Consider the following 57,226-nt stretch of genomic DNA (forward strand, 5'->3'; position numbering starts at 1 on the left):
AAACAGGCCCAGCGCGCCCATGAATGCGCCCCCCAGAACAACAAAGATCAGTGCAATCAACGGGTGCTGGGGCGCGATGGACAGCAGGACCAGCAACGCAACCGAAATCACCAGCGCGATCATCAGGCCACGGGCGATGCCACCGGCAAGATACCCCAGCAGGATCTCGAGCGGGGACAGCGGCGGCATCAGCGTGTCGACGATATTGCCCTGCACCTTGGCAATCACCATCGAAGAGGAGGTATTGGCAAAGGCGTTCTGGATCACAGTCATCATCAGGATTCCCGGTGCCAGAAAGACCACAAACGGCACGCCCATGACGTCAGGGCGGCTGGGCCCAATGGCGATGGTGAAGATCAGCAGGAACAGGCCAGCCGTGACCAGAGGCGCCAGAACGGTCTGGGTCCAGACCGAAAGAAAGCGCCGGATTTCGCGCTGCGCCAGCGTGTAAAGCCCCATCCAGTTGACCGCCCCAAAGCTGCGTTCGGTCTGTTCTGCGGGATTCTGCATGCTTTGCCCTCAACCTGATTCGAAGACAGCTTGTAACTCGGGCTGCAGTGTTTAGAATAGGGGGCTGAGACGAATTCCCAAGGCGGCCCGAATCCGGGGCCGCTTTCCGCTTTTGAAAGGCTGACGATGTCCTGGACAGACGAGCGCGTAGAACTGCTGAAGAAGATGTGGGGCGAAGGCCAGTCGGCCAGCCAGATCGCCAAGGAACTGGGCGGCGTGACCCGCAATGCGGTGATTGGCAAGGTCCACCGCCTGGGCCTGTCCAACCGGACAGCAGGCGCAGCACCGGCCAAGTCCGAACCGAAAGAGAAACCGGCACCCGCGCCCAAGGCCGAAGCCAAACCCAGACCCACACCAAAGACAGAACCGGCGCGCCCGGCTGCTGCTGCCGAGGCGAAACCCGCCGTTCCGGCGCGCCGCCAGATCATCCCGGCCGGCCAGCCGCTGCCACCACAGCCCTCGGCCAACGAGATCAGCCCCGAGGCGCTGGCCAAGGTCAACGAGATCGAGAAGAAAGCCAAAAAGCTGACGCTGATGGAACTGACCGAGAAAACCTGCAAGTGGCCCGTGGGCGACCCCGCGACCGAGGATTTCTGGTTCTGCGGCCTGCCGGTTGAGGCAGGCAAACCCTATTGCGAGGCGCATGTGGGCGTGGCCTTCCAACCCATGAGCTCGCGCCGGGATCGTCGGCGGTAATTGCGAACACCAGAACCTAAGTTATTACTATAGAACGTGAAAAGGGCGCAGGCGTTTCGCCACGCCTCTTACCGGAAGCGTTGGATAGTCAAGAACGACGCAAGACGTAACGAGCTCTTACAAAGAAAACACCCTCGCTGAATGCTGCGAGGGCGTTTTAGTTCGGAGCGTCAACTTTGCGGACGAACCCGACATTACATTCTTTCATCCACATTTTTTGCGGAAGCGGATAAACAGACCTTGGTTCGATTTGGGGAGTACTCTGCATGCGCTACTTTATTGCCGCCGCTGTTCTGTCGTTGTCGGTCGGTCTGGCCCATGCGCAAACTTACGACCTTGTCATCGAAGGCGCGCGCGTTGTCGATCCCGAGACCGCACTTGATCAGGTCAGAAATATTGGCATCACCGGCGATGAAATCGCGATTGTGACACCAGAGCCGATTACCGGCGCTTCGGTGATCGATGCGACGGGCCTCATCGCAGCGCCGGGCTTCATCGACCTGCATGCGCATGGGCAAGACCGGTATAGCGAGAAAGTCTCGATTTTCGATGGCCGCACCACACAAATGGACCTCGAAGCGGGGGCGTTGCCGGTGTCTGACTACTTCGCCGCCAAGGCAGGCGTGTCCCTGTCCAACTACGGTGTTTCGGTGTCTCATGCCGCGGCACGCCTGATGGTGATGGACGGTATCAATGCGCAAGGCAGCCCGATGATGACCCACGCCCTTCAGAAAGCAGGCGCTACGGGGAACTTGTGGGCTGTCCAACGGGCCACCGACGCGCAACTGGACCAGATTGACGATCTGGTGAGACAGGGCGTGGAAGAAGGGGGGATCGGCATCGGAGTGATGGTGGGGTACTACCCGAATGCGCAAAGCGAGGGTGTCACGCGTATGGCGCAACTTGCCGCTGCGGAGGGCAGCTTCCTCACGACGCATCCCAGATATCTGAGCATCATCTCGCCCAGTGGCGTGCTTGGTCAGGAAGAGTTTGTGGCGCTCGGCATGGCCTATGACGTGCCGATTTTGCTGCACCATGTGCCCACGAACGCCTTGTCCGCGACGGAGCAGGCGCTGGATATCATCGAAGCGGCCAACCGCAACGGCGGCAATATTCTCGGAGAGGCGTTTCCTTACGTCAGAGGATCAAGTTTCATCGCAGCGGAAATTCTCGCCGAAGGCTGGCAGGAGCGCACAGGCATGGATTACGACGATCTGATCTGGGTCGAGACCGGCGAAACGTTGACGCAAGAGACCTTTGAAAAGTATCGCAGCGAACGGCCCGATGGGTTCTTTCTGATGGAGCACATCATGCGAAAGGACATGCTAGCTGCAGTTCTTCACCCCGACATCATCATTGCAAGCGACGGCATGCCACTGGTTGATGACGCAGGTGCCTCGCTGCCTTTTGCAACCCCTTTCGGCGTCGGTAACGGCCATCCGCGCAGTGCTGGGACTTTTGGTGCCTATTTGCGGATAGCAATTGACGACGGCAGTCTGACAATGCCGCAAATCATCGCCAAGACCGGTTTCATACAAGCGAAGTTTCTGGAGCCATTTGCTCCGGAGATGCACAAACGCGGACGACTGCAAGCCGGTGCATTTGCCGATATCACGATCTTCGACCCGGACACTGTAAAGGGAGTTGCAGGATACACGCCCGGAACCAACAGCCTGCCATCGGAAGGCTTTGTGCATGTTATCGTCAACGGGCAACCTGTCGTGACCGGAGGACAACTTGTCGAGGATATCTTTCCGGGCGTAGCCATCAGAGCGAGCCGATAGCAGTCCGCCGGACCCGAGAATGCGGATCAATTATTTCTGGGCAAGAAACTTCCGGAACGAACTTCCGCCTTGGGCTCGAACCTGACATTGAAGTGCCGGTGATCTTGGTGTCAGTGGCACATGGTAGCCTTTCACTGCGCGGGATGTGTCGGCAGGTTCGGCATCGCCACCCAGCCCGGCAATTCATCCGGTGCGACCGAGACATGCAGGCGTTCCGACTGGTCCCGCCCGACCTTGCGGTGTTTGCGCAGCAAAAAGATCTTGCCCCAGCCGCGCCAGGTTCCAACCGATTGCGCATGGGCATCCGTCGGGAAACGGGTGCGCCAGCCTTCGGGCATCGGCAGCCCGTGCATCTCGGCCTTGTCCAGCATCCAGATCAACGAGATATTGCTGAGCGGTCGGGCCTCTTCATACCCGTTCAACTGGCCGCCGATATCGCCGTGGGTGCCACGGAACCAGACCTGTTCCACATGGCCATTGAACTCGGGCTTGCATCGCCACAGAACCGGCTCGAACACCTCGCGCGTTTCGTCGAGGGCCAGCGCGTGATAGCCATGCAGAGTGGCGGGGCCCAGTTGGTGGTTGTGAAAGGCATGGCGATCCTCGGCCCAGCGCCACAGAAGCGGCAGGCGCAGGCCCAGCGCCTTGACCGTGTCCCAGACACCGACCATCTCGATCTTGACGTTGTCATGGCAGAACTTGCGGCGGAAATCGCGGGCGGCGGTGCCGCTGACATTGCATTCATAGTGGCGGTAGGCTTGCAGGATGTTCCGCTCGGTCGCGTGTTCGGCCTTGAGCAGGCCGATCATGTCGATCACCCCGGCCAGACTGCGCACGCCGTAGGCTCCACGGGAATAGCCGATGAAATAAATCCGGTCACCGGGCTTGTAGCGCGACGCCAGATAGCCATAGGCGCGGCGAATCTGGCGGTTGATGCCCCGGCCCATCATCACGTCCATGGTGGATTTCCAGCTTTCCCACTGCACGCCTGCCTCGTAGAACACCGACACCTTGCTGCCCATTTCGCAGCACAGGCGATAGGTCTGTCCGGCATGGGTTTCGAACCCCGGTTCGAGGGTGGACATGGTGCCATCTAGAATAATGACGTGGCTGATCGGCTCACGGTGCCGCGTTTCGGCGGAGTGCTCGGACCGTAAGGGCCGCCCGAGCCATCCCAGAACCTTCCTACTTAGCCGCGACAGATTCATGCGTCAGCAATTCCCAAACCTTGTGAGGTGTGAAAGGCATATCCGCCTGCCGCACCCCGTGATCCCAGAGCGCGTCCTGAACCGCGTTTGCCACAGCGGCCAGAGCGCCCACCGTGCCGGCCTCGCCGCATCCTTTCATCCCCATCGGGTTGGAAGTTGACGGCACCGGCGCCGAGGTAAACTTTATCATGGGTACGTCCACCGCGCGGGGCAAGGCGTAATCCATAAACGATGCCGTGAGCAGTTGTCCGTGATCATCATGCACCACATGTTCCGACAGCGCCTGCCCGATGCCCTGAACCACCCCGCCATGCACCTGCCCTTCGGCCAGCATCGGGTTGATAAGATTTCCGAAATCATCAACCACGGTGTAGCGGTCCACACGGGTTTCGCCGGTGACGGAATCGATCACGACCTCGGCAACATGCGCGCCGTTGGGATAGCTGCGGGCATCCAGTTGCGCGCGGGACTCATGCGTCAGCAAGTCCAAACGCCCGTCGGCGCGCGCCATGGCCGCGGCTTCGGTCAGGGTTGGCGTCAGGTTCGAGCCCGGCGCGCGGAATGTTTCATGGTCAAATCGCACATCACTGTCCTCGACCCCCATCTTATCGGCCAGATAAGGCGTGAATGCGGCGATCATCTTGTCAATGGTGGCGAGGGTCGCGGTACTTTGCACCGTCACCGAGCGCGAGCCACCGGTTCCGCCGCCATGGCCAAGCCGGTCGGTATCACCCTGAATGACGGTGATCCTGTCCATCGGGACGCCGGTCTGATCGGACAGGAACTGGGCATAAACCGTCTCGTGCCCCTGCCCGTTCGATTGTGTGCCGACATAAAGGTTCACCGTGCCATCCTCGCAAAACTCGACCTTCGAGTTCTCGGAAGGGTCCCCCAAAATACTTTCGATATAGTAACAAAGACCCTGCCCCCGGATCAGACCGCGTTCGGCATCGGCGGCCTTGCGGGCTTCGAACCCGCTGGTCTGGCTGGCCGCGCGGCGCAGGACCATGTCGAAATCGCCGACGTCATAGGTTTCACCCGTGGCAGAGGTGTAGGGGAAATCGCCGGGTCTGATGAAGTTTCTGCGACGCAACTCCCACGGGTCAAGGCCCAGTTCGCGTGCGGCGCGGTCCATCACGCGTTCCAGCACATAGATCGCCTCGGGGCGTCCGGCGCCGCGATAGGCGTCGACCTGTGTTGTCGTGGTATAGAACCCCTCGACCCGGAGATAGGTGGTCTGAACGTCATAGACCCCCATCAGCACCTTGCTGAACAGGCTTGTCTGGATCGCCTGCGCGAAATGGCTGTTATAGGCACCAAGGTTGACTTTGCTGTGGACGCGGTAGGCGGTGATCCGGTGGTCGGCATCAAAGGCCAGCTCGGCCAGAGAGGTCAGGTCGCGGCCGTGGTGATCGGACAGCATTGCCTCGGACCGGTCGGACATCCAGTGCACGGGTTGACCCAGTTTCATCGCGGCCACGGCCACGCAGAAATATTCGGGATATGGCATCACCTTCATGCCGAACCCGCCCCCCACATCCGGGGTGGTGACACGGATCGCATCCGCATCGAGTTTCAGCTTTTGCGCCAGCTGTGCCTTCATCGCCCAGACACCCTGCCCGCCATAGGAAAAGTGCAGACGCCCGCCAGACCAATCGGCCTGACAGCCCCGCGGCTCGAGCGAGCTGATGATGACGCGGTTGTCGTGCACGTTCAGCGACACGGTATGGGCGGCGGCCTGAAAGGCGGCCTTGGTCGCGGCCTCATCACCCAGACCCCAGTCAAACGCGCGATTGTCGGGCGCTTGCGGGTGCAGGGCCTCACCCCCCGCTTTCACGTCCAGCTTGGCGGGGCGTTCCCGGATATCCATCCAGATCAGCTCGACCGCGTCCTGCGCCTGTACCAGCGTATCCGCGATGACAACGGCCACGGGTTCGCCCACAAAGCGCACACGGTCCTTGGCCAGCATATGCCGATCCGGCGCGGCAGAGCCGGTCCCGTCGCGGTTGGTCAAGGTTGCTGCATTCATCACCGTGTCGATGCCCGAGGCGGCAAGATCGTCCAATGTTATGACCAGCCGCACCCCGTCGGCGCTCCGCGCGGATTCAAGATCCAGCGCAGTGATATCGCCATGGGCCACTGGGCTGCGGAAGAAAGCGGCAAACAGCGCATTGCCGGGCACGGCATCGTCCATATAGCGCCCCTGCCCGGTCAGGAACCGCTGATCTTCGGTCCGTTTGACGGGCTGGCTTTTGCCGAATTTTTCCATGGGATGCTCCTGTCGCTGCCTTGATGGCGACACTAGCCCTGTGCTTGCTTATGTCCAGCGCCTTGCATGAAAGCGTGTGGCGACACCGATGTCGTAAACAGGATTGCGGGAGCCGCAGAGGGATTCGTAGGCTGTTTTAAGATACAGCCTGCCGGAGGTCCCCCATGCCCGAACCCATTTCCCTGTCACAGGGCCGTCTGGACGCCCCATCGGTCGACGCGTATTGGCAAGACGGGTTTGCCTTTCCCATCACTGTCTTCTCGCCGGATGAGACCGCACAGTTCCGGGCCGAGCTGGAGCAGATCGAGGAGACCTGGCGCGTGGCTGACCTTCCGCTGCCGCTGAACATGTACAAGCGCCTGAACGCCCATGTGGTGATGCCGCTGGTCGCCCGTATCGCATTGGATCCAAGGGTTCTGGACGTCGTCGAAGGAATACTGGGACCGGATTTGCTGCTGTGGTCTGCGGAACTGTTCATCAAAGAGCCACGCACGACGCAGGTTGTTGGAATGCATCAGGACCTGACCTATTGGGGGATGGGCGAAACACCGGATCAGATGACCGCGTGGATCGCATTGTCGCCTGCCACGGTAGCAAGCGGCTGCATGGACTTTGTCAGAGGCAGCCACAAAAACCCGATCCTGCCCCATAACGATACGTTTTCAGACAACAACCTGCTGTCGCGCGGGCAGGAGGTGGCTGTCGATGTGGCAGACGAGGACAAAACGCATATCGAATTGCAGCCGGGTCAGATGTCGCTGCACCATGGCCTCACGATCCATGGCTCGGGGCCGAATATGTCGGACGATCGGCGGATCGGGCTGGCAATCCGGTATCTGAACCCGAACGCACAGCAAAAAGTGGCGGACCGCGATTACGCGGTCTTGGCGCGGGGTGAAGACCGTATGGGCAACTTCATCCTCATCGAACCGCCAACCGAGTTGTTCTCGCCGCCAGCCTTGGCGCTTCATGCCCGCATCCGGGAGGATCAGGCCAAGGCGATGACACAAGGCGCGGCGCAAAGCACGCACCTTTACGGAAACGAGGCGACCGGCACGGGGTGACTTCGGCAATCGTCGCCGCACAGGGCCTTCCCCTTCCTGTCTCCATTCGCTATTGCAGGCGCTGACCCGAATTTGTTGACGCAGGACGCATCCCATGGCGATGGAAAAGACATTCAACGCGGCCGAGGCCGAGGCCCGTATCTATGAGGCCTGGGAACAGGCCGGAGCCTTCAAGGCAGGCGCGAACCGTTCGCGCGAGGAAAGCTTTACCATCATGATCCCGCCGCCCAACGTGACGGGCGCGCTGCATGTGGGTCATGCGTTCAACAACACGTTGCAGGATATCCTGATCCGCTGGCACCGGATGCGGGGCTTTGACACGCTGTGGCAGCCCGGTCAGGACCACGCGGGCATCGCCACGCAGATGCAGGTGGAAAAGATGCTGGCGGCGCAGGGTAACGAAGGTCGGCGCGAGTTGGGACGCGAGAAATTCCTTGCGAAAGTCTGGGAGTGGAAGGGCGAATACGGCGGCACGATCATTGAACAACTCAAGCGTCTGGGCGCCAGCTGCGACTGGTCGCGCAATGCCTTTACCATGGCGGGCGCACCAGGTGACCCACGCACCGGGCACGAAAACTCACCCAACTTCCATGATGCCGTTATCAAGGTCTTTGTCGACATGTACGAAAAGGGCCTGATCTATCGCGGTAAGCGACTGGTCAACTGGGACCCGCATTTCGAAACGGCGATTTCGGACCTTGAGGTCGAGAATATTGAAACACCGGGCCACATGTGGCACTTCAAGTACCCCTTGGCGGGCGGCGAGACATATGAGTATTTGGAAAAAGATGAAGATGGGAATGTGATCTTCCGCGAAGAGCGGGATTATATTTCCATTGCAACCACGCGGCCCGAAACCATGCTGGGCGACGGTGCTGTGGCCGTGCATCCGTCGGATGAGCGCTACGCGCCGATCGTCGGCAAACTGTGCGAAATCCCGGTTGGACCGAAAGAGCATCGCCGCCAGATCCCGATCATCACCGATGAGTATCCCGATCCCGATTTCGGCTCGGGTGCGGTGAAGATCACCGGCGCGCATGACTTCAACGACAATATGGTCGCCAGGCGCGGCGGTATTCCCATGTACCGCCTGATGGACACCAAGGGCGCGATGCGGGCTGATGGCGCGCCTTACGCCGAAGAGGCGGGCAAGGCGCAGGAATATGCGCGCGGCAAAGCGTTCACCGAGAATGAGATCGACGCGATCAACCTGATCCCGGATCACCTGCGCGGACTGGACCGGTTCGAGGCGCGCGCCAAGGTGGTTGAAGAGATCACCAGCGAAGGTCTGGCTGTCATGTGTCCAGCGGACGATCCGCGTCTGGGATCAAGCCGGGCTGAAGCCCGGCCTACAGAGGACGATGACGGTGGGCAGGACTTCAGCCCGGCACTTGTCCCACTGGTCGAGAGCAAGCCGATCATGCAGCCCTTTGGCGACCGCTCGAAAGTCGTCATAGAGCCGATGTTCACCGACCAGTGGTTCGTGGACGCCGAAAAGGTCGTCGGCCCCGCACTGGATGCGGTCAGGGACGGCACGGTCAAGATCATCCCCGAGTCGGGCGAGAAGACCTATTACCACTGGCTGGAAAACATCGAGCCCTGGTGCATCTCGCGCCAGCTGTGGTGGGGGCACCAGATTCCGGTTTGGTATGGTCTCGACCTGTCAGCGGAAGACTTCATTGACGACGAGAATGATGGCGACCTTGATCTGGTTGAATTGGGCCGGCTGCTGAACGAAGGCGGCATGCTGCACCGTGGCAATGTCATGGAATGTGCCGCGAGCTTTGAGGCCGTTACCGAAAAGTTCCTGGACGACAATGCGGACACTCCCAGCCCTCTGAGCCACGCGACCGTGATCGAAGTCGCCGACAAGCAGGAGGCGATCCATCGGTTCGCCGAAAGCCTGGCGCAGTACGCCGTTGAACAAGATCCGACCAAGCTGGTTTACCCGGTGTGGCGCGACCCTGACGTGCTGGACACGTGGTTCTCCTCCGGCCTGTGGCCCATCGGCACGCTGGGCTGGCCCGAACAGACCGAAGAGTTGCAGCGCTACTTCCCCACGGACGTTCTGATCACCGGCTTCGACATCCTGTTCTTCTGGGTCGCCCGGATGATGATGATGCAACTGGCCGTGGTCGATCAGATCCCGTTCCACACCGTCTACCTGCACCAGCTCGTCCGCGACGAGAAGGGCAAGAAGATGTCCAAGACTACCGGCAACGTCATCGACCCGCTTGAAATCGTGGACGAATTCGGCGCCGACGCGCTGCGGTTCACCAACGCCTCGATGGCGGCGATTGGCGGCGTGCTGAAACTGTCGCGTGAACGCATCACCGGCTATCGCAACTTTGGTACCAAGCTTTGGAATGCCGTCCGCTTTGCCGAGATGAATGAGGTCTTTACCGACGCTGTGCCGCAGCTGGATGTGGCCGACCTGAAACCTAAGGCCGCCGTCAACCGCTGGATCATCGGCGAAACCGCCCGCGTGCGGGAAGAGGTCGACGCGGCGCTGGAAAGCTATCGCTTCAACGATGCCGCCAACGGGCTTTATGCCTTTGTCTGGGGCAAGGTCTGCGACTGGTACGTGGAACTGTCCAAACCGCTGCTGCAAGGCGACGACGCCGCGGCGCAGACCGAGACCCGCGCCACCATGCGCTGGGTTCTGGATCAGTGCATGGTCCTTCTGCACCCGATCATGCCCTTCATCACCGAAGAGCTGTGGGGCCTGACCGGCAACCGCGCGAAAATGGTCGTCCACGCCGACTGGCCGACCTACGGCACCGAACTGGTCGACGCCGACGCGGATCGTGAAATGAACTGGGTGATCTCGGTGATCGAGAACACCCGCTCGGCCCGTGCCCAGATGCGGGTTCCTGCTGGCCTCTACGTACCGATGCTGGTGACCGAGATCGACGCCAACGGCCAAGCCGCGTGGGACCGCAACGAGGCGCTGATCAAACGTCTGGCCCGCATCGACAGCCTGACCAGAGCAGACACGCTGCCCAAGGGCACCATCTCGATTGCCGCCCCCGGAGCCTCCTTCGGCCTGCCGCTGGCGGATATCATCGACATCGGCGCGGAAAAGGAGCGGCTGGAGAAAGCCAAGGGCAAGCTGGCCAAGGAACTGGGTGGCTTGCGCGGGCGTCTGAACAACCCCAAATTCGTGGCCTCGGCCCCGGAAGAGGTGGTCGAGGAAGCCAAAGCCAACCTCGCCGCCCGCGAGGAAGAAGAAGCCAAGCTGAACGAGGCGCTGGCCCGTCTGGCCGAGATCGCCTGATCTTCATCTTTTCAAAAATACTCATACCCCGAACCCCGCCGCTGATCCGGCGGGGTTTTCTTTTGCGCGTTCAGACCTTGCCCGCCCCTGCCGCCGCTTGTTAGCAATCACCAACCCCAACCGCCCGAGGCTGTCATGACCCAGTTTGCCCCACCGCTCCAGACAGTCTCGACCGGGCTGGTTGTCGCCATTGTCGGGTTCTTCAGTTCCTTTCCGATCGTGTTGCAGGGGCTGGCCGCGATGGGGGCGTCTCCGGCGCAGGCGGCCTCGGGTCTGATGATGGCGGCCATCGCAATGGGACTGACCGCCATTGTGCTGAGCCTGTGGTACCGGCAACCGATCAGCGTCGCCTGGTCGACGCCGGGGGCGGCGCTGCTGGTGGTGTCCGCGACACCGGCGCTGGGGTTTGCCGAGGCAACGGGCGCCTTCCTGTGTGCAGGGGCGCTGACGGTGCTGGCCGGGCTCTGGCGGCCACTGGGGCGGCTGGCGGCCGCCATTCCGACGACACTGGCGCAGGCCATGCTGGGCGGCGTTCTGCTGCCGCTTTGCATTCTGCCCTTTCAGGCCGCAGCCGAATTGCCCGCGCAAGCCCTGCCGGTGATCCTGACATGGTTCATCGCGGGCTGGATCAACCGGCTGTTCGCCGTTCCGGCGGCCGTTGTCTCCGCCGCGCTGGTTGTGGTGCTGAACGCAGGCGACGCATCGGTGACCCCCGCGCGATGGCTGGCGGCACCGGTCTGGACCACGCCCAGTTTCTCGCTGGCCTCGACCATCGGGATCGCCATCCCGCTGTTCATTGTCACGATGGCGACCCAGAACATCCCCGGCATCGCGGTGATGCGCAGCTTTGGCTATACCCCGGCTCCGGGCAGGCTGTTTTCATCCGTGGGTGGGGCGAGCCTGTTATCGGCACCATTTGGTGCACCTGCAACCTGCCTTGCGGCGATCACGGCTGCGATGTGTTCCAACGAAGACAGCCACCCCGATCCCGCGCAACGGTACTGGTCGGCCATCATGAGTGGTGTGTTCTATGGTGTATTCGGTATCTTTGCCGTGGCGATTACCGGCTTTGCATCCCATGCCGATCCGCTGTTGATGGGGACACTGACCGGTGTCGCCCTGATCGGCGTGCTAGCCAATTCGATTTTCGCCGCACTTGAGGTTCCGGCCGAGCGTGAGGCCGCGATGCTGACCTTTGCGATCACCGCATCGGGTATCTCGGTCTTTGGGCTGGGCGCGGCGGTCTGGGGCCTGCTGGTCGGCGGGCTGGCCTATCTGGTGAGCACCAGAATACGGTAACCGCTTTCGCATCCCGCCCTTACCGGGACTAATCGCCCCTTGGTTGGCTCGGTAGAACGCAAAGCCGATATGACGGAAAACGACTATTTTTCAATGCGTTACAACATGGCCCGCGATGCGCGGCGGGCTTTCATGCGGTGATCACTTGAACTCGGGCTTGCGGCCCTGCATCTGCGCCATCACGACCTCCATCTGATGAGGTTTGCCGATCAGCTCTACCTGCTCGGCGGATTCCGCCTTGAGAACATCCGCGCGGGGCTGGGTTTCGGCCACTTCGATCAGCCGCTTGGCGGCACGGATGGCCGAGGGGCTTTGACCGGCGATATTCTCGGCAATGGCCAGAGCTTCGGTCAGCGGATCATCTGAAAGCTGCGTGACCAGCCCCCAATCCATCGCCTGCTGCGCGCCGATGGGCCGGGCCGTGTACGTCAGCAGACGCAGAACGTCCGAACGCACAAGCCGGGGCAACAGAACCATGCCGCCCATATCGGGGATGATACCCCATTTCATCTCCATCACCGCCAGTTTCGCCTCGGGGTGCGCGATACGGATATCCGCGCCCAGCGCGATTTGCAGGCCACCGCCATAGGCGACGCCCTGAATGGCGCAGATCACCGGCACCGGTACGCGACGCCATATCAGCGCCAGCTCCTGCATTTCGTTGGCATCTTCGTGGCTGCGGGTCATCAGCCATTCGGTGGGGTCCATATGGGCCATCTTGGCAAAGCTTGCCATGTCGAGCCCGGCGCAGAAGCTTTTCCCCTCGCCCGACAAAACCACGGCGCGGGCGTCCGAGGCGGCGACCTCTTGCCCGGCTGAGAGCAATGCCTTGACCATCGCGTCATCCAGCGCGTTCATCTTGTCACCTCGGGTCAGGGTGACATGGGCAACATGGTCTTGATAGGTGACGGATACGCGTGACATGGGGGACCTCCCGAAATTCAGTTGCGGCGACCATGCCCGGACGGGACGCCGATTTCCACTGCGACGTCAGGGCATATCGCTGACAGGCATCCGCCCGAACCAGGGGGAATCAAGCGTCATGACATAAAACTGATCGCCCATGATCCGGCCCCCTGTCGTGATACCAATACGGCCCTGCGGATCCTGTAGCGTGCGCAGGATCGTGCCTTCACCATCGAACTGCACCAGCATACCCCGGTGGATCGGCGCGGGGCGCACGGTGGGACCCAGCCGCCAGATCACCTTGCGCAGGAAGGGGTACGGCATCAGCACCTCGGACGGAACGCGCGGGCTGGCAAAGGCCATCCAGTAGGTGCCATCGCCCTGTGCTTCGAGATTGTCGGGATAGCCGGGCAGGTTGTCCAGCAAGACCTCTTGCTGACCGGCTTTCGGCCCGCTGAGCCACAGCTTGTGCACCCGTGCGCGGCCGGTTTCGGCGATCAACAGGAAATCTGCGTCAGGTGAGAGCGCAATGCCATTGGTATAGACGAACCCAGTGGCAATCTTTTCGGTGCGGCCATCGGGGTTGTGACGCGCGACATAGCCTGTATCGGACTGTTCCCAGATGGTCAGGACCGAGGTCGGCTTGGTCCCGCCCATGGTTTCGGGATCGAACCGGTCAGAGGAGTTCGAAAAATAGATCGTGCCGTCCTGTGCCACGTCCAGTTGGTTTGCATAGACCACGGGCGCACCGTCGATATCGGCCACCACGGATTCAAGCGTGCCCGGCCCGGTCCAGCGCATCACCCCGCGAAAGCTGTCGGCTATATAGAGTGCTCCATCCGGCCCGGCCCTGAGGCCCAGAGGACGCCCGCCAAGCTGGTCGACCACAACAGGGTCAGCCCCGTCTATGCGATAGAGCGTGCCAGACCGGCTGGTCGTATAGACCGCGCCGCCGGGCAGGATGGCGATGTCTTCGGGGCCGGTTTCCCCATCCGGCAGGTGGATCAGCTGCGCGGCATCCAGCGCTGTGTTCTCGGCGAAATCTCCTGTGAAACCTGCATCTTCCGGCATCTCAACGGCGACGGGGATAACGGGAACGGGCCAGAACAGAAGATAGGCAAGGCCCAGAAGAACAATGGCAGACAGTATGCGCATCTGCGCTCCTTACTTATGTTTCAATACGCTCTGACGCGCGGAATGAGGTGCGCGCTTGCCCGAAGCCCGGGCTTGGGGTTATCTGCAGGCATGACAGGACCTCGATACACCCCGCTTGCCCAATCCCTGCCCGCCACCGTGCCCTTTGTGGGCCCCGAAACGCAAGAGCGTCAGCGCGGCGCGGCGTTCATTGCCCGTCTTGGGGCCAATGAGAGCGTGTTTGGCCCCTCGCCCCGCGCGATCCGGGCTATGGAGCAGGCCGCGTCTGATATCTGGATGTATGCCGATCCCGAGAACCACGATCTGCGCCATGCTTTGGCCGAGTATCATGGGGTAACGCCCGAAAATATCGTCGTAGGCGAAGGGATTGACGGGCTTCTGGGTTATCTTGTGCGTCTGATTGTAGGGCCCGGGGATTCGGTTGTGACCTCGGACGGGGCTTATCCGACGTTCAATTATCATGTGGCCGGGTTCGGTGGCGTTCTGCACAAGGTCCCTTATGCCGGGGATCACGAAGACCCGGCAGCCCTGTTTGCGAAGGCGGCCGAGGTGGGTGCAAAACTGGTCTATCTGGCCAATCCGGACAATCCGATAGGCAGCTGGCATTCTGGCGCGGATATCGTGGCGGCAATGGACGCCCTGCCCGACGGTTGCCTGCTGATTCTGGACGAGGCTTATGTGGAATGCGCGCCAGAAGGGACTGCGGCACCTGTCAGCGCAGACGACCCCCGCGTGATCCGGATGCGGACATTTTCCAAGGTCTATGGCATGGCGGGCGCACGGGTTGGCTATGCCATGGGAGCGCCCGACCTGATTGCAGCCTTCAACAAGGTGCGCAACCATTTCGGCATGAACCGCGCGGCGCAGGCCGGGGCGCTGGCCGCGTTGCAGGATGGCGCCTGGCTGGAGCACATTCAGACACAGATCGCAGAGGCGCGTGAGCGGATAGGAACGATTGCCCGCGAGAACGGGTTGGAGCCCCTGCCCTCGGCCACCAATTTCGTGGCGATTGATTGCGGGCGGGATGGCGATTTCGCCAAAGCGGTACTGGAGGCTTTGGTTGCGCGGGGCCTGTTTGTCCGGATGCCGTTTGCAGCGCCCCAGAACAGGTGCATCCGGGTAAGCTGTGGTGACACAGCAGATCTGGATGCTTTTGCGGTCGCCTTGCCCAAGGCGCTAGCAGAGGTGCGGTCAAATACTGCCTAGCGCTGGTCTGTCTTGCCATCGGGTCAAAGGGGGGCTGTCTGCCCCCCATCGCGCAAAGCGCGATCCCCCCGAGGATATTTTTAGCCAGATGAAGGGGTGGATCGGTGCTGTTCGTCTGAGGCGTGTCAGGCGGCCAGAACGGCGGCGGCGGCCTCGAGCGCGCCTTTGCCACGGGGGATATCAAGCGCGGTCATGGCCGTTTCCATACCGCCCAGCATCGCCATCACCATCTGCCCGTTGACATGACCCATATGCCCGAGGCGGAAACAGCTGTCGTAGTCCTCCATCCCAAGACCAATGCCCAGTGTCAGACCCAGCTGATGTTCGGTGAACGCGCGCAGGGCCGTGCCGCGGCCTCCGGTCAGGCGCAGGGCAGTGACGGCGTGACTGCGGCGGGCGCGGTCGGCAACGTTCAGATGCAGCGCGCCGCCTTCGGCCCATGTTTCGCAGGCCGCCCAGATGGCGGTGGCCAGACGTTCATGGCGGGCCCAGACCTGTTCGATCCCTTCCGCATGGATCAGGTCGAGCGCAGCACGCAGACCATAGAGGTGATGTGTCGGCGCGGTACCGTCGAAATACTGGTAGAACAGGTCAGGGTTAGCGCGCGGCTGCCAGTCCCAATATCGTGACACACGCGGCATGGCGGCCCGCTTGGCCTGTGCTTTGTCGTTGAAAAAGACAAAGCCTGTGCCTGCGGGGGTCATCAGGCCTTTCTGGCAGGCGGTGACCGTGACATCGACGCCCCATTCATCCATCTCGAACCGGTCGCATCCCAGCGAGGCGATGCAATCGGCCATCAACAGTGCCGGGTGATCCAGATCGTTGAGCAGTTTGCGCAGCGCCGGGATATCGTTGCGGATCGAGCTTGATGTGTCCACATGAACCGCGAGAACAGCCTTGATCTGCTGGCCTTTATCCGCGCGCAAAGCGTCGGCAATCCGGTCGAGATCCCAGGCGGATGAGGTGCCGAAATCGATCAGTTGCACCTTTGCCCCGATGCCTTCGGCCATCTCGGCCCAGCCATGGGTGAACCGGCCCGAGGCAGGAGCCAGAACGGTTTCGCCGGGGGCGATCACGTTGGACAGAGCGGCCTCCCACGTGCCGTGACCGTTGGCAATGTAGATGGCAACGTCATGGCCTGTGCGAGCAACCCGGCGCAGATCGCGGGTCAGGTCGGGCATCATATCGATGAGCGCGCCATCGTAGATATTGGGCGACGGGCGATGCATCGCCTGCAGGACCGCGTCCGGCATCACCGACGGGCCCGGAATTGCCAAATAAGTTCGCCCCTGGGAGAGGGCAGGTGTCTGTGTCATGGGGTCAGCCTGTCTGAGGTGACGCCCACATTACCGAGGGGCTTCGCGGCGTCAATCCGCCAGCTTTGATGCCTCGCGCGCAAGTGTTTCGATCCCGGCCCAGTCACCGCTTTCGACCATCTGCTTGGGCGCGACCCAACTGCCACCGGCGCAGACCACGTTGGACAGGGACAGATAGTCACGGGCGTTGGACGGCGACACCCCGCCTGTCGGGCAAAAACTGATCTGCGGCAGGGGTGCGCCGATGGCTTTGAGCGCGGGCGCGCCGCCCGAGGCCTCGGCCGGGAAGAATTTCAGCATGTCATAGCCTTTTTCCAGCAAAGCCATCGCTTCGCTGGCCGTGGCCGCACCGGGCAGCAGGGGCAGGCCCTCGGCCTCGCACGCCGCAATAAGCGCGTCGGTCGCGCCCGGAGAGACGCCGAACTGCGCGCCAGCCTCCTTGGCGGCGCGGACGTCTTCGGGCGTGACCAGCGTACCTGCACCGACCACGCCGCCCGGCACCTTGGCCATCGCGCGGATCGCGTCGAGCGCGGCGGGCGTGCGCAAGGTGACCTCAAGCGCTGGCAGACCGCCGGCGACCAATGCCTCGGCCAGCGGGCGGGCCTGCGCAACGTCATCGACGACCAGAACCGGAACGATCGGCGCCAGTGCGCAGATTTCACGGGTGCGTTGGGATTTGGACATAAGGTTAAACTCCGAAAATGCTGGCACCGGTGTCGGCCGAGCCGACATTCTGGCGGAACGCGCCAAAAAGATCGCGCCCTGCGCCGTGTTGATTGGCGGATAGATCGGTGGTGACGGGCGCGCGGTCCAGAACGCCTGCGGTGAGGATTTCCAGATCACCCCTGACCGCGTCAACGCGCAGGATGTCACCGTCCTGAAGGTATGCAATGGGGCCGCGGTCGAGCGCCTCGGGGACAACATGGATGGCGGCGGGCACTTTACCGGAAGCGCCAGACATGCGGCCATCGGTGACCAGCGCCACTTTCTGGCCCCGGCCCTGGAGGATCGACAGCATGGGCGTCAGCGAGTGCAGTTCCGGCATCCCGTTGGCCTTGGGGCCTTGAAACCGGACCACGACGATGACGTCACCGGTGAATTCTCCGGCTTTGAACGCGGCTTTCACCTCATCCTGATCGTGGAACACCCGCACGGGCGCTTCGACGACCTGATGTTCTGGCGCGACGGCTGATACTTTCATGACCCCGGTGCCCAGATTTCCGGTCAGGCGCGACAGGCCGCCGGTGGGCTGGAACGGGTCGCGGGCGGGGCGGACAATCTTGTCATTCAGGCTGTGGCCCGCGCCGTCTTGCCAGGTCAACTCACCATCGATCAGCTTGGGCTCGCGCGTGTAATTGTGCAGGCCCTGCCCGGCGACGGTCAGCGTATCGGGGTGCAGCAAACCTTCTTCGAGCAACGTGCCAATGGTGAACCCAAGTCCGCCTGCGGCGTGGAAGTGATTCACGTCGGCCAGACCGTTGGGATAGACCCGCGCGACCAGCGGGACCACGGCGGAGATATCGGAAAAATCCTGCCAGTCCAAAACGATACCACCAGCGCGCGCCATGGCAATCAGGTGGATCAGCAGATTGGTCGAACCTCCGGTCGCCATAAGGCCGACGATGCCGTTCACAAAGGCCCGTTCGTCGAGCACCTGATAAACAGGGGTATAGCTGTTTCCCAGCGCACTGAGCGACAGGGCGCGGCGCGCGCCCTCTTGTGTCAGCGCGTCGCGCAAGGGCGTGTTGGGATTGACGAAGCTGGAGCCCGGCAAGTGCAGGCCCATGAATTCCATCAGCATCTGGTTGGTGTTGGCGGTGCCGTAGAAAGTGCAGGTGCCGGGACCGTGATAGGCCGCCATTTCGGCGGCCATCAGTTCGTCGCGCCCGACCTCTCCGGCAGCGAATTTCTGGCGGACCTTGGCCTTTTCGTCATTGGGCAGGCCGCTGGTCATTGGCCCTGCGGGCAGGAACACGGCAGGCAGATGCCCGAACGCCTGCGCGCCGATGATAAGACCGGGGACAATCTTGTCACAGACGCCGAGGAAGACTGCCGCGTCATAGGTGTTGTGGCTGAGTGCTACGCCAGTTGCCAGAGCGATCACGTCGCGTGAAAACAGCGACAATTCCATCCCTGCTTCGCCCTGGGTGACACCGTCGCACATGGCTGGCACGCCACCCGCGACCTGTGCGGTGCCTCCGGCGGCGCGGATCGCGTCGCGGATCAGGGCGGGGTACCGTTCAAAGGGCTGATGGGCAGACAGCATGTCGTTATAGGCGGTGACAATGCCCAGATTGCCCGCCGTGCCGGTGGCCATGGATTGCTGGTCTTCACCCGCACCCGCATAGGCATGGGCCTGACCACTGCAGGACAGGTGCGCACGGGCGGGACCTTTGGATCTGGCCTGTTCCATCCGGTCGATATGGGGACCACGCAGATCGGCGCTGCGGTCGATGATCCGTTTGGTGACGTCGGAAATGACAGAGTGAACCATGATTACCCTCCGATCTGACGCCAGCGACGCCCATCGCGATGCATCAGCATCAGTGCTTCTTCGGGGCCTGAACTGCCCTGATCGTACTTGGCGGGTTTGTCCCCGCGCTGTTCCCAGCCGTGAATGATGGGATCGACCCAGGCCCAGGCGGCCTCGGCCTCGTCCCCACGCATGAACAGGGTCTGATCGCCCCGGATGACATCCATGATCAGGCGTTCATATGCGTCCGGGGATTGCGAGTCATCACCCAGCGCGTCGGCAAAGCTCATGTCCAGAGCGACATCGGACAGGCGGAAGCCGCCCTGCCCCGGTTCCTTTATCGTTGTGCGCAGGGTGATGCCTTCGTCAGGTTGCAGACGGATCACCAGCACGTTGCCATGCAACGGGCCGACATTGGGAAAGATCGTGTGTGGTGGGTCGCGGAAGAACACCGCGATTTCAGAGGCACGGGCGCGCAGACGTTTGCCTGTGCGCAGGTAGAACGGCACCCCAGCCCAGCGCCAGTTGCCGATATGGACCTTGAGTGCAATGAAGCTTTCGGTGCGGCTGGCCGGCTTGCCAACGTGATCAAGGTATCCGTCACCGCCCTTGCCCGTGCGATACTGACCACGGGCGATGTCCCTGGGTTCGACCGGTTCCAGCGCCTCGATCACCTTGACCTTCTCGTCACGCACCGCATTGGGAGAGAACTTTGACGGAGGTTCCATCGCGGTCAGGCACAGCAATTGCACCAGATGGTTCTGGATCATGTCCCGCATCGCGCCGGATTGATCGTAATAGGCACCGCGCCCTTCGACCCCGACGGTTTCCGCCACTGTGATCTGCACATGATCGACATGGGTCGAGTTCCAAAGCGGCTCGAACAGGGAATTCGCAAAGCGCAGCGCCATCAGGTTCTGCACGGTTTCCTTGCCCAGATAATGGTCGATCCGGTAAATCTGGTGTTCCTTGAAACACGCCCGCAAGCCTTCGTTCAGCGCCCTGGCCGAGGCCAGATCATGGCCGAAAGGCTTTTCGACAACGATGCGGCTGTCCGGCGTGGCCAGACCGGCGTCATGCAGGCGCTGCGCAATGCCCGAAAACAGGCTGGGACCCACTGACAGGTAAAAGGCCCGCACCACGTCGGGGCGCAGCACCTTGGATAGATCGGACCATCCGGCATCGCCCAGCGCATCCACCGGCACGTATTCAACATGGGACAGGAACCGGTCCAATGTGTCTTTTTTGAACTTCGGTGCGAATTCCTGCATCGATGCACGGACCTGATCGCGAAACCCGTCGCTGTCGATATCCGAGCGCGCCGTGCCGATGATCCGCGCCCCATCGGGCATCTGGCCGACCTCGAACCGGTGGTACAGGCCCGGCAGGATCTTACGTTGCGCCAGATCCCCGGTCGCGCCGAACAACACAAGATCGAACGGCTCTACCGGAATTACGCGTGAAACCATCACAGGCTCCTTCTCGAGTTTGCCGATATCAGTTCAGCACGGCATGAAACGGCTCTGCGGCACACTGTTACCGCTAACATTGCCTGCGTGATAAAAAGCCCGCGCGAAAAAATCAAGCATAGTTTCCCAAAAAGCGAGGTTTTGCGGGCTATACCTGACTGCGCAGCCATTCCATCACGGCCGGGCGCACGGATTGTTCGCCACGATGGCGTGCGTCCGCGATGATTTTGCGTACCTCCATCAGGTCACACCGCAGCAACAGGCTTTTGACCGGACCAATCGACGCCGGGCGCATCGACAGGGTGCGAATACCCATGGCCGCAAGGCACAGCGCCTCGACCGGGCGGCCCGCATCCTCGCCACAGAAGCTGAGCGGGGTGTCCGAAAGCCCGCAGCGTTCGACAATGCGTTCCATCAGGCTCAGGAAACTGACATTCAACGTGTCATAGCGGCGGCGGACCAGTTCATTTTCGCGGTCAGCCGCAAAAAAGAACTGCTTGAGGTCATTCCCGCCGATCGAGATGAAATCGACCTCGTCAAAGAACTTTTGCGGGGCAAAGGCCAGCGACGGGGTTTCCAGCATCGCGCCGACTTCAAGCGTTTCGGGCAGAACGTGGCCCAGTCGCTTTTCGCGTTCGATGGTTTTGTTTACCTCCCAACGGGCTTCGCGATACTCCTCGGCCTGCGCGACAAAGGGGAACATGATGGTCAGCGGGCGACCATTGGCGGCGCGCAGAAGGGCCTGCAACTGCATCCGCATCACGCCGCGTTTGTCCAGACCGACACGAATGGCGCGCCAACCCAGGGCCGGGTTGGGTTCGGCCACGTGTTTCATATAGGGCAGCACCTTGTCCGACCCGATATCGAGCGTGCGGAACACCACCCTTTTGTCGCCCGCCGCATCCAGAACCCGCTGATACTGGGTGACCAGCTCGGACCGTTTGGGCATCTGATTGCGGATCAGGAATTGCAGCTCGGTTCGGAACAGGCCAACACCTTCGGCACCTGATGTTCCCAGCGACGGCAGGTCGGCCATAAGGCCTGCGTTCATCACCAGATTGATGCGCGTTCCGTCGCGTGTGATACAGGGCGTTTCGCGGATCGAGGCATAGCGTTCCTGCGCTTTGGCCTGCATCGCGATCTTGTCGCGGAAGGCGCCGACCACGCTGTCTTCGGGGCGCAGGTGAACAACGCCCTGATCGCCATCAACCAGCACGTGGTCGCCATTCAGCGCTTCGGTCGTGATGCGGCCCACATGGACCACCAGAGGGATCGCCAGCGCACGGGCCACAATGGTGGCGTGACTGCCGACTGAACCTTCTTCGAGGATGATCCCCTTCAGCGCCCGCCCGTATTCCAGCAAGTCGCCGGGGCCGATATTGCGTGCGACCAGAATCGGGTCGGGCGGCAGATCGGCGCTGTCGGTTTTTCCCTGCCCGGTCAGAATGCGCAACAAACGGTTGCTGAGATCGTCAAGATCCGCCAGCCGTTCGCGCAGATAGGGATCAGACACCTGCCCCATCCGGGCGCGCGCCTGGGATTGTTCTTTCTCGACCGCGGCTTCGGCGCTTAGCCCCAGGGCAATGTCCTCTTCCATCCGGCGCATCCAGCCTTTGGAATTGGCAAACATCCGGTAGGCTTCCAGCACCTTGAGCTGTTCAGTGTCACCATCCCGGGAAATCTCGAGCATCTTGTCGACGCCGACGCGCAGCTCTTCCACCGCCTCATTCAGTCGTTCGCGTTCCCGGTGCGGGTCCTCGGCGATCGGATTGGTGACAACCACGCGGGGTTCATGTAGCCAGACATGGCCTTCGGCGGAGCCTTCCTGCGCCGGGCCGCCGCGCAGCAGGACCGATTGCTGGTGCCGTGGCGACAGGGCCGCGCCTTCGCCGACAAAGGCGCCCAGTTCGGCCATTTCGGCCAGCACCATGGCCACCACTTCCAGCGCATAGATCTCGTCGGCGGAAAATTCACGCGCTTTGCGGGACTGGACAACCAAAACACCCAGCTTTTCCCCAAGGCGCTGCACCGGCACGCCGAGAAAGGACGAAAACCGCTCTTCCCCGGTTTCCGGCATATACCGGAACCCTTTTTCAGACGGCGCGTCCGGGGTGTTGACCACCTTGCCGGTCTTGGCGACCCGGCCCACCAGCCCCTCGCCCATGCGCATCCGGGTCTGGTGTACCGACTCAGGCGCAAGTCCCTGGGTCGCGCAGAGTTCCAGGGTCTCATCATCGCGGAACAGATAGATCGAGCACACTTCGCTGCGCATGCTGTCAGCGATCAGATGGGTGATCTGATCAAGACGCTCCTGCCCAGCGGCTTCGCTGGCCATCGCCTCGCGCAACCGCCCCAGCAGCTTGCGGGATTCTGTTTCCGTGCCGTCTGCCATGGCCCAACCAATTCAGTGCGTCAGGCGAAACCCTTGGCCGATCAGCTCAGGCCGCCTTGTCCAGTTCAAAGGCATCATGCAGTGCCTGAACGGCAAGTTCCATGTATTTCCTGTCGATAAGAACGGAAATTTTGATCTCGGAGGTTGTGATGACCTTGATGTTGATCCCCTCATCCGAGAGTATCTTGAACATTTTGGCTGCGACACCCGATTGCGAACGCATACCGATTCCCACCACCGAAACTTTGCAGACACCGGTATCAGCGACCAGTTCAGCATAATTGAGCTCGCCCTTGTCCTTGATCGCCATCAGCGCTTTTTCGGCGCGGACCACCTGATCGGTGGGGCACGAGAAGGTCATGTCCGTGCGCCCCTCGTCCGAGATGTTCTGCACGATCATATCGACATTTACGCCCTCATCGCTGAGCGCGGTGAAGATGGTCGAGGCGATACCGGGACGGTCCGCCACTGAAACGACGGTCATCTTGGCCTCGTCACGGGAATAGGCCACACCGGCCACAACATTGGATTCCATGATATCCTCCTCGTCAACGACCAGCGTACCGGCCTCGTCGGATTGTTCTTCGAAACTTGAAAGAACGCGCAGTTTCACCTTGTAGCGCATTGCCAGTTCGACCGAGCGGGTCTGTAGCACCTTGGCGCCCAGCGACGCCAGTTCGAGCATTTCCTCGAACGAGATCCTGTGCAGCTTGCGCGCCTTTTCGCAGATGCGCGGATCGGTGGTATAGACGCCATCCACGTCAGTATAGATATCGCAGCGTTCCGCACCAAACGCGGCGGCAAAAGCCACGGCAGTGGTGTCCGAGCCGCCCCGGCCCAGCGTGGTGATGCGGCCTTCGGGGCTGAGCCCCTGAAACCCGGCTACAACGGCCACTTTCATGCCTTCGTCAAATTTCTGGGTGATGTTCGTGGTCGGGATATCTTCGATCCGCGCCTGGCTGTGCGCACTGGTTGTCAGCAGCGGCACTTGCCAGCCCTGCCAGCTGCGCGCAGGAACATCCATTTCCTGCAATGTCAGCGCCATCAGCCCAGCGGTGACGTTTTCTCCCGAAGATACAACAGCATCGTATTCGCGTGCATCAAACAGCGGCGAGGTCTCGTTCACCCAGCCCACCAGCTCGTTGGTCTTGCCCGACATGGCCGAAACGATGACAATCACGTCATAGCCCTTGGCAACTTCGACGCCAACACGCTTGGCTGCGCGGCGGATGCGGTCCAGGTTGGCAACCGAAGTGCCGCCGAATTTCATAACGAGTACGGGCATGGGGGCAAAAGTCTCCGCGCCTTGGATTAGAGGTCCCGAGCCTCATAAGCGAGGGGCACCCCAAGAGCAAGAGCGCAAACAGGACCCGCCTGTGGCACAGGGCCGCTTTACATTGCGCAGGTGCAGTGTCAGCCTGCGAGTAACAACCAAATCAAGAGGTTCCCCATGTTTCGCCTAGCCCTTGCCGTTACTTTGTTGTCGTCGCCTGCATTGGCGCAGGTTGCCAGTGTGGCAGGCACGGACGGAAAGAATGCACTGGGCAAGGTGCCCTGCGCCGCAAATGCCGGCGACCCGATGCAAAGCTGCAATGCAGAGCTGCGCCACCATGACGACGGCACCACGACGCTGGCCGTGGCTTTGGGGGGTGGCAAGGTGCGCAACATCTATTTCAAGGATGGTGCGCCGGAGTCCAGCAGCTCGACCTCGAAGATGACCTATGAAACGCTGGGTGACCTGCTTGTGGTCTATATTGAACCCGGTGAGGTCTATGAGATTCCCAAAGCGGCACTGACCCGTCAGTAAACGTGCGCCTGACCGTCATAGGTTTCGAAACAGCCGGTTGAGCTGATCGACAGGGCCTCAAAGCGTTCCATCAGGCCGGAGGCGGCCTGATCGACATCAATATCAGCAGCGCCACCGCCCATGTCGGTTTGTACCCAGCCCGGATGATAGATGCCCACGGCGATCCCGTCGGCTTTCAGATCCGTCGCCAGGTTTCGCCCCAGATTCAGCGCCGCCGCTTTGGAGGCGCGGTAGATATAGCTGCCCCCCGGCGCCCGCGTATGGGACGCCATCTGAGACGAGATGATCGCGACCTTGCCGCCTGCGGCGCGCAGATTGGGCAACAACGCCTGAACAGTCAGGAAAACGCCGGTCACGTTGGTGGCAAAGCTTTGCGCCCACATATCGGCGGGGTAGTCGTTGAGCGTGTGCCCCTTGTCCAGATAGACCCCGGCATTGCAGATCAGCAGATCAACGGGCTGGTCTTGCAACTGTTCGGCCATTGCCGCCTGTTGGGCCGGGTCCGACACGTCCAGACGCACCTTTGCGCTGCCATCTCGCGCAGTTCCGGTGACCACGTCACCACGGGTGTCGTAGCGCAAGGCAAGGGCGCGACCGATACCGCGATTGGCACCGGTGATTACTACATGCATGGATCAGTTGGTCTTTCTGCTGGGCAGAAACGGCAGTGGCGCCACCGGCACGCCATCTTCGATCAGCGATTTCGCCTCATCCGGTCTGGCTTCACCGTAGATCGAGCGCTCTGGCGCCTCTCCCAGATGCATCTTGCGCGCTTCGCTGGCAAAATCCTTGCCGACGTAGTCCGAGTTCTTTTCGACATGGCGGCGCATCTCGGCCAGAACTTTCTCGATCTCGGGCGAAGGGGTGGCAACGTTGATCCGTTCGTTGGGAACAGGCGCGTTTTCGGTTTTTCCTTTTGCATTCCGGGCCGGACGGACACGCGGTGTCATGATTGCCTTCGCAACCTGCGCACATCCGCAGATCGCGCAGGTCACCATCCTTGCAGAAGCCAGCTTGTCAAAGGCTTCGGCAGATTGAAACCAGCTGTCGAATGTGTGGCCTTCACTGCATTTCAACGCGTATTGAATCATGTTCAGTCCAAAATTGCGATTGGCGAATAGATACCGACCAGACTGACAATATCAAGCCTCTCTGGTGCTATCTTAATGTGTATGGGTCTTAAAGTCGCGTAACAATTCGGCAAGCTCGGGTGATCTGACCTTTTGGGCCGCGTTTTCAGGCGCAAACCACTTGCGCCTGCGCTCATGCTTTTCGGGGAAGTCCTGCGACATTGTCTGTACATGCAGCGCAAAAACATCAACCAGAATCAAGGCCGGAGGCTGATTTGGGCGGTGCTTGACGTGCAGAAACTGCCCCAGCCCCGCTTTGCTGCATCGCCCCGTCACGCCCGCTTCTTCCCAGGCTTCCTGCACTGCGGTTTCTGATGGGGTCAGCCCGGGGATAAGCCACCCTTTGGGGATAATCCAGCGCTGGGCCTGACGCGTTGTAATCAGCAAAACCTCTGGCTGGCCATGCCGTATCCGGTAACACAGGGCAGCGGATTGCCGCAAAACAGGGTGTTCCGAAGTCTCAGGTAATTCACGCAGCACCGGCCTTGCATTCATCGCGTGACGCACCTTTTGTTCACGTAACGGGTTTGCCCTCCATATAGGCAGGCATGACCCACCTATTTAGCGGCAGCTGCTTTACAAACTACCACATGGAGTGGCATCCGCCAAGTCTGGTGCTTCCGTGCATCTGTTGGCTACATGCGGGTCGACAGCTGTTTCACCAGCTCGTCATGCGGGATATCGGCATCAACCGCCAATCTTCGCAGGCCGAAATGCACGCGCGCAATTTGCTGGTAATAGCGCGAATAGACATAGTTCGTTCCACCACCGGCCAACGCGCCGAGCACCGGGACAGACTGTGCCGCCAGTTTTTGCCCCAGCACGATTGAAAAGCGTGGTGCCACGGCAGCAATCAGACGCTGCATGGCCGGTCCGGTCAGTGTCAGGCGCACCGAGAAAAAGCCAAGATCCGCACCGTCATCATGCGACAGTGGGCCCGATGCGGACAAAACCCGCACACAGTCGAACTTTACGTTCTCGGCAGACGGATCGAAACCTTCGCGTGCAGCGGCCCCCTGAATGGCGCGCAACAGCATGGCGGTTGTTGCAGGCAGCTCCATCAGGGCTGTCGAAACACCGCCCAGTCCACCGGCCGCACCCATGGCCGTAGTAAGCGCGGTATTGACCCAGGGCTGCTGATCAGGGATCGCACGCCGGGACCCCTGAGCCGCGTGCATCGCAAGCCACAACGCCTGCTCGGTGGCCCCTGTCAGGCCGTTCCGAACCGGTTCGGGCAGTTGCTCGAGCAGGGACTCGGCTGATCCGCCCAGCTTGTTCAGCAATTTGACACCGGCCCCTCCGGCAGATCGGTAATAACCCGCCAAACGATCCAGTTCAGCCTCGGCATCCACGTTTTCGACAAGAACCACGTTCTGCATGTGCGTCCTCCTGCCTATCAACATCGGCGTTAAGCCACGCCGATTCAATAGGTCAGCGGGTCCAGCGGGTGACGGCCCCCTGAACTCCGGACCAGACGCCGGGTGTCAGTTCCAACCCCAAAACCCGGTCAGGGTTGGTGGGCGGCGGCATCTCGACACCTTGCAGCCGCGCAAAACCAAATCGCCTGTAATAGGGTTCGTCACCGACCAGCATGACCCGCTGCCATCCGAGTTTGCGCCCGGCTTCAACACCGGCATGGATCAGATACCCGCCCAGACCCTCGCCCTGGTGGGTTGGGTGTACGGCAACCGGGCCTAGCAGCAATGCGTCGTGTTCGCCGACATGGACCGGCCAGAAGCGGATCGCCCCGGCCAGAATGCCCTGACCGTCGCGCGCGACCAGTGACAGTTCAGAAACCGGCGGCACATCATCGCGCAACCGGTAGGACGACAACGCCTCACGGCCCGGCGCAAAGCACAGGTCATAGAGGGCCTCGACCTCCCACCAATCGTCCGGCTCTTCTGGCCTGATCCCGAATTGCTGCACACCCGCCCTCTTTTCCTTGCTGGAAATCGCCCTAGCACTTCGTTACGCCTTGGGCAAACGCTTGGAGATATGATGTTCTACCGCCCCGAAGACGGCCACGGCCTGCCGCACAACCCGTTCAACGCCATTATCACGCCCCGCCCGATCGGCTGGATCTCGACCCGTGATGCGGATGGGATCAACAATCTGGCACCCTACTCCTTTTTCAACGGGGTTGCTTACACACCGCCACAGGTGATGTTTGCCACAACCGGCACGAAACACGATCAGGTCGGCGGCAAGGACAGTATCGCCAATATCGAGGCGACTGGCGTATTCTGTGTGAATGTCGTGGCCCATGCGCTTCAGGACGCGATGAATGCCAGCTCGGCCAGTCTTCCGAAGGAGGTGGACGAGTTTGCCCATGCCGGATTAACCCCGGTCGAATGCGAAACCATCCCCTGCGCTCGTGTACAAGGCGCCCCGGCGGCGTTGGAATGCAAGCTCACCCAGATCGTGACCCTGCCCGGCGCGGCCAACCGCGTCGTGTTTGGTGAAGTGACAGGCGTGCATCTGCTCGACGACCACATCCGGGAGGGCAAGTTCGATGTAACCTCGTTCAAACCTCTGGCACGTCTTGGGTACCGGGATTATTCGGTCGTGTCCGAGTTGTTCTCGCTCAATCGCCCGGATGATTGAGATTGTCGGGGGGCTCTGCCCCCACCGCCCGTTCCGGGCGGCTCCCCCGGGATATTTTTTGGCCAGATGAAGCAGGGATCCTTCATTCATCTGGCTTCAAATATCCCGGAGCGCGAGGCAGAGCCTCGCAAAAGGATCAGTGGCCGCCCAGAATGCCGGTACGGACAGAATAATCAACCGCCAATTCGTAATCCGGGTCATCATCACTGTCGACCATCAGGTGGCCTGCCTTGTTCAGCAGCTTGTGGCAATCCCGGCTCAGGTGGCGCAGCATGACGCGTTTACCTGCTGCCTCGTATTTGGCCGCGATGTTTTCGATGGCTTGCAATGCCGACTGGTCCACCACACGGCTTTCAGCGAAATCGACGATGACGGTTTCCGGGTCATTCGGCACATCGAAGAGTTCGATAAAGCCGTCCGATGACCCAAAGAACAGCGGCCCCTGGATTTCATAGACCTTCGCCCCTTTTTCGGTCGCCGAGTCGCGGGTGACTGCGTGGATGCGCTTGGCGTTGTTCCAAGCATAGGCCAGAGCCGAGACAATGACGCCGACAACAACGGCGACCGCGAGGTCTTCCATCACTGTCACCACAGTGACCAGAACGATGACAAAGGCGTCGGTCAGTGGAACCTTGCGCAGGATCTTGAACGAGTTCCACGCAAAGGTGCCGATCACCACCATGAACATCACCCCGACCAGCGCGGCCAGCGGAATCTGCTCGATCAGCGGTGAGGCAAACAGGATGAAGGTCAGCAGAAACAGCGCCGCGGCGATCCCGGCGATACGGGTCCGGCCACCGGATTTCACGTTGATCATCGACTGACCGATCATCGCGCAGCCACCCATGCCACCGAAAAAGCCGGTCGCGATATTCGACGCACCCTGCGCGATACATTCCTGAGAGGCTCCGCCGCGCTTGCCGGTAATCTCGCCCACAAGGTTCAGGGTCAGAAGGGATTCGATCAGGCCAATTGCGGCCAGAATGACGGCGTAGGGCAGGATGATCTCAAGCGTGCCCCAGTTCAGCGGAACCATGGGGATGTGGAAGGCAGGCAGACCACCTTCGATCGAGGCCAGATCACCGACGCGTGGGACATCCAGCCCCAGACCGATCACCAGCGCAGCGACAACCAGAATACCTGCCAGAGGCGCAGGAATGATGCGCGTGATGCGCGGCACCGCCCAGATCACCGCCATGGTCAGTGCCACAAGGCCCAGCATGGTGTATAGCTGCACACCCGAGAGCCATTCTCCACCGCCCATGCCGTGACCGGTGTTTTCCATGGTACCCGGCACCTTGAACTGGCCCATCTGGGCCAGAAAGATCACGATGGCCAAGCCATTCACAAAGCCCAGCATCACCGGGTGCGGCACCAGTCGGATGAAGCGGCCCCAATGCATCGCCCCGGCGATAACCTGGAGTATCCCCATCAGAACCACCGTTGCGAACAGGTATTCGACGCCATGCTCGGCCACCAGCGCCACCATGACGACCGCCAGCGCGCCGGTCGCGCCCGAGATCATGCCGGGTCGCCCGCCGATCAGCGCGGTGATGAGCCCCACAAGGAACGCGGCATAAAGGCCAACCAGCGGATGCACGCCTGCCACAAAGGCAAAGGCCACGGCCTCGGGCACCAGTGCGAGGGCCACAGTCAGGCCGGACAGCAGCTCGATCCGCAGACGAGATAAGGTCAACCCCTCATCCGGCACCCAGCGCAGATCGGGTATGGCGATACGGTTGGCAAAACTTGCCAGCAAGGCTCGGGGCATTGGACAGTCCTATAGGATTTTATGTTCGCGCGAAGGGGTCGTTGTAGCGGGGGAGCGGCTGTTAAGCCACCGCAGCAGGTGGGATGCAGCCATGCACACAGCGCATAACTTGCCTCTCAGCAACGTGATTTGCGGCGCCGGGGCCAAGTACCCAAATGTGAGTTCATGCGTTGGATAGCCCTCATATTTCTATCGGCCCTGCCCGCCTTTGCGCAGGATTTGCAAGGGAATGACACGGCTGGAAACTGGCGCGTCACGCACCATGAGATTTTCGGTATCTGGAATTCGATTTGTGATGAACGTGACGAAAACGACGCTTTGGTGCAGCGCTGTTACTTACGGCGCGCCGAGGTATTTTCCTCGCGTCCGAAATTTGCGGCCCAATTCATGTTCATCACACCCGAGCCAGATGGTTTCAAAATCGAATTCGGGATTGAGCCGGGTACCTTCTTCAACCCTTCTGGATTCCGCATCGAGAAAGAACAGGATGTGATCTGGCGCACGCGGCGTCCCGGTTGCCTGACAGGGTTAAGCTGTACGTTCGAGGAGCATCGCGCCGACGGCCTGCTGGATGCCATGCTGAACGGGGATGCGTATCGTTTTGAGTTTCGTGACAGGCATGGTCAATCGCAGGACCTGACGTGGCCGCTGGATGAGTTTGGAGCCGCCTGGGCGGATTTCAACACCCAATCTCAACAGCGTAACCTGCTGGCGAAACAGGAATAGACCTCTTGTCAATTTCGGGTCGAACCCGCACAAATTCAATATCAGTATCTCAGGCGGAGCAGGACAGTGACCCAAACCAGGATTGCCGTTATCGGCGGATCAGGCATCTATGACATCGATGGGCTGGAAAATGCGGAATGGGTCAGTGTCGATACCCCTTGGGGGGCACCTTCGGATCAGATCCTGACCGGGTCGCTGGACGGTGTCGCCATGGCCTTTCTGCCCCGTCATGGGCGCGGACATGTGCATTCGCCCACCGATGTGCCTTATCGCGCCAATATCGACGCGCTGAAACGGATTGGTGTAACGGATGTGATCTCGGTCTCGGCCTGCGGGTCGTTTCGCGAACATATGGCACCGGGCGATTTTGTCATCGTCGATCAGTTCATCGACCGGACATTTGCGCGCGACAAGAGCTTTTTCGGAACAGGCTGCGTCGCCCATGTCAGCGTTGCGCATCCGACCTGCCCGCGCCTGTCAGACGCCTGTGAGACCGCAGGCAAGGCTGCCGGTATCACGATCCATCGCGGCGGCACCTATCTGGCGATGGAAGGGCCGCAGTTTTCGTCTCTTGCGGAATCGAAGATGTATCGCGAGCAATGGGACTGCGACGTGATCGGCATGACCAACATGCCCGAAGCCAAGCTCGCCCGCGAAGCCGAGCTTTGTTATGCCTCAATCGCGATGGTCACCGATTTTGACAGCTGGCACCCGGACCATGGCGAGGTGGATGTGACCACCATCATTGCGACCCTGACCGGCAATGCCGATAAGGGCCGTGCATTGGTCAAAGGCCTTCCCGCCCTGCTGGGGACCGACCGCGCGTCCTGCCCGCATGGCTGTGACCGGGCGCTGGAATATGCCATCCTCACCGCGCCCGAAAAGCGCGATCCGGCGCTGCTGGCCAAGCTGGACGCGGTTGCGGGTCGGATTCTGTAGGTTCCGCGCGACGCGTCGGGCATTGCAGCCGACAGCAGATCGGCTTTCCGGATCACGTTGTGCAAGCGTCCAAGCATGGCATCGACCCCTGCGCCCGAAACTGTCCGGGCACAGGGGATGCGGGTTCTTTCTGCCGGGATACTCGCCGCAAGAATGCGACAGTTTTGACGGATCGCACTCGTATCAGTTTTCGTGCAAGTCTCGGCCTGATCCGACCGTTTTGAAGAGCCCGAATGCTGGTCGCCATGAAAATTGTCAAGCATCGGTAGTTTGGCTATAGCGGTACCAAAGGAACGTATTGCGAGCAGACCCTTATGTCTCTGGAACTCTGGCTGGCCTTTGTTGCCGCATCCACCGCCTTGCTGCTGATCCCGGGCCCGACCGTGCTGTTGGTGCTGAGCTATGCGCTGTCCAAGGGGCGCAGCGTTGCCGTGGCCTCGGCCACAGGGGTCGCTGTGGGGGATCTTGTGGCAATGACCGCGTCTTTGTTGGGACTGGGCGCGCTTGTTCTGGCCTCGGCCACCTTGTTTTCCGTCCTCAAATGGGTCGGAGCGGCCTATCTGGTCTGGCTTGGGATTAAACTGCTGCGCAGCGCCCCGGCAAGTGGGTTGGGAACGGTCGCGACCGGGCGGGATGTCACCCCCCGCAGCGTGTTTGGACATGCGGCCGCTGTCACGGCACTGAACCCGAAATCCATCGCCTTTTTCATCGCCTTTGTGCCGCAGTTCCTGCGCCCGGCTGAACCGCTGGGGCCGCAATTTGCCATCCTGATCGTCACTTTCGTCGGACTGGCCTGGCTGAATGCGCTGGCTTATGCGTTGCTGGCCGACCGGTTGCGGCGGCTGATTGGCCGCGCCAGCGTGATCACCGGCATGACGCGGTTTGGCGGGCTGACTCTGATCGGGATGGGTTTCGCCACGGCAGTTCTGCGCCGCCCGGCCTAACCCTTTTTTCAGTTTTCGGCGTTTTCCTTCATGAACCCGCGGATAAACCGGCGGATTTCGCGGGCAGCTGACGTATCCAGCTCCCTGCACAACTCGACAAACGCGTCGCGCTCATCCTTGTCCAGACGCAGAACCAGCTGACTGTTCTTCTTCGTCGATCCCTTGCCGTCTTTCTTTGGCACGCGCGTTGCTCCTACCAAATGCTCGTTAATTCAGGCGATGCATTGTGTATACATAGCATAGTGATTGTCGTTATCGGGCACTTAACAGCACCGGAACGGAAATGGCAATGAACCTTCGAAACACACAAGCCTTTCTTTTGCGGAATCAACGCAATTGAGTAAGCCGCACCTGTCATGTTTGCCTGCCAGACTTTACCGATAAGTCAGATTGCCCAAGGCCCGGGTTTCGCACCGCTGGTGATCGCGCAAATGAATTGTTCCTTGCATGGCTAACCCTCTTGGGCCAAACACGTTTTGGTAATTGAAGCGGAAAAGGGTTGGTTCATGTCAAGGAACAAGACTGTCAAAGACTACATCCGGACGATTGTCGACTTCCCGCATGAAGGAATTCTGTTTCGCGATGTGACGACGCTGTTTGCCGATCCGCGCGGATTTCGGATGGCCATTGACCAGATGCTGCACCCCTATGCCGGGGAACGCATCGACAAGGTTGTCGGCCTTGAGGCGCGGGGCTTTATCCTTGGCGGCGCGATTGCGCATCAGTTGAGCCTGGGTTTCGTGCCGATCCGCAAGAAAGGCAAACTGCCCGGCACAACGATCAGCCAGGACTACAAGCTGGAATATGGTGAAGCGATCGTCGAGATCCACGATGACGCCATCCAGCCAGGCGAAAAAATCCTTGTCGTTGACGACCTTCTGGCCACAGGCGGCACTGCGGCGGCGGGCATCAAACTGATCGAGCGTCTGGGCGGTGAGATCGTCTCATGCGCGTTCATTATCGACCTGCCTGACCTCGGCGGGCGCAAAGTATTGGAAGATATGGGCATGGACGTGCATGTCCTGTGCGAATTCGAAGGGCTTTAACGCGGCAACCTTCGGACTTCTTAACAAGAGTCAGAGCCGGGTTCACGCCTTCAGCACCGCGCCGGGATTCATGATGCCAAAGGGGTCCAGCGCCGCCTTGATGGTCCGCATTGCATCCAGCTTTACCGGATCGCCATAGCGTTCCAGATCGTCCGTTTTCATGCGGCCCACGCCATGTTCCGCGCTGACAGAACCGTCAAAGGCATGGACCAAATCATGCACGGCCCGCTTGACCACGGTGCTCTGACCCTCAAAATCCGACCTGCCCTGCCCCTTGGGGGGAAAGACGTTGTAATGCAGATTGCCATCCCCGAGATGGCCGAAGCAATTGATCCGGAACGGCCCGAGACCGGAAATTACCTTTTCCCCTTGGCGCACAAAATCCGGAATTTCTGAGATCGGGATCGAGATATCATGGCTCGACACCGAGCCGATCAGGCGATTGGCCTCGGGGATACGCTCGCGCACGGCCCACAACTCACCGCGCTGCGCCTCGCTTTGTGCAATCACGCCATCCTGCACCAGCCCAAGCGCTTGCGCGTGGACAAAGATATCCTCCAGCGCGTCGGACGGAGACTGCCCCGTGGCCAGCCCCAATTCGATTAGAACGCTCCACTCTGGCGGTGTTTCAAACGGTTGCCGGACATCCGGCAGAACCTCGGACAAGAACTTCAGCCCCTGCCGGTGGATCAGTTCGAAAGTGCTGACAGCCTCGCCCACGCGATCACGCGCCTGGGCCAGCAGGGAAATAGCGGCTTCGGGTGACGCTACCTGAAACATTGCCGTCCCGATCGCGGCAGGCCGGGGAAACAGCTTGAGCGCGGCTGCGGTGATGATCCCCAGCGTGCCCTCGGCCCCAATCAGCAGATTGCGCAGGTCATAGCCTGTGTTGTCCTTTCGCAACCGGCTGAGACCCTGCCAGATTTGACCATTGGGCAGAACGACCTCGAGCCCAAGGCACAGGTCGCGCGCATTGCCATAGCGCAAGACGTTGACGCCCCCGGCATTGGTGGACAGGTTGCCCCCGATCCGACAGGATCCCTGCGCCGCCAGCGTCAAAGGAAACAGGCGGTCTTGCGCCTCGGCCGCGGCTTGGACGTCCTGCAAAATGGCTCCGGCCTCGACAATCAGTATATTTTCGGTGGGATAGACGGATCGGATGGCCGTCATCCGTTCCAGCGAAATCACCAAGGGCGCTGGCCCATGCGGCATCACCTGCCCCCCGACCAGACCAGTTCCACCGCCGTAAGGCACCACCGGAACACGCATTTCGGACGCCACCTGCACCAGCACCGAGACCTCTTCGGTTGTGCGGGGCAAGGCCAGCAGGCCAGCCTGCCCGGCAAATCGCCCGCGCGGTTCTTCCAGATACCGGTCGGCCACCGGGCGCAACACCTGATCGCCCAGTTTCGAGCGGATCAGCGTGGCAATGCGGTCATCAGCGGGGTTTAGACTCATACGTTTTCAATGCCCAACCGGTTCCGCCACGGCAAGCCTTATTCCAGATCAATCAGATAGCGCGGCTCCAGCACGACAACCGTTGGACGGTCCGGCAAGTCACGCAGAGAGACGGTGATCTCGGACACGCCGTCACGTTCAACCGGGAACTCATCCCGGATATCCACGAGGAAGCGATCCAGCGAAAACTCCGAGAACCAGTGCATCGGAATGATCACCGAGCTTTTCAGCCGCTTCAGAACCGAGATCATGTCAGGCAAGGGCATGGTCGTTCCGCCATCGACGGCGGCCATGACCACATCCAACCGACCCAGCGCAGCAAACTGTTCATCTGACGGTACATGATGCAAATGTCCCAGATGACCGATACACAGCCCTTCGACCTCGAACACGAAGATAGAATTGCCGCGTTCCTCGACCCCGCCATAGGCCGAGCGGATATCGGTCGGGACATTGCGTATCAGCATCTCGCCCAGATCCAGGTGATGTTCGATCCCCTGCCCGAACTCGCCCCATCCCGGCAGAACATGCGGGATCGCCGGGTCGGGATGTGCCGTCCAATGGGTGTCGTGCGCATGGTTCATTGTCACCACGTCGGGAATCAGATCGGCACTGCCGATGAACCCGGTAAAGTCTGTCACAACATTCAACCCGCCACGGGTCTGGATCATAAAGGCGGCATGCGCGATATAGCTGATGCGCACCGAAAACTCCGGCACCGGGTCCTGCCATGCAGCTTTGTGCAGATATTCTATCCCCGGCGCCGCCTCGGCGATGGCGATACAATGGCTCGGCCGCCGCTCCTGCGCCACGGCCCCGCCCGAAATCACCATCAATGCTGCAACCAACCAGCGCATACCCGAAGTGTAGCGCAGATCGCCACCAAGTCATGCCCCTTGTTCATCTGGCCAAAAATATCCCGGGGGAAGCGCGGCTTGCCGCGACGGGGGCAGAGCCCCCTAGCCCGCGTCCGTCTTGCCGCGCCGGTCGGACCGCAGGCTGGCATAGAGAACATGCGTCCGCCATCGCCCGTTGATCTGTAGATAAGACTGCGCCACGCCTTCATATTTGAAGCCCGAGCTTTCCAGCAAACCGCGCGACGCCCGGTTTTCCGGCAGACACGCGGCTTCGATCCTGCTCAGATCCAGACGGGTAAAGGCGTGATGTACCATCGCGCCAATCGCTTCGCGCATGTATCCCTGACGGGCAAAGGATTCACCGGTCCAGTAACCCAGGGTTCCGGCCTGCGCAGGGCCGCGCCGGATATTGTCCAGCGTGATCGCCCCGACCAACACATTGTCTTCACGGCGAAAAAGGAAAAGTGGAATTGCTGTGCCACTCGCGACTGAGCGCTGAGCCCAGTAGACCCGATTGGTAAAGGATTTGCGGCTCAGGTGATCCTTGGCCCAGATCGGCTCCCACGGGGTCAGGTAACCTTTTGAGGCGCGCCGCAACGCCGCCCAATCGTTGAAATCGGAATGTACAGGCGGACGCAAGCTAAGCCGCGCGGTCTCGAGTTTCAGCTTGCGTCTGCCCAACAGCATCACGCTGCACGCCTCTCCTGCAAGTCCGCCAATGTCGGTGCGTCTGCGACCGGTCCGTAAAGCGCCAGCGCCGCCGGGGCCTGAACGGCCATGGTTTCGGCAAAGGCGCGCACGTCCTCGGTGCTGACCGCATCGATCTTGGCAACTGTGTCCTCCAGTGAGGGCACCCGTCCCCAGATCTGCACCAGCCGCGCCAGACGCTCGGCCCGATTCGACGGGCTTTCCAGCCCCATCAGCATCCCGGCCTTCATCTGGGCACGGGCTCGGGCGACCTCTTCGGGGCTCATGTCCTCGGCGGCGCGCTTCATCTCATCGATGGTGATCGTCGCCAGTTCGGCCACCTGATTGGCCGAGGTTCCGGCATAGATCGTGGTTGTTCCGGTATCGGCATAGGCACCGGTCTGCGCAAAGATCGTGTAGCAAAGCCCACGTGCTTCACGCACTTCCTGAAACAGGCGCGAGGACATGCCACCGCCCAATGCGGTCGAATAGATCTGCGCCGTATAGATCGCATCGTCGCGATAGCCGGGACTTTCCAACGCCAGGGCGAAATGTGCCTGTTCCAGCTCTTTTACCTGACGGGCTTCGCCGCCGGTAAAGCGTGCGATCTCGGGGATCAGACCTTTACGGGATTGCAGATGGCCAAACATTTCTTCGGCCAGTTTCATCAGCATGTCGTGATCCACAGCACCTGCTGCGGACAGGATCATCTGTTCGGGGCCATAATGTTCGGTCACAAAGCCCGACAAATCTTCGCGCGAAAAGGCACTGACCCGCTCGGACGGGCCCAGGATCGTCCGGCCCAGGGGCTGGTCGCGATAGCTCTGCTCTTGCAGCCAGTCAAAGATCACATCATCGGGTGTATCATGGGCCTGACCGATTTCCTGAAGGATCACGCCCCGCTCGACCTCGATCTCACGTGGATCAAACACCGGGTTCAAAACGATGTCACCGATCACATCCATCGCCAGTGCCACGTCGTCCTTCAAGACGCGTGCGTAATAGGCCGTTACCTCGCGCGAGGTATAGGCGTTGATATAGCCGCCCACATCCTCGATCGCCTCGGCAATTTGCAAGGCCGAACGGCGCTCGGTTCCCTTGAACGCCATATGTTCAAGGAAATGCGCAATACCGTTCTGTTCGATCCGCTCATGCCGCCCACCGGCGGTTACCCAGATGCCGATGGCCGCAGATTGCAGCCCCGGCATATGTTCACTGACGATACGAAACCCGTTCTTCAGTTGGTCTTGTCTGACAGTCACTCAGCGATGTGCCTTTTTATATGATCCTCAAGGGCACCCAGGTCATTGGCGATGCGGGTCACCCGTTCCGGACGTTCATACAGATCAGACATGCGGGAGGGAAGAGGCGGATGTTCACCACTCGCCTTCTCGACCGCGGCCGGGAATTTGGCAGGATGCGCAGTGGCCAGCGTGATAATTGGCACGTTGGCCGCGCGGTGCTCTTCTGCGACCTTGATGCCCACGGCGGTGTGCGGGCAGACCAGTTCGGCACTGTGCACCAGCGTGGATTTGATCGTTGCCAGCGTTTCCTCTTCGGACACCCGGCCCGAATCGAAATTCTCGCGCAGCGCTTCCATCGCCCCCTGACTTATATTGAAACCACCCTGTTTCAGCTCGTCCATCAATTGTGCGATGGCCCCGCCATCCTCGTTATAGGCATAGTACAGCGCGCGTTCGAAGTTTGAGCTGACCTGAATGTCCATCGACGGGCTGATCGAGGGGATGGTTTCGCCCTTGAAATACCCCTCGCCCGAGAGGCAGCGATGCAGAATGTCGTTCTGGTTGGTCGCCACCACAAGGCGATCAATCGGCAGCCCCATTCGCTTGGCCAGATAGCCTGCGAAGATGTCGCCAAAGTTGCCGGTTGGCACCGTGAAGCTGACCTTGCGGTGCGGCGCGCCAAGGCTGACGGCAGCCGAGAAGTAATAGACGATCTGCGCCAAAACGCGGGCAAAGTTGATCGAGTTCACACCCGCCAATTTCACGCCGTCGCGGAATTCGAAATCGTTGAACATGTCTTTCAGCGCGGCCTGGCAATCGTCGAAATCGCCATCTACTGCCAGAGCATGCACGTTGCTGTCCGCAGGCGTCGTCATCTGGCGGCGCTGCACTTCGGACACGCGGCCATGAGGGAACAGGATGAACACATCCACAGCGTCCAGCCCGCGGAACGCCTCGATCGCGGCTGAACCGGTATCCCCGCTGGTCGCGCCGACGATAGTCACACGGTCGCCGCGGCGTTTCAGCGCCACCTGGAACAACTGACCGATCAGCTGCATGGCAAAGTCCTTGAAGGCCAGCGTGGGGCCGTGGAACAGTTCCAGCAGGAAGTGGTTCTCGTTCAGCTGCTTCAATGGCGCGCGAGCATCGTGGCCGAAACCTTCATAAGCGCGGGCGATGATCGCCTTGAACTCATCCTCGGCGAACGAACCGCTGACATAGGGCCACATCACGCGGAATGCGATTTCTTCATAGCTCAATCCGGCCAGCGCCGCGATCTCGTCCTGCGACATCACCGGGATTTCGGCGGGCAGATAGAGGCCACCGTCGCGGGCAAGCCCGGTCAGCATCGCCTCTTCAAACGTCAGTTCGGGCGCCTGCCCGCGGGTCGAGATATATTTCATGTCGCGTCACTTTCAGAATTGGCACGGCTGCGCCACAGGAAGTATCCGGTCATCGCAGCCCAGACCAGAGCCAGGCCAAACCAGGTGATTGCATATTGCAGGTGATCGTTTGGTATGCCCACCGTGTCCACCGGCAGCGGTGTCACATTCGGGTCGGTCTGCGAACGGGCGATCAGCAGAACGGGCTCTGCGCCCAGGGCAGCCGCAAGCGCGGACACATCGCGGGCAAACCAGATGTTGGCGTCGAGATCAGGTGCGGGCGTGTAACTGTCGATTTCATCTGGCCAATGCAGATTGCCGGCGATCTCCATCGGACCGTTTCGCCGCCCGGCCTGTTTGGCCGTGGTCGGGGTGAACCCCCGGTCAATCAGAATGGTCCGGCCCCCGGTGCGAAACGGCTGAATGATGCGATACCCTGCACCGACCTGCTTGAGCGAAACAAGAACGTGGACTTCCGCAGGCTCCATCTCGCCCGACACTGTTACCGGCAGGTATTTGTCCTGATCCGCCGAAACCTGCAGCGGCAGGGAAACCGGCGCAGCCGAGATCCGATCTTCGATCTCGGCCAGAACGTCCTGCTTCCACGCCAGGCGCTGCACCTGCCAGATGCCCAGCGACAGCAGCACGCCCAAACCGGCGAGGCCGAAGATTAGCAGGAACAGGATACGGCGCATGTCAGGACCAAACTTCTTTGCAGGAACCGGCGTCTTGTTAAGGGGCGCGCGGGCTGAATTGCAACCACGCAATTGTATGGGGCGCAATCTTGCGCCCCGCATAGAGAAAAAGCCGCCCCTTGGGGCGGCTTTTGCAACTGATCAGCCTGACCGGCGTTACATCAGCGGAGCCTGGCCCCAGATGTAGACGGCAAAGAACAGGAACAGCCAGACAACGTCGACGAAGTGCCAGTACCAGGCGGCGGCCTCAAAACCGACGTGTTTTTCCGGTGTGAAGTCCCCCTTGAGCGCGCGGATCAAGCAGACGGTCAGGAAGATCGTCCCAATGATCACGTGCGCACCGTGGAACCCGGTCGCCATGAAGAAGTTGGAATAGAACTGGTCGCCGCCAAATTCCCAGCCTTCATGCTTGAGAAGTTCAGCGTATTCATAGCCCTGCAGGAAGGTAAAGGCGATACCCAGCACGATGCCAATGGCCAGACCATTGATCAGCGCCTTGCGGTCATTGTCATGCACCAGTGCATGGTGCGCCCAGGTGATCGCACAGCCTGACAGCAGCAGGACCAGAGTGTTGATCAGCGGCAGGTGGAACGGGTCAACCGCATGAATATCCGGCTGAATGTATTCGGTGCCGGCATAGTCGTACATCGGGTACATGCGATGTTTGAAGAACGACCAGAACCAGGCGAAGAAGAACATCACCTCGGACATGACGAACAGGATGAAGCCGTAGCGCAGACCGATGCGGACAACAGGGGTGTGATCGCCCTGACGGCTTTCCGCAACCACATCCGACCACCAGGCGAACATCGTGTAAAGAACAGCTGCCAGACCGGCCCAGAACATGAAGGGCGTGATGCCTTGCATCCAGAGAACGGCTCCGAACAGCATGACAAAGCCGCCGACGGCGCCGATCAGAGGCCAGATCGACGGGGCCAGAATGTGATAATCGTGGTTTTTAGCGTGTGCCATCAGCGTCCCTCACCTACAGGCGTTAGTTCGTGTTTGTATCTGCCTGCGCATCGAGGGCGGCATAGCCCTCGGGCAGGTCAATTTCGTAGAATGTATACGACAGCGTGATCGTATGAACATACCTGGCTTCAAGATCCTCGACCATTTCCGGGTCGACGAAGAAAGTCACCGGCATCTCAACGCGCTCGCCGGGTTGCAGCACCTGCTCTTCAAAGCAGAAACAGGCAATCTTCTGGAAATACCCACCCGCAGAATAGGGCGCCACGTTGTAAGACGCCTGCCCGGCAATGGGGCGGTCCGTCGGGTTGTAGGCCTCGTAAAAGGCGAGACCTGTTTCGCCGATGCGCACATCCATCTCGCGCACGACCGGCTTGAACTCCCATTCCATGTCCTTGGCCTTGGACGCGTCAAAGCGGATGGTAACGGTGCGATCCAGAATGTTATCGGGGGCAGTTTCGGCAACACCAGTGGTGCCGCCAAATCCGGTCACCCGGCAGAACCAGTTGTAGAACGGCACCGACGCCCAGGCGAGACTGCCCATCAAGACAACCACACCGACGGTCTGGACAACCGTTTTCTGAGGACCGGACAACGCCATCAGTTCTGAACCTCTTGCGTCGCCCTGTTGAAATCAGTGCCCGAGACCTTGACGATGGTCAGGCCGAAGATGATCACTATAAAGGCAGCCAGCGTCAGGCCGACACCCAGATTGCGGCTGAACCGGCGCTGATGCAGCTCGTGACCTTTGCGCAGGCTCATGACCATCCCCCCAGACCATAGGGTTTCAGCAGGGCTTCGGCCAGAACGGCACCGAAATGCAGGAACAGATACAGCAGCGACAGCTTGAAGAAACCGCGTTCAACCTTGAAGTTATCTGCCTCGGAATCGTCTTCGGTCCGGCGCGAGATTTTCCACGCGCCCCGCAGGAACAGGATGTTCAGAACCAGTGCAACGGTCAGATAGATCGGGCCGCCAATGCCTGAAAATGCAGTTCCGACGGCCAGCAGGGCCAGCAGAGCTGTATAGACAAGAATATGGACACGTGTCGCGCGGCGACCGTGGGTGACGGTCAGCATCGGCACGCCTGCGTCGTCATAGTCCGAGCGCATGAACAGCGCCAGCGCCCAGAAATGCGGCGGCGTCCACATGAAGGTCAGGGCAAACATCAGCCAGGGCTCGACCGACATCGATCCCGTGGCCGCCACCCAGCCGATCACCGGAGGGAACGCACCCGCTGCGCCACCGATCACGATGTTCTGCGGCGTCGAACGCTTCAGCCACATCGTGTAGACGACAACGTAGAAGAAAATGGTGAAAGCCAGAAACGCGCCTGCAAACCAGTTGGTCGCAAGGCCCAGCATGATCACCGACAGACCCGACAGAGCCAGACCAACGGCCAGCGCCTCGCCTTCCTCGACCTTGCCAGAAGGGATCGGGCGGGATTTGGTGCGTTTCATGACACGGTCGATATCCGCGTCCCACCACATGTTCAGCGCACCTGATGCTCCGCCTCCGATGGCGATGAACAGGATGGCGCAGAATCCGACGAAGGGATGGACAGGAACAGGGGCCGCCAACAGGCCGACCAATGCCGTGAACACGACCAACGACATCACGCGCGGCTTCAGCAGGGCGAAGTAATCGCCAAAGCCGGCCTCGTCCGCCCGGGCGGTCGCAGTGCTGGCATTGATGCTTGCGTCGGTCATTTCCGGTCCTTTTGGGGCGAAAACTGCGCGGATCGCCCGCGCAGCCTGAAATTTGTGTCAGGCGGGGTTGAACCCGCCCCATCGTACTCAGTTCGAGGCGACCTGATAGCTTTGCGGCAGGCCCGCATATTCTTCGATCGCACCTTGCAGCCATTCGTCATAGACTTCCTGGCTTACGACCTTGACGGTAATCGGCATATAGGCGTGGTCCTTGCCGCACAGTTCCGAACACTGACCAAAATAGATGCCTTCCTTGTCGGCCTGGAACCACAGTTCGGCCAGACGTCCGGGCACACCGTCCTGCTTTACGCCAAAGGCCGGGATGGTCCACGAGTGAATCACGTCAGATGCAGTCACCTGCATCACGATGACCTTGCCGACCGGAACGACAACAGCGGTGTCGGTGGCCAACAGCCATTCATCATCGCTGTAGCCTGCATCGATCAGCTTGGCGCGCATTGCGTCATCCAGAACAAACGGCGTCACGTCCGCGTCCGCAGGGCGTGCGCCCTCGTCCAGGGTCGCCGGGTGGCCCAGCAGATAGCTGTCGAATGCGAAATCGTGATCAACATACTCGTAGGTCCAGTACCACTGGTTGCCGACGACTTTGATGGTAATGTCACCTTCGGGGATTTCCTGCTGTTTGAAAAGAACCGGCAGCGAGAACGCGCCAATAAACACCAAAATCAAGATCGGACCCAAGGTCCAGGCGATTTCAACAGGGGTATAGTGCGAGAAACGCGCCGGGGTCGGGTTTGCGCGCTGATTGTAGCGCACGATGCAATAGACCAGCAGAGCTGCAACCAGCAGACAGACTGCGGTGATGATCACGAGAATCATGCCGTCCAGCTTCTGGATTCCTGTGGCAAGGCTGGTGGCCGCGGGCTGAAAGCCCATGCCGCCGTCTACCGGCTTGCCGATAATCTCAAGCTCCTGAGCCATGGCGGGTAGGCTGGAGAGGGCTGTCATAAACCCTGAAAGCATCAAAGCATTCTTCATGTTCTGTCCTGATCGTTTGATCTTTGCGTCCCTGACGGAAAGGTGTGAATCGGTCGCACCTCTCCCGTTGTCTTTGGCCGCGTTAAAAACCATATTCCGGCGGGTAGATAAAGCAAAATGCTTGCGTCAAACAGACGCTATTTTTGATCTGGATCAAACCCGAAAGGTCGCAACCCATGCCTGAAGCCCCGTTTCGCCCCTTTGAGAGCGCCCTGCCGCAAGATGAAGCACTGGCCATATTGCGCTCGGCAACGGACGGGGCCGAGGATGGAGAGCTGTTTGTCGAGCGTCGGAAATCCGAATCTCTGGTGTTTGACGACGGGCGTCTTCGTACCGCGTCTTATGACGCATCCGAAGGGTTTGGCCTGCGTGCCGTTCAGGGCGAAGTGGCCGGGTACGCGCATTCCACTGACGTATCGATTGCCGCACTGAAACGTGCTGCCGAGACCGCGCGACTGGCGGTTGGCGATGGAGGCGGAACGCTCGCTGAAGCCCCCCGCCCCACGAATACGCGCCTGTACACGGACGAAGACCCAATCGAATCTGCCGCCTTCCCGGTGAAAATCGAAACCCTGCGGGAGATTGACGCCTTTGCCCGCGATCTGGATTCGCGGGTGGTTCAGGTCAGCGCAATGATCGCCGCCGCCGTTCAGGAGGTGGAAATTCTGCGACCCGATGGTGTGATGGTGCGTGACGTGCGCCCCATGACGCGCGTGAATGTCTCGGTCATTGTTGAACAGGACGGGCGGCGCGAAAGCGGATCGGCCGGCGGCGGCGGGCGGGTTGGCCTGAGCGGGCTGATCGACCCTGCCGACTGGCAGGCCAAGGCGCGCGAAGCCCTGCGCATCGCATTGGTCAATCTGGACGCGGTTCCCGCCCCTGCGGGCGTGATGGAGGTTGCACTTGGCCCCGGCTGGCCCGGTATTTTGCTGCACGAAGCCATCGGTCACGGGCTTGAGGGCGATTTCAACCGCAAGGGAAGCTCGGCCTTTGCCGGGCTGATGGGACAACAGATTGCATCCAAGGGCGTGACCGTGGTGGATGACGGCACAATCGCCGACCGTCGCGGCTCGATCACTGTGGATGATGAAGGCACGCCCAGCTCGCGCACCGTGTTGATCGAGGATGGCATCCTGACCGGCTACATGCAGGATCGGCAAAACGCCCGGCTGATGGGCGTTGCGCCCACGGGCAACGGGCGGCGGCAAAGCTATGCGCACAAACCCATGCCGCGCATGACCAATACGATCATGTTGGGGGGCGACGCTGATCCGGCAGCTTTGGTGGCAGATATTAAAGACGGCATCTGGGCGGTTGGATTCGGAGGCGGCCAGGTCGACATCACCAACGGTAAATTCGTTTTCTCGTGCACCGAGGCGTATCGGGTCGAAAACGGCAAGATCGGAGCGCCTGTCAAAGGGGCCACGCTGATCGGCGACGGGCCTTCGGCGTTGAAACGCATCCGCGGCCTTGGCAATGATATGGCTTTGGATCCGGGTATGGGCACCTGCGGCAAGGACGGTCAATGGGTGCCCGTGGGTGTAGGTCAACCGACAGTGCTGATGGACGGGTTGACTGTCGGCGGGTCTGCAGCCTGAGTCGGAAGAGAAGCGCAAAGGCAGGCGCAGGGTTAACCATGCGCCACTTTGATTCGACAGCATTCCAACCAGCGCCATTAATTTGAGCGCCGGCTTGAAAATATTATTTGTTTATTTTCAGAGACTTAATCGTCGCATTCCCCAAGAAATACAGATAAATCGCCGCTAATTATCTGCGATTCAGAGGCTGTTAACCCCCTGTCCCGTAAACCAGTTCTGCAATCAGGCGGAGCAACGGATGACCGAAGAGCAGCTTTCTTCCAATCACCCCCCACTCCCACCCACCACGGAAGAGGACCGGTTTTCGTGGCTTCGTCTGTTGCGCTCTCGCAAGGTCGGCCCGGCGACATTTCGTCGGCTGCTGCGTGAACATGGCTCGGCGCAGAACGCGCTGGCCGCGCTGCCTGAAATGGCACGCGCCGCCGGAATAGAAGGGTATGAAACCTGCCCCCCCGGCGTGATCGAGGCGGAACTCAGGGCCGCAGAAGCCGCCAAAGCGCGGCTTTTGTGCCTTGGGGCCGCGGATTTCCCCGGCGCATTGAACGACCTACCCGATGCCCCGCCCTTGCTTTGGGCCATCGGGGAAGTGTCGCTGTTGCAGAAACCGGCGATTGCGATGGTTGGCGCGCGCAACTGTTCGTCGCTGGGCGCGCGGATGGCGCGTGGTCTGGCGCGCGCCTTGGGCGAAAAGGGACATGTGATTGTCTCGGGTCTGGCGCGCGGCATTGATACGGCGGCGCATATGGCGTCGCTGGACACCGGCACAGTTGCCGTCATGGCTGGTGGTGTCGATGTCATTTACCCGGCCGAGAACACGGAACTGGCGCATAATATCGCGACCAAGGGACTGCGGCTGTCGGAACAACCGATGGGCGTGACGCCTCAGGCCAGGCATTTTCCGCGCCGCAACCGGATCATCTCGGGCCTGGCCCAAGCTGTTGTGGTGGTCGAGGCTGCAGCAAAATCCGGCAGCCTGATCACGGCGCGTGACGCCCTGGATCAGGGGCGCGAGGTTCTGGCCGTGCCCGGCCACCCGTTTGACGCCCGCGCTGCCGGGTGCAACCTTTTGATTCGGGACGGTGCGACGCTGGTCCGTTCGGCAGACGACGTTGTCGAGGCGCTGCCACAACAAGGCGATCTGATCTTTGCAAAACCCGAGGAGCCGCCCGCCAAGCAACCACGGCCCGCCGCACTGGATTTGCAGGCGCAAATCCTTGAGCGGTTGGGACCTTCCCCCATCGCCGAAGACCAGTTGCTGCGCGACATTGCGGCCTCGGCCGGGGATCTGGGGCCAGCGCTGGTCGACCTTGAACTGGACGGACGAATCCAGCGCCAGCCGGGCGGGTTGTTGTCTCTGGCAAGCTGATTAGGATGGAAGGCAAGATTGCATAGTCGAATGCTCTGCCTGCAATCCGGCGCGGGTATCACGCTGAAATCACGTCGCTTTTCCGCCTGCCAAAGGAACGCATTGACAATCCCCGCTTGCCCCACACATTTTGCACCACCATAAAAGGCGCCAAATTCGTCGAGCGAGGTTTCCCCTTAAATGCCTGTAGTTGTTGTAGAATCTCCGGCCAAAGCAAAAACAATCAATAAATATCTCGGCCCTGACTACACCGTTCTGGCCTCTTACGGCCATGTGCGGGACCTGCCACCAAAGGACGGATCGGTCGATCCGGACCATGGATTTTCCATGACATGGGAAGTGGGCAATGACAGCCGCAAACATGTAAAGGCCATCGCCGACGCGCTGAAAGAAGACAACGCGCTGATCCTCGCCACTGACCCTGATCGTGAGGGCGAGGCGATCAGCTGGCATTTGCAGGAAGCCCTGACCAAGCGCCGCTCGATCAAGAAAGATACACCGGTCAGCCGGGTGACCTTCAACGCCATCACCAAAGAGGCGGTGACCGAGGCGATGAAGAACCCGCGCGACGTCGATATGCCCCTGGTCGAAGCGTATCTGGCACGCCGCGCCTTGGATTACCTTGTTGGCTTCAACCTGTCACCGGTTCTGTGGCGCAAACTGCCCGGTGCAAAATCCGCAGGTCGGGTGCAATCGGTCTGTCTGCGCCTGATCGTCGAGCGCGAGATGGAGATCGAAGCGTTCAAGCCGGTCGAGTATTGGTCGGTTCGGGCCCTGTTCGAGACACCGCGTGGTCAGACCTATGAGGCGCGGCTGGTCACGTTGGCGGGCAAGAAACTGGACAAGCACGATCTGGCCAACGCGACACAAGCCGAACTGGCGGTTCAGGCCGTCACCAGCCGCGCACTGCGTGTGACTTCGGTCGAAGCCAAGCCCGCCGCGCGCAATCCAAGCGCGCCGTTCATGACCTCGACCCTGCAACAGGAGGCCAGCCGCAAATTCGGCATGGGCGCGCGCCATGCAATGCAGGTTGCGCAGCGCCTCTATGAGGCCGGATACATTACTTATATGCGAACCGACGGGATCGACATGGCACCCGAGGCCGTGACGGCAACGCGCGACACCATCGCGGACCGGTACGGTGCAGAATATGTGCCGGACAGCCCGCGTATGTACAAGAACAAGGCCAAGAACGCGCAGGAAGCACACGAATGTATCCGCCCCACGGATATGACGCGCGATGCCAAGGCGCTGAAGGTCACGGATGAAGATCAGCGCAAGCTTTATGATCTGATCTGGAAACGGACCATTGCCTGCCAGATGGCGGCAGCACGGTTGGAGCGCACCACGGTCGAGATTGGCAGTGACGACGGTCAGGTCGGTCTGCGAGCCACCGGTCAGGTGGTAATGTTCGACGGGTTCATGCGCGTCTACGAAGAAGGCCGCGATGATGTCGCCGATGATGACGAAAAGCGCCTGCCACAGATCATGGAGGGCGACCCCGCGCGCTTTTCCAAGACCACGCTGCGCGATCAGTTTGCCAAGGCCACCAGCGAGTCGGACAAAGCCGCAATCATGGCCGATAACGAAGCCGTTCTGGCGTTGCAGCATCACACGCAACCGCCCCCGCGCTATACCGAGGCCACTTTGGTCAAGCGGATGGAGGAGTTGGGGATCGGACGTCCTTCGACCTATGCCTCAATCGTGACCACGATTCAGGACCGCGAATATGTGCGCAAAGACAAGAACCGGCTGATCCCCGAGGAAAAGGGCCGGATCGTCACCATCTTTCTGCTGAACTTTTTCCGTCAATACGTTGGATACGAGTTCACCGCGAATCTGGAAGAGCAACTGGATGACGTCAGCGCCGGTGATCGTGACTACAAGGATCTGCTGGGCAAGTTCTGGCGTGATTTTTCGTCAGCGATTGGCGAAACATCCGAACTGCGCATATCGGAAGTGCTGGACAAGCTGGACGAGGCATTGGCGCCACAGCTTTACCCCCCGCGTGAAGACGGGTCCGACCCGCGTATCTGCCCGAAATGCGGGTTGGGACAATTGCACCTGAAAACCTCACGCACCGGCGGGTTCGTGGGCTGCGGAAACTATCCGGAGTGCACTTATACGCGACCTATCGCCGGTGAAGGCGCGGAAGGCGACGAACAATTGCTGGGCGAAGACGCCGGGGATGAGATCTGGCTGAAGTCCGGCCGATTTGGGCCGTATGTCCAGCGAGGCGAACCCACGCCCGAGAACAAGAAGCCTCCGCGCGCCTCGCTTCCACGCGGCTGGAGCAAGGATGACATGGATCTGGACAAGGCGCTGACGCTTCTGTCCCTGCCGCGCCAGATCGGTGAGCACCCCGAAGGCGGCATGATCACCTCGAACTTCGGGCGTTTTGGCCCCTATCTGATGCATCAGTTGGCCGATGAAGCCAAGCCGGTCTATGCCAACCTCAAAGACCCAAACGATGTGCTCGAGATCGGTATGAACCGCGCCGTAGAGCTTTTGGCGGAAAAACGAGCCAATCCCGGTGGGCGCGGGCGCGCAGCGGCAAAAGCTTTGAAAGACCTGGGCGAGCATCCCGATGGCGGCGCGATGCAGGTTCTGGACGGACGGTACGGGCCATATGTGAAGTGGGAAAAGGTCAACGCGACCATCCCGAAAGACATCAAGCCCGAAGACGTGACGCAGGAAATGGCCATCGAACTGGTCAATGAGCGCGCATCCAAGAAGGGCACCAAGAAAAAGGCTGCACCCAAAAAGAAGGCTGCCGCCAAGAAGACAGCAAAGAAAGCGGCTGAATAAACCGGACTTTTGACCGGGACATGTCACCAAACGCGCGGGCCGGTTTCTGAATAAAGGAAACGGCCCGCGTGTTTATGGACTGACGCGATACAGGATTGCGTTGTTCAGTAAAGGAGTTGAGACATGTTCAGAACCGCCATTCTTGTTGCGGCGATAAGCGTTGCGGCTGCCACGCAGGGTCAGGCCGCGCATCACGTCAAGTCCGCCACAGCCGAAATCATCAACGCGCAAGGCGACTTCATTGGTCAGGCTAAGGCGACGCAAGGGCCCAATGGTGTTCTGCTGCACGTGCGCGTCACAGACCTGCCGCCGGGAAAACATGGGTTGCACCTGCACAGCCATGGTGTCTGCGAGGCCGGCGAAGGGTTCAAGACGGCCCAAGGCCATGTTGGCAAAGTTGAAGGCGCACATGGTCTGCTGAACCCTGAAGGCCCCGAGCCCGGCGATCTGCCCAATCTATATGTGGGACAGGATGGTGTGGGCGAGATGGAGGCCTTTACAAACCTTGTTTCGCTTGAGGGTAATGGAGATGAATTGCTGGATGCGGACGGGTCAACTTTCATCATCCACGAAGCTGGCGACGATCACATGAGCCAGCCCATTGGCGGCGCAGGTGGGCGCATCGCCTGCGGGATCCTGATCGCAGACTGACACTATTGTCAGCTGAACTACCGTAGAAATACCTGAACCTTCTGGTTTCATTGACTTCCCCATGACGTGGCGGCAAAACCTGCCCATCACCATGTCATTGGGGGAGTTTTCCATGAAGAAAGTCTATGCCAATGCCGCCGAGGCACTCGATGGGGTGCTGACGGATGGCATGCTGATTGCCGCGGGCGGGTTTGGCCTGTGCGGCATTCCCGAACTGTTGCTTGCTGCCATCCGGGATTCGGGCGTCAAGGACCTGAGCTTTGCGTCGAATAACGCCGGTGTGGACGATTTCGGTATCGGCATCCTGTTGCAGACCAAGCAGGTCAAAAAGATGATCAGCTCGTATGTCGGCGAAAACGCCGAATTCATGCGTCAGTATCTGAGCGGCGAGTTGGAACTGGAATTCAACCCGCAAGGAACACTGGCCGAACGGATGCGCGCCGGTGGGGCCGGTATTCCCGGTTTCTACACCAAGACGGGCGTCGGCACCGTGATTGCGGAAGGCAAGGAGCACAAGGATTTCAACGGAGAGACCTATATTCTTGAGGAAGGCATTTTTGCCGATCTGGCTATCGTCAAGGCCTGGAAAGCTGACGACACCGGCAATCTGGTGTTCCGCAAGACCGCCCGCAACTTTAACGTGCCCGCTGCCACCTGCGGCAAGATCTGCGTGGCCGAAGTGGAAGAGATTGTTCCGCGCGGCTCACTGGACCCGGACAAGATCCACCTGCCCGGCATCTATGTGCATCGCATCATTCAGGGCGATCACGAAAAGCGCATCGAACAGCGCACCACCCGCAAGAAGGAGGATGCATAATGCCCTGGGACCGCAATCAGATGGCCGCACGCGCGGCAGAGGAACTGGAAGACGGCATGTATGTGAACCTCGGCATCGGGATTCCGACGCTGGTGGCGAACTATGTGGGCGACAAGGACATCACTTTGCAATCCGAAAACGGAATGCTGGGTATGGGCCCTTTCCCGTATGAGGGCGAAGAAGACCCGGACCTGATCAACGCGGGCAAACAAACGATCACCGAACTGTCCCGCACTGCCTATTTCGACAGCGCCACATCCTTTGCGATGATCCGGGGCGGCAAGATTGCTGCTGCGATTCTGGGTGCCATGGAAGTGGATGAGAAAGGCGACCTGGCAAACTGGATGATTCCCGGCAAGCTGGTGAAAGGCATGGGTGGCGCCATGGACCTGGTTGCGGGCGTTGGGCGCGTGATCGTGGTTATGGACCACACCAACAAGCACGGTGAAAGCAAAGTCCTGAAGGAATGCACTCTGCCACTGACCGGCAAGGGCGTCGTGGATCGCATCATCACCAATCTCGGCGTTCTGGACGTGGTCGAGGGCGGATTGAGGATCGTTGAACTGGCAGAGGGTGTCAGTGAAGACGAAATGCGCGCCGCGACCGAAGCGACAATCGTCGGCTGAACAAAAGAAAAGGCCCGCCGGATCGAGGCGGGCCTTTTCAGTTTGAGGTCTGGAACACGCATCCATCTGAAATCAGATCCGGCGGCGTCGCGCACAAAGCCCGCGCGATCTGGAAAGCGGCCAGAACTTTGGGGACATAATCCCGGGTTTCGGCAAAAGGCGGCACGCCGCTGTGTTTACGTACGGCCCCTTCGCCCGCGTTGTAACCGGCCAGAACCAAAATCGGGTCGTTCCCGAACTCTTCCATCAACCAGTTGAGGTATTTCACGCCCCCGGCGATGTTCTGCGAGGGTTGCAGACTGTCCTTAACACCGAAGCGGGCAGCTGTAGCGGGCATCAACTGCATAAGCCCCTGCGCGCCGGCCGAACTGACGGCATCTGCGCGACCGGCCGATTCAACCGAAATGACGGCCAGCACCAGCGCTGGCGACACATTGGTTCCCACGGTTGACCGCAATATCTCGATCCCGCGTTCTTTTGCTATGTTTTGCAGCGATTGCAACCGGGGCGATCTTACATTCGTCGCCGCCAGCGCGTTTATCGCAGCATCAAGCCGCCCGGCCCCGCCTTCATCAATGTGCGGTGAAATGCGGTCCCAGAATGCCTTGTACGACCCTTTAGGGTCAGGCGCGGCACCGATTCCCGGCACTGTGGGCTGAACCACTTTGGTTCTTGCTATGATTTCTGGAACCACCAGTTCCACCCCTGTGCTGGGCGCTGAGGGCTTGGCCGCGTGTTCCTCGGGGGTGATCTGAATCGTCACGCGAGGACGCTCACCCGGCTTGGGGGCTTTGATCCGCTTGTAAACTCCGCGCGGCTCAACCTCGGTCGCATACCCGGGTGCGACACCAGATAGTAGAAACGCCAGTACACCGGCGCATTGAAGTGCGTTCCGGAGAGTCATGTGCCTGCCTCATGTATTCTTTTTACGCGATTTGAACCGCGAATCTTCGCCCAAAGCCAGAAAAACAAAGCGAATTGGGGCAATTTCGCCTCATTTGGCGTAAATTTGCACCGCTACAGAGCGCTTGGCATCAATCAAAGAATTTTTTTTTGTCTTATTTACAAATGCTTACGCATTTAGTGACCAAAAAGTTAAGCCGCGCGAAAAAAAATCTGTGTTTGGCCCAATTCCTGCCACGCACAACAGGCAAACATTAATCCATACCGAGACGGACATGAGCGGACTGAGAGAGAAAGCTCTGAAGAACGCCGAGGTTTGTTAAACTCTTTTTGATCCTTTAGGAGGGACGTAACATGATCAAGTTCATCAAGAACTTCCGCAAAGACGAAGACGGCGCAGTAACAGTTGACTGGGTTGTTCTGACCGCAGCAGTCATCGGCCTGGCAGCCGTTGCATACCAGCAGATCTCGGCTGGCGCGACCGGCCTGGCAACAGACGTGAACACCGCGCTGAACGCATCGACAATCAGCACCGGCAGCAACACCGCAACAGGTGGTATCACAACTGCAGGTTCCAACTAAGCCACTGGCTTAGAGAGATTTCGAGACCGCGCCTTTCAGGCGCGGTCTTTTTTGTTTCAGGAGCACCGACACCTTCTGAGACTTAAATACAGGCCAGCAAACATAGCCTGCGCGCCGCGCTGCGAGCACCGCCGAATTAATCGCGCCCCTTGTGCAGGTCTCTTCGCAACAAGAACACGTGAAAAAGTGTGGAATCTTAGATGTTTCCACCGAAATCAATTTTTGGCCTGATTTCTGCCATCCGAACGAACCACTTTTAGGCAACGTTAAGGAAAACACCGAATTTTCGTATTGGAGATAAGTAGATGCTAAAGTTCCTTAATCGGTTCAAATCGGACGAAACGGGAGCGGTGACCGTTGACTGGGTGGTTTTGACCGCAGTGCTCATCGGTCTGTCAGGCGCGACCTACCTCGTCATCAGCTCAAGTGTTGATGGTATCGGCGGTAATATCAACCAAGCCATGAGTTCCTCTGTTGTTAGCACCGGCTCAAACACCGCCCCTGGCGGCCTCGTCACAGCGGGAACCAACTGAACCGCAGCGAGTTTTCACATTCACCCGCTTTCCTGAGCGTATTGGTGAACGTGTAGGGCAAATAAACGCGGCGACCCTTTTGGGCGCGGCGTTTGTTTTGTTGTTCCTGGTCCAGCCTGCCGCAAGGAAATGACAGCAGTTTTTTTGTGGATTTGTGCGAAAGCTGACGCAGAATCTAACAAGCAGACATTTTTGTCCCACATTTCGACACAATTTACATTTAACACTTGGGCTGTTTCAAAGCGGCCCTTTGGCCGCTTAGTATTCGACTAAATAAGAAAGAGGTGCATGTATGCGAGCGGTATTCGGACTTGTCCTGATTGTCGGCGTTGCTCTGGCTGGGGGCGCCGTTTACATGGCGCGCAACTATATTGCGGCTTACCAAAGCGAACTGGCGCGACAGAAACAAGCGGCGGAAGAAGCGCTGGCCAATGCCAAAGTCGATGTCATTCCAACGGTAACTGTTTACGTTTCAAATCGTGCACTGAAATACGGTGAACGCCTAACCCAGGAAGACGTTCGCGCCGTAGACTGGCCAGAAAACGCGATTCCCGCAGGTACATTCTCTGATCTCACTGTGCTGTTTCCCGAAAGTGGTGCCAATGAGCGTTATATTCTGAGGACCATGGAAAAGGATGAGGCGATTATGGAGGTCAAGATTACACGGCCAGGCGAATCGGCTGGCCTGACCTCGCGACTTGAAAAAGGTATGCGCGCCTTTGCGATTAGCGTCGACGTGGCCTCCGGTGTTTCAGGGTTCCTGCGCCCCGGCGACAATGTTGACATCTACTGGACCGGATCGAGCGGCACCGTCGAGGGCAATACCGGCGGCATCACCAAACTGATCGAAGCCAACGTTCAGCTCATCGCCGTCGACCAGACCGCTGGTTCGGACGTCGCAAGCGCAACGATTGCGCGCACAGTCACGGTCGCAGCCACGCCGGAACAGGTTGCTGCGTTGGCGCAGGCCCAAAACACCGGTCGCCTGTCACTGGCTCTTGTAGGGGTGCAGGATGACTCAGTTGCGTCGACAATCGAGGTGGATCAGCGCAAACTGCTTGGAATTACGGCAGCCGCACCGGAACCCGAAAAAGAAGTTGAACAGGTCTGCACGACGCGCATCAGACGCGGTGGCGAGATTGTCAACGTGCCTATCCCCTGCACAAATTGACGCCAATTCAGAGTGTTACAAGATCGGAGCCGCATCACAGATGCGGCTCTTTTCTTGTTGTTGTTGCCAATTCTCCACATAAGGAAAATTCCAGAAACCATTGATTATTGCAATAAATTCGGATTTCGCGCAGTCTCTTTGCACATAGGGCATAAGACCCAAAAAACGAGGCGTGATCGGAGAGGCAGGTCACATGACAATACGTTCCTGGATCAGCGCAACCCTGCTGGGGTTGTCGCTTGTTATGGGCCCGGTCGGCGATGCCGCCTGGGCTGAAACCCTTCGCGTGGTAAAAAAGGGCACGGTGGAAACACTGGATGTACCAATGAATCGCGCGATTGTTGTGGAAAGCGAACAACCGTTTGCAGAGCTCAGCATTGCCAACGCAGGCATTGCGGATATCTCGTCGCTTTCGGATCGCACAATCTATGTTTTGGGTAAGGCCCCTGGCCTGACCACGCTGACACTGTTCGATGGCGCGGGAAATCTGCTGGCCAACGTACGTGTCCGGGTTGCGCCCGATGTAACCGAATTTAAAGAGCGCCTGCGTCAGATCCTGCCAAACGAGCAGGTGGAAGTGCGCACCGCCAATGATGGGATTGTGCTATCCGGCACGGTTTCAAGCGCAGCCAAACTGGCCCGCGCACTTGAATTGGCTGAACGGTACGCGCCGGAACGTGTTTCGAACCTGATGTCCGTTGGTGGCGTGCAGCAAGTTATGCTGAAGGTACGCTTCGCCGAGATGAACCGCACCGTCGCCAAAAACCTGACAGCCTCGCTTGGCTTCGGTGGCAGTGACATTACTGGTGGTTTCAACACGCTCAACAACCAGCTTTCGCTGAATAACGCTATCGCAAACAATATCCCTAACGTTCAAACAAACACAGGTGCGATCTTGTTTGGGTTTGGCGCGGGTTCAACGCAGGTCCGTCTGTTGCTGGAAGCGCTTGAAAGCAAGGGGTTGGCCCGTAGCCTGGCCGAACCGAATCTATCTGCTCTGTCTGGGCAAGAAGCAACGTTCCTAGCAGGCGGCGAAGTTCCGATTCCAGTACCACAGGATGACGGCGTCGTAGCTATTGAATATAAGGCCTTCGGTGTCGAGATGGACTTCATCCCACGTGTTGTGGATGGTAACCTGATCAACCTTGAAATGGGAACTGCCGTTTCCAGCATCGATCAAAGCTCGGACTTTACGATCAACGGCGATTCTGTTCCCAGCTTCATCACTCGTCGTGCCACGACTACAATTGAACTGCGCGATGGGGAAAGCTTTGCCATTGCGGGTCTGATTCAGGATGATTTTGCTGATCTCAGCAATCAGGTCCCGTGGCTAGGAGATGTTCCGGTGCTGGGCGCTTTGTTTCGCAGCGCGAACTATCAACGTGCACAAAGCGAACTTGTGATCATCATCACGGCGCATCTGGTGACCCCAACACGTGGCGAGGCACTTGCCCTTCCCACCGATCGTGTCAAACCGCCCAGCGAATTTGACCTGTTCGTGAACGGTCGGGTCGCACGCACTCAGCGTCCCGGGGCTGGTGGAGCATCCGAAGTTGCCAAACAGGATTTCGGCAGCTCGTACGGCTACGTCCTAGATTGATCAGGAGGATAGGACCAATGCAGAAGTGGATCATCACACTGGGTCTTACGGTCGCCGTTGCCGCATGTACGCGCGAGGCCGGATACGAGATCGATGCCGGAACCTTCGGAAACGCGACATTGAACAATATACAGGTTCAAAACGGCGAGTTGACATATGCTCAGATTCTCGGTCGCAGATTTGCCGCAGATGTGCCCAGTCAAGTGAACTTTGCCTTCAACAGTTCGCAACTGGACGCATCAGCCCAACGCATTCTGCTGCAGCAGGCAGACTGGATCAAACAGTTCCCCGAAGCCAGGTTCCGGGTTTACGGACATACGGATGCCGTAGGCTCAACAAGCTACAACAAGAGCCTTGGGATGCGCCGCGCACAAGCGGTGGTTACATTCCTTGAACGGCAAGGAATCTCGCGTTCACGTCTTGAAGCCGTTGTATCCTTTGGAAAAACGCAGCCGCTAATTGCAACGCCGAATCGGGATCGCCGCAACCGCCGCACTGTAACGGAAGTTTCTGGCTTTGTTGACCGTCACCCGCAACTGCTTGATGGCAAATACGCCAACGTCATTTACCGCGAATACGT

Annotated in this window: 53 protein-coding genes (2 of these 53 only partly in view); 23 read left to right on the plus strand and 30 right to left on the minus strand. The window is 59.9% G+C overall.

The features are described from left to right. Nucleotides 1-510: the 5' portion of an ABC transporter permease gene (locus I9188_RS09910; RefSeq protein ID WP_209505676.1), read on the minus strand. It extends 294 nt beyond the left edge of the window; the window shows 510 of its 804 coding nt (coding positions 1-510); its start codon is at nt 508-510; the stop codon falls past the left edge of the window. A gap of 126 nt (nt 511-636) precedes the next feature. Here I9188_RS09910 and I9188_RS09915 point away from each other — a divergent pair, with 126 nt between their 5' ends. Together I9188_RS09915 and I9188_RS09920 are read left to right on the plus strand one after the other, a co-directional pair. Then, nucleotides 637-1,206 carry a GcrA family cell cycle regulator gene (locus tag I9188_RS09915; RefSeq protein WP_209505674.1) on the plus strand — a complete coding sequence of 190 codons (570 nt, stop codon included), beginning with the start codon at nt 637-639 and terminating at the stop codon, nt 1,204-1,206. Nucleotides 1,207-1,472: 266 nt separating this feature from the next. Continuing rightward, nucleotides 1,473-2,990, plus strand: coding sequence for an amidohydrolase family protein (locus I9188_RS09920; RefSeq protein ID WP_209505672.1), 1,518 nt, complete (start codon nt 1,473-1,475; stop codon nt 2,988-2,990). A gap of 131 nt (nt 2,991-3,121) precedes the next feature. Here the strand turns inward: I9188_RS09920 and I9188_RS09925 are convergent, their stop codons facing one another. Together I9188_RS09925 and I9188_RS09930 are read right to left on the minus strand one after the other, a co-directional pair. Further along, on the minus strand, nt 3,122-4,198 hold the full coding sequence (locus I9188_RS09925) for a DUF2235 domain-containing protein (protein ID WP_209505670.1): 1,077 nt from the start codon (nt 4,196-4,198) through the stop codon (nt 3,122-3,124). Continuing rightward, nucleotides 4,176-6,467: a xanthine dehydrogenase family protein molybdopterin-binding subunit gene (locus I9188_RS09930; protein WP_209505668.1), complete on the minus strand. Its 2,292-nt coding sequence runs from the start codon at nt 6,465-6,467 to the stop codon at nt 4,176-4,178. The genes I9188_RS09925 and I9188_RS09930 overlap by 23 nt, the downstream gene beginning before the upstream one ends. Before the next feature lie 164 nt (nt 6,468-6,631). On the opposite strand from I9188_RS09930, the gene I9188_RS09935 reads away from it, so the two are divergent. The 3 genes from I9188_RS09935 to I9188_RS09945 all read left to right on the plus strand — a co-directional run bounded on the left by I9188_RS09935 (nt 6,632) and on the right by I9188_RS09945 (nt 12,107). Further along, complete coding sequence (locus tag I9188_RS09935) at nt 6,632-7,531, plus strand: phytanoyl-CoA dioxygenase family protein (protein ID WP_209505666.1); 900 nt, start codon at nt 6,632-6,634, stop codon at nt 7,529-7,531. Nucleotides 7,532-7,625: 94 nt separating this feature from the next. Beyond that, nucleotides 7,626-10,808, plus strand: a complete 3,183-nt coding sequence (locus I9188_RS09940; RefSeq protein ID WP_209505664.1) for a valine--tRNA ligase — start codon at nt 7,626-7,628, stop codon at nt 10,806-10,808. Between the two features lie 135 nt (nt 10,809-10,943). After that, nucleotides 10,944-12,107: a benzoate/H(+) symporter BenE family transporter gene (locus I9188_RS09945; protein ID WP_209505662.1), complete on the plus strand. Its 1,164-nt coding sequence runs from the start codon at nt 10,944-10,946 to the stop codon at nt 12,105-12,107. A gap of 141 nt (nt 12,108-12,248) precedes the next feature. Here I9188_RS09945 and I9188_RS09950 read toward each other — a convergent pair whose 3' ends face one another. Together I9188_RS09950 and I9188_RS09955 are read right to left on the minus strand one after the other, a co-directional pair. Then, nucleotides 12,249-13,031, minus strand: coding sequence for a crotonase/enoyl-CoA hydratase family protein (locus I9188_RS09950; RefSeq protein WP_209505660.1), 783 nt, complete (start codon nt 13,029-13,031; stop codon nt 12,249-12,251). A 66-nt stretch (nt 13,032-13,097) separates the two neighbouring features. Then, a complete protein-coding gene (locus I9188_RS09955) occupies nt 13,098-14,168 on the minus strand; it encodes an SMP-30/gluconolactonase/LRE family protein (protein WP_209505658.1) in 1,071 nt (356 codons plus the stop codon). A 90-nt stretch (nt 14,169-14,258) separates the two neighbouring features. Between I9188_RS09955 and I9188_RS09960 the strand changes: the two genes are divergently transcribed. Further along, on the plus strand, nt 14,259-15,374 hold the full coding sequence (locus I9188_RS09960) for a pyridoxal phosphate-dependent aminotransferase (protein WP_209505656.1): 1,116 nt from the start codon (nt 14,259-14,261) through the stop codon (nt 15,372-15,374). Between the two features lie 125 nt (nt 15,375-15,499). Here the strand turns inward: I9188_RS09960 and I9188_RS09965 are convergent, their stop codons facing one another. The 6 genes from I9188_RS09965 to I9188_RS09990 all read right to left on the minus strand — a co-directional run bounded on the left by I9188_RS09965 (nt 15,500) and on the right by I9188_RS09990 (nt 24,309). After that, on the minus strand, nt 15,500-16,690 hold the full coding sequence (locus tag I9188_RS09965) for an aminotransferase class V-fold PLP-dependent enzyme (RefSeq protein ID WP_209505654.1): 1,191 nt from the start codon (nt 16,688-16,690) through the stop codon (nt 15,500-15,502). Between the two features lie 51 nt (nt 16,691-16,741). Further along, nucleotides 16,742-17,374, minus strand: a complete 633-nt coding sequence (locus I9188_RS09970; RefSeq protein WP_209505652.1) for a bifunctional 4-hydroxy-2-oxoglutarate aldolase/2-dehydro-3-deoxy-phosphogluconate aldolase — start codon at nt 17,372-17,374, stop codon at nt 16,742-16,744. A 4-nt stretch (nt 17,375-17,378) separates the two neighbouring features. Further along, nucleotides 17,379-19,184, minus strand: coding sequence for a phosphogluconate dehydratase (gene edd, locus I9188_RS09975; RefSeq protein WP_245220531.1), 1,806 nt, complete (start codon nt 19,182-19,184; stop codon nt 17,379-17,381). Between the two features lie 2 nt (nt 19,185-19,186). Continuing rightward, nucleotides 19,187-20,632: a glucose-6-phosphate dehydrogenase gene (zwf, locus tag I9188_RS09980; protein ID WP_209505650.1), complete on the minus strand. Its 1,446-nt coding sequence runs from the start codon at nt 20,630-20,632 to the stop codon at nt 19,187-19,189. A gap of 148 nt (nt 20,633-20,780) precedes the next feature. After that, nucleotides 20,781-23,024, minus strand: coding sequence for a phosphoenolpyruvate--protein phosphotransferase (gene ptsP, locus I9188_RS09985; RefSeq protein WP_209505648.1), 2,244 nt, complete (start codon nt 23,022-23,024; stop codon nt 20,781-20,783). A gap of 46 nt (nt 23,025-23,070) precedes the next feature. Further along, nucleotides 23,071-24,309, minus strand: a complete 1,239-nt coding sequence (locus I9188_RS09990) for an aspartate kinase (protein WP_209505646.1) — start codon at nt 24,307-24,309, stop codon at nt 23,071-23,073. Between the two features lie 165 nt (nt 24,310-24,474). Here I9188_RS09990 and I9188_RS09995 point away from each other — a divergent pair, with 165 nt between their 5' ends. Continuing rightward, nucleotides 24,475-24,831, plus strand: a complete 357-nt coding sequence (locus I9188_RS09995) for a hypothetical protein (protein ID WP_209505644.1) — start codon at nt 24,475-24,477, stop codon at nt 24,829-24,831. Here I9188_RS09995 and I9188_RS10000 read toward each other — a convergent pair. The 5 genes from I9188_RS10000 to I9188_RS10020 form a co-directional block, all read right to left on the minus strand. Continuing rightward, entirely contained in the window at nt 24,825-25,463 is a 639-nt protein-coding gene (locus I9188_RS10000) for an SDR family NAD(P)-dependent oxidoreductase (protein WP_209505642.1), read from the minus strand. The genes I9188_RS09995 and I9188_RS10000 overlap by 7 nt on opposite strands. Nucleotides 25,464-25,466: 3 nt before the next feature. Next, on the minus strand, nt 25,467-25,922 hold the full coding sequence (locus tag I9188_RS10005) for a DUF1178 family protein (RefSeq protein WP_209505639.1): 456 nt from the start codon (nt 25,920-25,922) through the stop codon (nt 25,467-25,469). Between the two features lie 72 nt (nt 25,923-25,994). After that, the gene (locus tag I9188_RS10010) at nt 25,995-26,456 is read right to left on the minus strand and encodes an NUDIX hydrolase (RefSeq protein WP_209505637.1); all 462 of its coding nucleotides are present in this window, start codon (nt 26,454-26,456) and stop codon (nt 25,995-25,997) included. A gap of 140 nt (nt 26,457-26,596) precedes the next feature. Further along, nucleotides 26,597-27,340 (minus strand): EcsC family protein, encoded by a 744-nt coding sequence (locus I9188_RS10015; RefSeq protein WP_209505635.1) that lies wholly within the window; start codon nt 27,338-27,340, stop codon nt 26,597-26,599. 52 nt (nt 27,341-27,392) lie between these two features. Next, complete coding sequence (locus I9188_RS10020) at nt 27,393-27,887, minus strand: N-acetyltransferase (protein WP_209505633.1); 495 nt, start codon at nt 27,885-27,887, stop codon at nt 27,393-27,395. A 72-nt stretch (nt 27,888-27,959) separates the two neighbouring features. Between I9188_RS10020 and I9188_RS10025 the strand changes: the two genes are divergently transcribed. Next, the gene (locus I9188_RS10025; protein WP_209505819.1) at nt 27,960-28,565 is read left to right on the plus strand and encodes a flavin reductase family protein; all 606 of its coding nucleotides are present in this window, start codon (nt 27,960-27,962) and stop codon (nt 28,563-28,565) included. 136 nt (nt 28,566-28,701) lie between these two features. Here the strand turns inward: I9188_RS10025 and I9188_RS10030 are convergent, their stop codons facing one another. Continuing rightward, a complete protein-coding gene (locus tag I9188_RS10030) occupies nt 28,702-30,336 on the minus strand; it encodes a SulP family inorganic anion transporter (protein WP_209505631.1) in 1,635 nt (544 codons plus the stop codon). A gap of 165 nt (nt 30,337-30,501) precedes the next feature. On the opposite strand from I9188_RS10030, the gene I9188_RS10035 reads away from it, so the two are divergent. The 3 genes from I9188_RS10035 to I9188_RS10045 all read left to right on the plus strand — a co-directional run bounded on the left by I9188_RS10035 (nt 30,502) and on the right by I9188_RS10045 (nt 32,945). Next, nucleotides 30,502-31,062: a hypothetical protein gene (locus I9188_RS10035; protein WP_209505629.1), complete on the plus strand. Its 561-nt coding sequence runs from the start codon at nt 30,502-30,504 to the stop codon at nt 31,060-31,062. 66 nt (nt 31,063-31,128) lie between these two features. Further along, the gene (locus I9188_RS10040) at nt 31,129-32,001 is read left to right on the plus strand and encodes an S-methyl-5'-thioadenosine phosphorylase (protein ID WP_209505626.1); all 873 of its coding nucleotides are present in this window, start codon (nt 31,129-31,131) and stop codon (nt 31,999-32,001) included. Between the two features lie 314 nt (nt 32,002-32,315). Then, nucleotides 32,316-32,945: a LysE family translocator gene (locus I9188_RS10045; protein ID WP_209505624.1), complete on the plus strand. Its 630-nt coding sequence runs from the start codon at nt 32,316-32,318 to the stop codon at nt 32,943-32,945. A gap of 8 nt (nt 32,946-32,953) precedes the next feature. On the opposite strand, the gene I9188_RS10050 is transcribed toward I9188_RS10045, so the two are convergent. Then, nucleotides 32,954-33,127 (minus strand): hypothetical protein, encoded by a 174-nt coding sequence (locus tag I9188_RS10050; protein WP_209505622.1) that lies wholly within the window; start codon nt 33,125-33,127, stop codon nt 32,954-32,956. A gap of 324 nt (nt 33,128-33,451) precedes the next feature. Between I9188_RS10050 and I9188_RS10055 the strand changes: the two genes are divergently transcribed. Next, entirely contained in the window at nt 33,452-33,991 is a 540-nt protein-coding gene (locus I9188_RS10055; RefSeq protein ID WP_209505620.1) for an adenine phosphoribosyltransferase, read from the plus strand. 42 nt (nt 33,992-34,033) lie between these two features. On the opposite strand, the gene I9188_RS10060 is transcribed toward I9188_RS10055, so the two are convergent. From I9188_RS10060 to coxB, 11 genes are all read right to left on the minus strand, one after another. Continuing rightward, nucleotides 34,034-35,449, minus strand: coding sequence for an FAD-binding oxidoreductase (locus I9188_RS10060; RefSeq protein ID WP_209599609.1), 1,416 nt, complete (start codon nt 35,447-35,449; stop codon nt 34,034-34,036). A 38-nt stretch (nt 35,450-35,487) separates the two neighbouring features. Next, nucleotides 35,488-36,306 carry an MBL fold metallo-hydrolase gene (locus tag I9188_RS10065; RefSeq protein WP_209505616.1) on the minus strand — a complete coding sequence of 273 codons (819 nt, stop codon included), beginning with the start codon at nt 36,304-36,306 and terminating at the stop codon, nt 35,488-35,490. Nucleotides 36,307-36,408: 102 nt separating this feature from the next. Then, a complete protein-coding gene (locus tag I9188_RS10070) occupies nt 36,409-36,993 on the minus strand; it encodes a GNAT family protein (RefSeq protein ID WP_209505614.1) in 585 nt (194 codons plus the stop codon). Next, the gene (locus I9188_RS10075) at nt 36,993-38,255 is read right to left on the minus strand and encodes a pitrilysin family protein (protein ID WP_209599610.1); all 1,263 of its coding nucleotides are present in this window, start codon (nt 38,253-38,255) and stop codon (nt 36,993-36,995) included. Before I9188_RS10075 ends, I9188_RS10070 begins: the two co-directional genes overlap by 1 nt. Further along, a complete protein-coding gene (gene thrC / locus I9188_RS10080) occupies nt 38,252-39,640 on the minus strand; it encodes a threonine synthase (RefSeq protein WP_209505609.1) in 1,389 nt (462 codons plus the stop codon). The genes I9188_RS10075 and thrC overlap by 4 nt, the downstream gene beginning before the upstream one ends. Beyond that, the gene (locus I9188_RS10085; RefSeq protein WP_209505607.1) at nt 39,637-40,314 is read right to left on the minus strand and encodes an SURF1 family protein; all 678 of its coding nucleotides are present in this window, start codon (nt 40,312-40,314) and stop codon (nt 39,637-39,639) included. Before I9188_RS10085 ends, thrC begins: the two co-directional genes overlap by 4 nt. 156 nt (nt 40,315-40,470) lie before the next feature. Beyond that, nucleotides 40,471-41,286: a cytochrome c oxidase subunit 3 gene (locus tag I9188_RS10090; protein ID WP_209505605.1), complete on the minus strand. Its 816-nt coding sequence runs from the start codon at nt 41,284-41,286 to the stop codon at nt 40,471-40,473. Between the two features lie 22 nt (nt 41,287-41,308). Beyond that, complete coding sequence (locus I9188_RS10095) at nt 41,309-41,884, minus strand: cytochrome c oxidase assembly protein (RefSeq protein ID WP_209505603.1); 576 nt, start codon at nt 41,882-41,884, stop codon at nt 41,309-41,311. Continuing rightward, complete coding sequence (locus tag I9188_RS10100; protein ID WP_209505601.1) at nt 41,884-42,045, minus strand: hypothetical protein; 162 nt, start codon at nt 42,043-42,045, stop codon at nt 41,884-41,886. The genes I9188_RS10095 and I9188_RS10100 overlap by 1 nt, the downstream gene beginning before the upstream one ends. Continuing rightward, the gene (gene cyoE, locus I9188_RS10105) at nt 42,042-42,992 is read right to left on the minus strand and encodes a heme o synthase (RefSeq protein ID WP_209505591.1); all 951 of its coding nucleotides are present in this window, start codon (nt 42,990-42,992) and stop codon (nt 42,042-42,044) included. The genes I9188_RS10100 and cyoE overlap by 4 nt, the downstream gene beginning before the upstream one ends. Before the next feature lie 87 nt (nt 42,993-43,079). After that, a complete protein-coding gene (gene coxB, locus I9188_RS10110; RefSeq protein WP_209505589.1) occupies nt 43,080-43,991 on the minus strand; it encodes a cytochrome c oxidase subunit II in 912 nt (303 codons plus the stop codon). Nucleotides 43,992-44,167: 176 nt separating this feature from the next. Between coxB and tldD the strand changes: the two genes are divergently transcribed. The 6 genes from tldD (at nt 44,168) to I9188_RS10140 (ending at nt 51,857) form a co-directional block, all read left to right on the plus strand. Continuing rightward, nucleotides 44,168-45,589: a metalloprotease TldD gene (gene tldD / locus I9188_RS10115; RefSeq protein ID WP_209505587.1), complete on the plus strand. Its 1,422-nt coding sequence runs from the start codon at nt 44,168-44,170 to the stop codon at nt 45,587-45,589. A gap of 238 nt (nt 45,590-45,827) precedes the next feature. Then, entirely contained in the window at nt 45,828-46,955 is a 1,128-nt protein-coding gene (gene dprA / locus I9188_RS10120) for a DNA-processing protein DprA (protein ID WP_209505585.1), read from the plus strand. A 180-nt stretch (nt 46,956-47,135) separates the two neighbouring features. Next, the gene (gene topA / locus I9188_RS10125) at nt 47,136-49,763 is read left to right on the plus strand and encodes a type I DNA topoisomerase (RefSeq protein WP_209505583.1); all 2,628 of its coding nucleotides are present in this window, start codon (nt 47,136-47,138) and stop codon (nt 49,761-49,763) included. 123 nt (nt 49,764-49,886) lie between these two features. Next, complete coding sequence (locus I9188_RS10130) at nt 49,887-50,414, plus strand: superoxide dismutase family protein (RefSeq protein ID WP_209505581.1); 528 nt, start codon at nt 49,887-49,889, stop codon at nt 50,412-50,414. A 112-nt stretch (nt 50,415-50,526) separates the two neighbouring features. After that, on the plus strand, nt 50,527-51,231 hold the full coding sequence (locus I9188_RS10135; protein ID WP_209505579.1) for a CoA transferase subunit A: 705 nt from the start codon (nt 50,527-50,529) through the stop codon (nt 51,229-51,231). Beyond that, nucleotides 51,231-51,857: a CoA transferase subunit B gene (locus tag I9188_RS10140; RefSeq protein WP_209505577.1), complete on the plus strand. Its 627-nt coding sequence runs from the start codon at nt 51,231-51,233 to the stop codon at nt 51,855-51,857. The genes I9188_RS10135 and I9188_RS10140 overlap by 1 nt, the downstream gene beginning before the upstream one ends. Before the next feature lie 37 nt (nt 51,858-51,894). Here I9188_RS10140 and I9188_RS10145 read toward each other — a convergent pair whose 3' ends face one another. Continuing rightward, a complete protein-coding gene (locus I9188_RS10145; RefSeq protein WP_209505575.1) occupies nt 51,895-52,761 on the minus strand; it encodes a lytic transglycosylase domain-containing protein in 867 nt (288 codons plus the stop codon). A gap of 353 nt (nt 52,762-53,114) precedes the next feature. Between I9188_RS10145 and I9188_RS10150 the strand changes: the two genes are divergently transcribed. The 5 genes from I9188_RS10150 to I9188_RS10170 form a co-directional block, all read left to right on the plus strand. Beyond that, nucleotides 53,115-53,342 (plus strand): hypothetical protein, encoded by a 228-nt coding sequence (locus tag I9188_RS10150; protein ID WP_209505573.1) that lies wholly within the window; start codon nt 53,115-53,117, stop codon nt 53,340-53,342. A 305-nt stretch (nt 53,343-53,647) separates the two neighbouring features. Beyond that, complete coding sequence (locus I9188_RS10155; RefSeq protein WP_209505571.1) at nt 53,648-53,875, plus strand: hypothetical protein; 228 nt, start codon at nt 53,648-53,650, stop codon at nt 53,873-53,875. Nucleotides 53,876-54,167: 292 nt separating this feature from the next. Further along, complete coding sequence (cpaB, locus tag I9188_RS10160; protein WP_209505569.1) at nt 54,168-55,046, plus strand: Flp pilus assembly protein CpaB; 879 nt, start codon at nt 54,168-54,170, stop codon at nt 55,044-55,046. A 193-nt stretch (nt 55,047-55,239) separates the two neighbouring features. Then, nucleotides 55,240-56,646, plus strand: a complete 1,407-nt coding sequence (locus I9188_RS10165; RefSeq protein WP_209505566.1) for a type II and III secretion system protein family protein — start codon at nt 55,240-55,242, stop codon at nt 56,644-56,646. A 17-nt stretch (nt 56,647-56,663) separates the two neighbouring features. Beyond that, on the plus strand, nt 56,664-57,226 hold the 5' portion of the coding sequence (locus tag I9188_RS10170; RefSeq protein WP_209505564.1) for an OmpA family protein. Its footprint extends 70 nt past the window's final position; the window shows 563 of its 633 coding nt (coding positions 1-563); it begins with the start codon at nt 56,664-56,666; its stop codon lies beyond the right edge, outside the window.

Origin of the sequence: Ruegeria sp. HKCCSA071, assembly GCF_017872555.1 — a bacterium.
Taxonomy (GTDB): domain Bacteria; phylum Pseudomonadota; class Alphaproteobacteria; order Rhodobacterales; family Rhodobacteraceae; genus Ruegeria.

What these genes read in the sequence shown, in the direction of transcription:
- I9188_RS09915 (WP_209505674.1), top strand. Translation starts at nt 637, where the DNA reads ATGTCCTGGACAGACGAGCGCGTAGAACTGCTGAAGAAGATGTGGGGC.
- I9188_RS09920 (WP_209505672.1), top strand. Translation starts at nt 1,473, where the DNA reads ATGCGCTACTTTATTGCCGCCGCTGTTCTGTCGTTGTCGGTCGGTCTG.
- I9188_RS09925 (WP_209505670.1), bottom strand. Translation starts at nt 4,198, where the DNA reads ATGAATCTGTCGCGGCTAAGTAGGAAGGTTCTGGGATGGCTCGGGCGG.
- I9188_RS09930 (WP_209505668.1), bottom strand. Translation starts at nt 6,467, where the DNA reads ATGGAAAAATTCGGCAAAAGCCAGCCCGTCAAACGGACCGAAGATCAG.
- I9188_RS09935 (WP_209505666.1), top strand. Translation starts at nt 6,632, where the DNA reads ATGCCCGAACCCATTTCCCTGTCACAGGGCCGTCTGGACGCCCCATCG.
- I9188_RS09940 (WP_209505664.1), top strand. Translation starts at nt 7,626, where the DNA reads ATGGCGATGGAAAAGACATTCAACGCGGCCGAGGCCGAGGCCCGTATC.
- I9188_RS09945 (WP_209505662.1), top strand. Translation starts at nt 10,944, where the DNA reads ATGACCCAGTTTGCCCCACCGCTCCAGACAGTCTCGACCGGGCTGGTT.
- I9188_RS09950 (WP_209505660.1), bottom strand. Translation starts at nt 13,031, where the DNA reads ATGTCACGCGTATCCGTCACCTATCAAGACCATGTTGCCCATGTCACC.
- I9188_RS09955 (WP_209505658.1), bottom strand. Translation starts at nt 14,168, where the DNA reads ATGCGCATACTGTCTGCCATTGTTCTTCTGGGCCTTGCCTATCTTCTG.
- I9188_RS09960 (WP_209505656.1), top strand. Translation starts at nt 14,259, where the DNA reads ATGACAGGACCTCGATACACCCCGCTTGCCCAATCCCTGCCCGCCACC.
- I9188_RS09965 (WP_209505654.1), bottom strand. Translation starts at nt 16,690, where the DNA reads ATGACACAGACACCTGCCCTCTCCCAGGGGCGAACTTATTTGGCAATT.
- I9188_RS09970 (WP_209505652.1), bottom strand. Translation starts at nt 17,374, where the DNA reads ATGTCCAAATCCCAACGCACCCGTGAAATCTGCGCACTGGCGCCGATC.
- edd (WP_245220531.1), bottom strand. Translation starts at nt 19,184, where the DNA reads ATGGTTCACTCTGTCATTTCCGACGTCACCAAACGGATCATCGACCGC.
- zwf (WP_209505650.1), bottom strand. Translation starts at nt 20,632, where the DNA reads ATGGTTTCACGCGTAATTCCGGTAGAGCCGTTCGATCTTGTGTTGTTC.
- ptsP (WP_209505648.1), bottom strand. Translation starts at nt 23,024, where the DNA reads ATGGCAGACGGCACGGAAACAGAATCCCGCAAGCTGCTGGGGCGGTTG.
- I9188_RS09990 (WP_209505646.1), bottom strand. Translation starts at nt 24,309, where the DNA reads ATGCCCGTACTCGTTATGAAATTCGGCGGCACTTCGGTTGCCAACCTG.
- I9188_RS09995 (WP_209505644.1), top strand. Translation starts at nt 24,475, where the DNA reads ATGTTTCGCCTAGCCCTTGCCGTTACTTTGTTGTCGTCGCCTGCATTG.
- I9188_RS10000 (WP_209505642.1), bottom strand. Translation starts at nt 25,463, where the DNA reads ATGCATGTAGTAATCACCGGTGCCAATCGCGGTATCGGTCGCGCCCTT.
- I9188_RS10005 (WP_209505639.1), bottom strand. Translation starts at nt 25,922, where the DNA reads ATGATTCAATACGCGTTGAAATGCAGTGAAGGCCACACATTCGACAGC.
- I9188_RS10010 (WP_209505637.1), bottom strand. Translation starts at nt 26,456, where the DNA reads ATGAATGCAAGGCCGGTGCTGCGTGAATTACCTGAGACTTCGGAACAC.
- I9188_RS10015 (WP_209505635.1), bottom strand. Translation starts at nt 27,340, where the DNA reads ATGCAGAACGTGGTTCTTGTCGAAAACGTGGATGCCGAGGCTGAACTG.
- I9188_RS10025 (WP_209505819.1), top strand. Translation starts at nt 27,960, where the DNA reads ATGTTCTACCGCCCCGAAGACGGCCACGGCCTGCCGCACAACCCGTTC.
- I9188_RS10030 (WP_209505631.1), bottom strand. Translation starts at nt 30,336, where the DNA reads ATGCCCCGAGCCTTGCTGGCAAGTTTTGCCAACCGTATCGCCATACCC.
- I9188_RS10035 (WP_209505629.1), top strand. Translation starts at nt 30,502, where the DNA reads ATGCGTTGGATAGCCCTCATATTTCTATCGGCCCTGCCCGCCTTTGCG.
- I9188_RS10045 (WP_209505624.1), top strand. Translation starts at nt 32,316, where the DNA reads ATGTCTCTGGAACTCTGGCTGGCCTTTGTTGCCGCATCCACCGCCTTG.
- I9188_RS10055 (WP_209505620.1), top strand. Translation starts at nt 33,452, where the DNA reads ATGTCAAGGAACAAGACTGTCAAAGACTACATCCGGACGATTGTCGAC.
- I9188_RS10060 (WP_209599609.1), bottom strand. Translation starts at nt 35,449, where the DNA reads ATGAGTCTAAACCCCGCTGATGACCGCATTGCCACGCTGATCCGCTCG.
- I9188_RS10065 (WP_209505616.1), bottom strand. Translation starts at nt 36,306, where the DNA reads ATGCGCTGGTTGGTTGCAGCATTGATGGTGATTTCGGGCGGGGCCGTG.
- I9188_RS10070 (WP_209505614.1), bottom strand. Translation starts at nt 36,993, where the DNA reads ATGCTGTTGGGCAGACGCAAGCTGAAACTCGAGACCGCGCGGCTTAGC.
- thrC (WP_209505609.1), bottom strand. Translation starts at nt 39,640, where the DNA reads ATGAAATATATCTCGACCCGCGGGCAGGCGCCCGAACTGACGTTTGAA.
- I9188_RS10085 (WP_209505607.1), bottom strand. Translation starts at nt 40,314, where the DNA reads ATGCGCCGTATCCTGTTCCTGCTAATCTTCGGCCTCGCCGGTTTGGGC.
- I9188_RS10090 (WP_209505605.1), bottom strand. Translation starts at nt 41,286, where the DNA reads ATGGCACACGCTAAAAACCACGATTATCACATTCTGGCCCCGTCGATC.
- I9188_RS10095 (WP_209505603.1), bottom strand. Translation starts at nt 41,884, where the DNA reads ATGGCGTTGTCCGGTCCTCAGAAAACGGTTGTCCAGACCGTCGGTGTG.
- I9188_RS10100 (WP_209505601.1), bottom strand. Translation starts at nt 42,045, where the DNA reads ATGAGCCTGCGCAAAGGTCACGAGCTGCATCAGCGCCGGTTCAGCCGC.
- cyoE (WP_209505591.1), bottom strand. Translation starts at nt 42,992, where the DNA reads ATGACCGACGCAAGCATCAATGCCAGCACTGCGACCGCCCGGGCGGAC.
- coxB (WP_209505589.1), bottom strand. Translation starts at nt 43,991, where the DNA reads ATGAAGAATGCTTTGATGCTTTCAGGGTTTATGACAGCCCTCTCCAGC.
- tldD (WP_209505587.1), top strand. Translation starts at nt 44,168, where the DNA reads ATGCCTGAAGCCCCGTTTCGCCCCTTTGAGAGCGCCCTGCCGCAAGAT.
- dprA (WP_209505585.1), top strand. Translation starts at nt 45,828, where the DNA reads ATGACCGAAGAGCAGCTTTCTTCCAATCACCCCCCACTCCCACCCACC.
- topA (WP_209505583.1), top strand. Translation starts at nt 47,136, where the DNA reads ATGCCTGTAGTTGTTGTAGAATCTCCGGCCAAAGCAAAAACAATCAAT.
- I9188_RS10130 (WP_209505581.1), top strand. Translation starts at nt 49,887, where the DNA reads ATGTTCAGAACCGCCATTCTTGTTGCGGCGATAAGCGTTGCGGCTGCC.
- I9188_RS10135 (WP_209505579.1), top strand. Translation starts at nt 50,527, where the DNA reads ATGAAGAAAGTCTATGCCAATGCCGCCGAGGCACTCGATGGGGTGCTG.
- I9188_RS10140 (WP_209505577.1), top strand. Translation starts at nt 51,231, where the DNA reads ATGCCCTGGGACCGCAATCAGATGGCCGCACGCGCGGCAGAGGAACTG.
- I9188_RS10145 (WP_209505575.1), bottom strand. Translation starts at nt 52,761, where the DNA reads ATGACTCTCCGGAACGCACTTCAATGCGCCGGTGTACTGGCGTTTCTA.
- I9188_RS10150 (WP_209505573.1), top strand. Translation starts at nt 53,115, where the DNA reads ATGATCAAGTTCATCAAGAACTTCCGCAAAGACGAAGACGGCGCAGTA.
- I9188_RS10155 (WP_209505571.1), top strand. Translation starts at nt 53,648, where the DNA reads ATGCTAAAGTTCCTTAATCGGTTCAAATCGGACGAAACGGGAGCGGTG.
- cpaB (WP_209505569.1), top strand. Translation starts at nt 54,168, where the DNA reads ATGCGAGCGGTATTCGGACTTGTCCTGATTGTCGGCGTTGCTCTGGCT.
- I9188_RS10165 (WP_209505566.1), top strand. Translation starts at nt 55,240, where the DNA reads ATGACAATACGTTCCTGGATCAGCGCAACCCTGCTGGGGTTGTCGCTT.